The 54,501-nt window shown below is 72.0% G+C and carries 55 protein-coding genes, 1 tRNA gene, 1 pseudogene and 1 riboswitch (1 of these 58 only partly in view); of the genes and pseudogenes, 29 read left to right on the top strand and 28 right to left on the bottom strand.

The window, feature by feature from the left end; all coding sequences use genetic code 11:
* The 4 genes from FF100_RS25650 to FF100_RS25635 all read right to left on the bottom strand — a co-directional run.
* Positions 1-302 carry the beginning of a glutathione S-transferase gene (locus tag FF100_RS25650; RefSeq protein ID WP_139038607.1) on the bottom strand. The gene continues 406 nt to the left of window position 1, outside the view, so 302 of the gene's 708 nt are visible here — the first part of the coding sequence; it begins with the start codon at positions 300-302; the stop codon falls past the left edge of the window.
* A 31-nt stretch (positions 303-333) separates the two neighbouring features.
* A complete protein-coding gene (locus FF100_RS25645) occupies positions 334-1,059 on the bottom strand; it encodes a YidB family protein (protein WP_139038606.1) in 726 nt (241 codons plus the stop codon).
* 74 nt (positions 1,060-1,133) lie between these two features.
* Positions 1,134-1,433 carry a hypothetical protein gene (locus FF100_RS25640; RefSeq protein ID WP_139038605.1) on the bottom strand — a complete coding sequence of 100 codons (300 nt, stop codon included), beginning with the start codon at positions 1,431-1,433 and terminating at the stop codon, positions 1,134-1,136.
* Between the two features lie 587 nt (positions 1,434-2,020).
* Complete coding sequence (locus tag FF100_RS25635) at positions 2,021-2,302, bottom strand: hypothetical protein (RefSeq protein ID WP_139038604.1); 282 nt, start codon at positions 2,300-2,302, stop codon at positions 2,021-2,023.
* Between the two features lie 309 nt (positions 2,303-2,611).
* On the opposite strand from FF100_RS25635, the gene FF100_RS25630 reads away from it, so the two are divergent.
* The 4 genes from FF100_RS25630 (at position 2,612) to FF100_RS25615 (ending at position 5,691) form a co-directional block, all read left to right on the top strand.
* The gene (locus FF100_RS25630; RefSeq protein ID WP_139038603.1) at positions 2,612-3,007 is read left to right on the top strand and encodes a VOC family protein; all 396 of its coding nucleotides are present in this window, start codon (positions 2,612-2,614) and stop codon (positions 3,005-3,007) included.
* A 94-nt stretch (positions 3,008-3,101) separates the two neighbouring features.
* Positions 3,102-3,650, top strand: a complete 549-nt coding sequence (locus FF100_RS25625; RefSeq protein WP_139038602.1) for a twin-arginine translocation signal domain-containing protein — start codon at positions 3,102-3,104, stop codon at positions 3,648-3,650.
* A gap of 101 nt (positions 3,651-3,751) precedes the next feature.
* Positions 3,752-5,320 (top strand): GMC family oxidoreductase, encoded by a 1,569-nt coding sequence (locus tag FF100_RS25620; RefSeq protein WP_139038601.1) that lies wholly within the window; start codon positions 3,752-3,754, stop codon positions 5,318-5,320.
* On the top strand, positions 5,320-5,691 hold the full coding sequence (locus FF100_RS25615; RefSeq protein WP_139038600.1) for a hypothetical protein: 372 nt from the start codon (positions 5,320-5,322) through the stop codon (positions 5,689-5,691). Before FF100_RS25620 ends, FF100_RS25615 begins: the two co-directional genes overlap by 1 nt.
* A gap of 309 nt (positions 5,692-6,000) precedes the next feature.
* On the opposite strand, the gene FF100_RS25610 is transcribed toward FF100_RS25615, so the two are convergent.
* Both FF100_RS25610 and FF100_RS38415 read right to left on the bottom strand, forming a co-directional pair.
* Entirely contained in the window at positions 6,001-6,336 is a 336-nt protein-coding gene (locus tag FF100_RS25610; RefSeq protein WP_246102358.1) for a hypothetical protein, read from the bottom strand.
* The gene (locus FF100_RS38415) at positions 6,333-6,467 is read right to left on the bottom strand and encodes a hypothetical protein (RefSeq protein ID WP_281287321.1); all 135 of its coding nucleotides are present in this window, start codon (positions 6,465-6,467) and stop codon (positions 6,333-6,335) included. The genes FF100_RS25610 and FF100_RS38415 overlap by 4 nt, the downstream gene beginning before the upstream one ends.
* A 246-nt stretch (positions 6,468-6,713) precedes the next feature.
* Here FF100_RS38415 and FF100_RS25605 point away from each other — a divergent pair, with 246 nt between their 5' ends.
* The gene (locus tag FF100_RS25605) at positions 6,714-6,983 is read left to right on the top strand and encodes a DUF3297 family protein (protein ID WP_139038599.1); all 270 of its coding nucleotides are present in this window, start codon (positions 6,714-6,716) and stop codon (positions 6,981-6,983) included.
* Here FF100_RS25605 and FF100_RS25600 read toward each other — a convergent pair.
* Positions 6,970-7,461: a VOC family protein gene (locus FF100_RS25600; protein WP_139038598.1), complete on the bottom strand. Its 492-nt coding sequence runs from the start codon at positions 7,459-7,461 to the stop codon at positions 6,970-6,972. The two genes, FF100_RS25605 and FF100_RS25600, sit on opposite strands and share 14 nt — an antisense overlap.
* A 127-nt stretch (positions 7,462-7,588) precedes the next feature.
* Between FF100_RS25600 and FF100_RS25595 the strand changes: the two genes are divergently transcribed.
* From FF100_RS25595 to lexA, 5 genes are all read left to right on the top strand, one after another.
* Complete coding sequence (locus tag FF100_RS25595) at positions 7,589-8,557, top strand: LysR family transcriptional regulator (RefSeq protein WP_139038597.1); 969 nt, start codon at positions 7,589-7,591, stop codon at positions 8,555-8,557.
* Positions 8,554-9,606: a PAS domain-containing protein gene (locus tag FF100_RS25590; RefSeq protein ID WP_139038596.1), complete on the top strand. Its 1,053-nt coding sequence runs from the start codon at positions 8,554-8,556 to the stop codon at positions 9,604-9,606. The genes FF100_RS25595 and FF100_RS25590 overlap by 4 nt, the downstream gene beginning before the upstream one ends.
* A gap of 44 nt (positions 9,607-9,650) precedes the next feature.
* Complete coding sequence (gene uvrB, locus FF100_RS25585) at positions 9,651-12,428, top strand: excinuclease ABC subunit UvrB (RefSeq protein WP_139038595.1); 2,778 nt, start codon at positions 9,651-9,653, stop codon at positions 12,426-12,428.
* 78 nt (positions 12,429-12,506) lie between these two features.
* Positions 12,507-12,785 carry a hypothetical protein gene (locus FF100_RS25580; RefSeq protein ID WP_139038594.1) on the top strand — a complete coding sequence of 93 codons (279 nt, stop codon included), beginning with the start codon at positions 12,507-12,509 and terminating at the stop codon, positions 12,783-12,785.
* 214 nt (positions 12,786-12,999) lie between these two features.
* Positions 13,000-13,743 (top strand): transcriptional repressor LexA, encoded by a 744-nt coding sequence (lexA, locus tag FF100_RS25575; protein WP_139038593.1) that lies wholly within the window; start codon positions 13,000-13,002, stop codon positions 13,741-13,743.
* A 70-nt stretch (positions 13,744-13,813) separates the two neighbouring features.
* On the opposite strand, the gene FF100_RS25570 is transcribed toward lexA, so the two are convergent.
* Genes FF100_RS25570 through FF100_RS25560 form a run of 3 tightly spaced genes read right to left on the bottom strand, consistent with a single transcriptional unit; the run spans position 13,814 to position 18,722 of the window.
* On the bottom strand, positions 13,814-15,169 hold the full coding sequence (locus FF100_RS25570) for an NCS2 family permease (protein WP_139038592.1): 1,356 nt from the start codon (positions 15,167-15,169) through the stop codon (positions 13,814-13,816).
* On the bottom strand, positions 15,160-17,901 hold the full coding sequence (locus tag FF100_RS25565) for a molybdopterin-dependent oxidoreductase (RefSeq protein ID WP_139038591.1): 2,742 nt from the start codon (positions 17,899-17,901) through the stop codon (positions 15,160-15,162). The genes FF100_RS25570 and FF100_RS25565 overlap by 10 nt, the downstream gene beginning before the upstream one ends.
* The gene (locus FF100_RS25560; protein ID WP_139038590.1) at positions 17,898-18,722 is read right to left on the bottom strand and encodes an FAD binding domain-containing protein; all 825 of its coding nucleotides are present in this window, start codon (positions 18,720-18,722) and stop codon (positions 17,898-17,900) included. Before FF100_RS25560 ends, FF100_RS25565 begins: the two co-directional genes overlap by 4 nt.
* 419 nt (positions 18,723-19,141) lie before the next feature.
* On the opposite strand from FF100_RS25560, the gene FF100_RS25555 reads away from it, so the two are divergent.
* Both FF100_RS25555 and FF100_RS25550 read left to right on the top strand, forming a co-directional pair.
* Positions 19,142-19,900: a hypothetical protein gene (locus tag FF100_RS25555; RefSeq protein WP_139038589.1), complete on the top strand. Its 759-nt coding sequence runs from the start codon at positions 19,142-19,144 to the stop codon at positions 19,898-19,900.
* A gap of 29 nt (positions 19,901-19,929) precedes the next feature.
* Complete coding sequence (locus tag FF100_RS25550; RefSeq protein ID WP_205825010.1) at positions 19,930-20,982, top strand: DMT family transporter; 1,053 nt, start codon at positions 19,930-19,932, stop codon at positions 20,980-20,982.
* A 151-nt stretch (positions 20,983-21,133) separates the two neighbouring features.
* On the opposite strand, the gene FF100_RS25545 is transcribed toward FF100_RS25550, so the two are convergent.
* The gene (locus FF100_RS25545; protein ID WP_139038588.1) at positions 21,134-21,925 is read right to left on the bottom strand and encodes a helix-turn-helix transcriptional regulator; all 792 of its coding nucleotides are present in this window, start codon (positions 21,923-21,925) and stop codon (positions 21,134-21,136) included.
* An 89-nt stretch (positions 21,926-22,014) separates the two neighbouring features.
* On the opposite strand from FF100_RS25545, the gene FF100_RS25540 reads away from it, so the two are divergent.
* Positions 22,015-22,776, top strand: coding sequence for a class I SAM-dependent methyltransferase (locus tag FF100_RS25540; protein ID WP_139038587.1), 762 nt, complete (start codon positions 22,015-22,017; stop codon positions 22,774-22,776).
* Positions 22,777-22,946: 170 nt separating this feature from the next.
* On the opposite strand, the gene FF100_RS25535 is transcribed toward FF100_RS25540, so the two are convergent.
* The 3 genes from FF100_RS25535 to FF100_RS25525 all read right to left on the bottom strand — a co-directional run bounded on the left by FF100_RS25535 (position 22,947) and on the right by FF100_RS25525 (position 29,504).
* Positions 22,947-25,235, bottom strand: coding sequence for a putative bifunctional diguanylate cyclase/phosphodiesterase (locus tag FF100_RS25535; protein WP_139038586.1), 2,289 nt, complete (start codon positions 25,233-25,235; stop codon positions 22,947-22,949).
* Between the two features lie 661 nt (positions 25,236-25,896).
* Entirely contained in the window at positions 25,897-27,366 is a 1,470-nt protein-coding gene (locus FF100_RS25530; RefSeq protein WP_139038585.1) for a PepSY domain-containing protein, read from the bottom strand.
* On the bottom strand, positions 27,366-29,504 hold the full coding sequence (locus tag FF100_RS25525) for a TonB-dependent receptor (RefSeq protein WP_139038584.1): 2,139 nt from the start codon (positions 29,502-29,504) through the stop codon (positions 27,366-27,368). The genes FF100_RS25530 and FF100_RS25525 overlap by 1 nt, the downstream gene beginning before the upstream one ends.
* Before the next feature lie 263 nt (positions 29,505-29,767).
* A riboswitch (cobalamin riboswitch) is annotated at positions 29,768-29,962 on the bottom strand.
* A 382-nt stretch (positions 29,963-30,344) separates the two neighbouring features.
* On the opposite strand from FF100_RS25525, the gene FF100_RS25520 reads away from it, so the two are divergent.
* The 6 genes from FF100_RS25520 (at position 30,345) to FF100_RS25495 (ending at position 34,454) form a co-directional block, all read left to right on the top strand.
* Positions 30,345-31,559 (top strand): ABC transporter substrate-binding protein, encoded by a 1,215-nt coding sequence (locus FF100_RS25520; protein WP_139038583.1) that lies wholly within the window; start codon positions 30,345-30,347, stop codon positions 31,557-31,559.
* 64 nt (positions 31,560-31,623) lie between these two features.
* Positions 31,624-32,451, top strand: a complete 828-nt coding sequence (locus tag FF100_RS25515; protein WP_139038582.1) for an aldo/keto reductase — start codon at positions 31,624-31,626, stop codon at positions 32,449-32,451.
* A 70-nt stretch (positions 32,452-32,521) separates the two neighbouring features.
* A complete protein-coding gene (locus tag FF100_RS25510) occupies positions 32,522-32,959 on the top strand; it encodes an acyl-CoA thioesterase (RefSeq protein WP_139038581.1) in 438 nt (145 codons plus the stop codon).
* Positions 32,956-33,354, top strand: coding sequence for an ACT domain-containing protein (locus FF100_RS25505; RefSeq protein WP_139038580.1), 399 nt, complete (start codon positions 32,956-32,958; stop codon positions 33,352-33,354). The genes FF100_RS25510 and FF100_RS25505 overlap by 4 nt, the downstream gene beginning before the upstream one ends.
* A 115-nt stretch (positions 33,355-33,469) precedes the next feature.
* Positions 33,470-33,688: a hypothetical protein gene (locus FF100_RS25500; RefSeq protein ID WP_139038579.1), complete on the top strand. Its 219-nt coding sequence runs from the start codon at positions 33,470-33,472 to the stop codon at positions 33,686-33,688.
* Position 33,689: 1 nt separating this feature from the next.
* Positions 33,690-34,454 (top strand): sulfite exporter TauE/SafE family protein, encoded by a 765-nt coding sequence (locus tag FF100_RS25495; protein WP_425463352.1) that lies wholly within the window; start codon positions 33,690-33,692, stop codon positions 34,452-34,454.
* A 7-nt stretch (positions 34,455-34,461) separates the two neighbouring features.
* On the opposite strand, the gene FF100_RS25490 is transcribed toward FF100_RS25495, so the two are convergent.
* Positions 34,462-35,082 carry a hypothetical protein gene (locus FF100_RS25490; protein ID WP_139038578.1) on the bottom strand — a complete coding sequence of 207 codons (621 nt, stop codon included), beginning with the start codon at positions 35,080-35,082 and terminating at the stop codon, positions 34,462-34,464.
* Between the two features lie 343 nt (positions 35,083-35,425).
* On the opposite strand from FF100_RS25490, the gene FF100_RS25485 reads away from it, so the two are divergent.
* The 4 genes from FF100_RS25485 (at position 35,426) to FF100_RS25470 (ending at position 38,346) form a co-directional block, all read left to right on the top strand.
* A complete protein-coding gene (locus tag FF100_RS25485) occupies positions 35,426-35,614 on the top strand; it encodes a hypothetical protein (RefSeq protein WP_139038577.1) in 189 nt (62 codons plus the stop codon).
* Between the two features lie 214 nt (positions 35,615-35,828).
* Entirely contained in the window at positions 35,829-36,590 is a 762-nt protein-coding gene (locus FF100_RS25480; protein ID WP_139038576.1) for a 5-oxoprolinase subunit PxpA, read from the top strand.
* 5 nt (positions 36,591-36,595) lie between these two features.
* Positions 36,596-37,318, top strand: coding sequence for a 5-oxoprolinase subunit B family protein (locus FF100_RS25475; RefSeq protein WP_139038575.1), 723 nt, complete (start codon positions 36,596-36,598; stop codon positions 37,316-37,318).
* Entirely contained in the window at positions 37,315-38,346 is a 1,032-nt protein-coding gene (locus FF100_RS25470; protein ID WP_139038574.1) for a 5-oxoprolinase subunit C family protein, read from the top strand. Before FF100_RS25475 ends, FF100_RS25470 begins: the two co-directional genes overlap by 4 nt.
* 245 nt (positions 38,347-38,591) lie before the next feature.
* On the opposite strand, the gene FF100_RS25465 is transcribed toward FF100_RS25470, so the two are convergent.
* Positions 38,592-39,857: a serine hydroxymethyltransferase gene (locus FF100_RS25465; RefSeq protein ID WP_139038573.1), complete on the bottom strand. Its 1,266-nt coding sequence runs from the start codon at positions 39,855-39,857 to the stop codon at positions 38,592-38,594.
* Positions 39,858-39,993: 136 nt separating this feature from the next.
* Here FF100_RS25465 and FF100_RS25460 point away from each other — a divergent pair, with 136 nt between their 5' ends.
* Positions 39,994-40,929: a LysR substrate-binding domain-containing protein gene (locus FF100_RS25460; RefSeq protein WP_139038572.1), complete on the top strand. Its 936-nt coding sequence runs from the start codon at positions 39,994-39,996 to the stop codon at positions 40,927-40,929.
* Between the two features lie 502 nt (positions 40,930-41,431).
* On the opposite strand, the gene FF100_RS25450 is transcribed toward FF100_RS25460, so the two are convergent.
* The 9 genes from FF100_RS25450 to FF100_RS25410 form a co-directional block, all read right to left on the bottom strand.
* The gene (locus tag FF100_RS25450; RefSeq protein WP_139038571.1) at positions 41,432-42,922 is read right to left on the bottom strand and encodes a PAS domain-containing protein; all 1,491 of its coding nucleotides are present in this window, start codon (positions 42,920-42,922) and stop codon (positions 41,432-41,434) included.
* 162 nt (positions 42,923-43,084) lie between these two features.
* The gene (locus FF100_RS25445; protein WP_139038570.1) at positions 43,085-43,831 is read right to left on the bottom strand and encodes a nucleotidyltransferase domain-containing protein; all 747 of its coding nucleotides are present in this window, start codon (positions 43,829-43,831) and stop codon (positions 43,085-43,087) included.
* Between the two features lie 48 nt (positions 43,832-43,879).
* Positions 43,880-44,407 (bottom strand): 2'-5' RNA ligase family protein, encoded by a 528-nt coding sequence (locus tag FF100_RS25440; protein WP_139038569.1) that lies wholly within the window; start codon positions 44,405-44,407, stop codon positions 43,880-43,882.
* 40 nt (positions 44,408-44,447) lie between these two features.
* Positions 44,448-44,792 carry a DUF3088 domain-containing protein gene (locus tag FF100_RS25435; RefSeq protein ID WP_246102356.1) on the bottom strand — a complete coding sequence of 115 codons (345 nt, stop codon included), beginning with the start codon at positions 44,790-44,792 and terminating at the stop codon, positions 44,448-44,450.
* A gap of 144 nt (positions 44,793-44,936) precedes the next feature.
* A complete protein-coding gene (locus tag FF100_RS25430; RefSeq protein ID WP_139038567.1) occupies positions 44,937-45,515 on the bottom strand; it encodes a cytochrome b in 579 nt (192 codons plus the stop codon).
* A gap of 122 nt (positions 45,516-45,637) precedes the next feature.
* Complete coding sequence (locus FF100_RS25425) at positions 45,638-46,399, bottom strand: TetR/AcrR family transcriptional regulator (RefSeq protein ID WP_246102355.1); 762 nt, start codon at positions 46,397-46,399, stop codon at positions 45,638-45,640.
* Between the two features lie 115 nt (positions 46,400-46,514).
* Positions 46,515-47,348: a pyrroline-5-carboxylate reductase gene (proC, locus tag FF100_RS25420; protein ID WP_281287319.1), complete on the bottom strand. Its 834-nt coding sequence runs from the start codon at positions 47,346-47,348 to the stop codon at positions 46,515-46,517.
* Positions 47,345-47,848 (bottom strand): type III secretion system chaperone family protein, encoded by a 504-nt coding sequence (locus FF100_RS25415; RefSeq protein WP_139038566.1) that lies wholly within the window; start codon positions 47,846-47,848, stop codon positions 47,345-47,347. Before FF100_RS25415 ends, proC begins: the two co-directional genes overlap by 4 nt.
* 332 nt (positions 47,849-48,180) lie before the next feature.
* On the bottom strand, positions 48,181-48,480 hold the full coding sequence (locus FF100_RS25410) for an accessory factor UbiK family protein (protein ID WP_139038565.1): 300 nt from the start codon (positions 48,478-48,480) through the stop codon (positions 48,181-48,183).
* A 241-nt stretch (positions 48,481-48,721) separates the two neighbouring features.
* Here FF100_RS25410 and FF100_RS25405 point away from each other — a divergent pair, with 241 nt between their 5' ends.
* Together FF100_RS25405 and FF100_RS25400 are read left to right on the top strand one after the other, a co-directional pair.
* On the top strand, positions 48,722-49,438 hold the full coding sequence (locus FF100_RS25405) for a response regulator (RefSeq protein WP_139038564.1): 717 nt from the start codon (positions 48,722-48,724) through the stop codon (positions 49,436-49,438).
* Complete coding sequence (locus tag FF100_RS25400; protein ID WP_139038563.1) at positions 49,435-50,823, top strand: ATP-binding protein; 1,389 nt, start codon at positions 49,435-49,437, stop codon at positions 50,821-50,823. The genes FF100_RS25405 and FF100_RS25400 overlap by 4 nt, the downstream gene beginning before the upstream one ends.
* A gap of 15 nt (positions 50,824-50,838) precedes the next feature.
* Here the strand turns inward: FF100_RS25400 and ruvA are convergent, their stop codons facing one another.
* On the bottom strand, positions 50,839-51,465 hold the full coding sequence (gene ruvA, locus FF100_RS25395; protein ID WP_139038562.1) for a Holliday junction branch migration protein RuvA: 627 nt from the start codon (positions 51,463-51,465) through the stop codon (positions 50,839-50,841).
* 126 nt (positions 51,466-51,591) lie between these two features.
* The gene (locus FF100_RS25390; RefSeq protein WP_139038561.1) at positions 51,592-52,197 is read right to left on the bottom strand and encodes a PAS domain-containing protein; all 606 of its coding nucleotides are present in this window, start codon (positions 52,195-52,197) and stop codon (positions 51,592-51,594) included.
* Positions 52,198-53,050: 853 nt separating this feature from the next.
* Between FF100_RS25390 and FF100_RS25385 the strand changes: the two genes are divergently transcribed.
* From FF100_RS25385 to FF100_RS25375, 3 genes are all read left to right on the top strand, one after another.
* A complete protein-coding gene (locus FF100_RS25385; protein WP_139038560.1) occupies positions 53,051-53,332 on the top strand; it encodes a hypothetical protein in 282 nt (93 codons plus the stop codon).
* 517 nt (positions 53,333-53,849) lie between these two features.
* A tRNA-Pro gene (locus FF100_RS25380) sits at positions 53,850-53,926 on the top strand.
* 25 nt (positions 53,927-53,951) lie between these two features.
* Entirely contained in the window at positions 53,952-54,260 is a 309-nt protein-coding gene (locus tag FF100_RS25375) for an ETC complex I subunit (RefSeq protein ID WP_139038559.1), read from the top strand.
* A 33-nt stretch (positions 54,261-54,293) separates the two neighbouring features.
* On the opposite strand, the pseudogene FF100_RS25370 reads toward FF100_RS25375, so the two are convergent.
* Positions 54,294-54,501: pseudogene (locus FF100_RS25370) on the bottom strand (IS5-like element ISMpo5 family transposase); the annotation flags it as partial.

Below are 54,501 nucleotides of genomic sequence, written 5' to 3'. Positions count from 1 at the left end.
TCGGCGAGGGTGAGCTGGATCTGGTGGGTCCAGATCCGGTCGGCCTCGCTCTCGCCGACGAGGCCGAGGCGCGGCCCGAGATAGAGCAGGATCGCGGCGGTCTGGCCGATCACCAAATCGCCGTCGCGCAGATAGGGCGGGGCGAAGGGCGGACGGGGCGGCCCGTCGAGGCCGGCGAGCATCCCGTCGATGCCGTCCTCGCGGGCGACGTCGACATACGCGGCCCCGGCCTCCTCGAGGGCGAGGCGGACGAACTCGCCCCGCCCCTGGATCATCGGCCAGTAATGAAGCTCGTAGGCCATCGCCTCGCCCTCGTCCCGGTTCCCGGAGGACTCACCAGCCGCGCATCTCGTCGTGGTTCGGGCGCCGCCCCTGCGGGGTGAGCCCGTCGATCACGCCGGGCAGCACCTGGGCGAGCTGCGCCAGCAGGTCGTCGCGACCCATGCCCGTCTGGCGGCTCAGGGTGTCGATGGTGTCGGGGCCGAGGGCCTGGGCGAGCTGCTGCGGCTGGATCGACCGGTTGTGGCCCGGGCCGATCCAGGATTCGATCAGCTCGCCGAGCCCGCCCTGGCGGAAGCGGTCGATGAGGTGGTCGAGGCCGCCGCCTGCATCGTCCGGCTGCTCGCGGTCGAGGCGGGAATAGGGCCCGGCGCCCTGGTCGAACGGGTTCTGGATCCCGCCGCCGGCGGGGGAGGGGGGCATGGTGCCGCCGCCAGGGCCGTCGAGCATGCCGGCGAGGTCGGAATAGGGATTGTCGGGATCCTCGCCGCGGCGCGAGCGGGGGGCCTCGTCGCGCGGATCGGGCATGCCGTAGCCGTGCGGATCCGGCGCGTCGCCGTCATCCGGGCCGCCCTGCGGCACCGGCCGGCGGCCGCCCCCGAAGATGTCGCCGAAGCCGCCATTCATCGCCTTGGCGGCGAGCAGCATCAGCAACGCCTTGACCAGGGGCGACATCGCCCCGGAGCCGCCGTCGCGGCCTCCCTCGTATCCGCCTCCGTGCCGGCCGCCCCCGAGGACGTTGCCGAGCACGGAACCGATGACCTGATCGAGCAGACCCATGGGGGCACCTCCCGTCGCGCGTGACCCGGTGTTAACCGCGTTCGCCCGCCGCGGTTGCCTCCAGCCGGGTGCCGTCACCGACGGTCGCCGGCCCCATCGCCGCCGCCGGTGGCGCGGCGGTCCTTGGCATCGAGCTGGTCGAGGGGGTTGGTGCGCGCACGCGCATTGCCGTTCAGGCCGGTCTCGCCGGGCATCACCTTGGTCTCGGGCTTGATCGCCTGGGGCGGGGCGATGCCGGGCGTTGTCCCGCGTGCCTCGTCCGGGACGTCGGCCTGGGTCGGCTGGTCGCGGCGGTCCGAGATTGCGAGAGCGGGGGCGGCCCCGGCGGCGAGCAGGATCAGGGCGGCGGGAACGAGGCGGACGAGCGGGGCCATGGTGGTCTCCGGCGAGTGGGTCTCCGGAGCAAAGCGGCGGACGCGCCGCGGTTCCTGGCCGCCGACCGACGGGTCGCCGTCCCGCTGACGTGTCGTTCGGACGAGTCCGTCCCGAGGTCGGATCACCCACCCGGGACGGTGGAGCCGACGGCGGCGCTCGCGTGAGCGAAGCCATCGATCGGATGTCGCATGACGCGGCTTGGCATGACGCGGCTTGGCATGACGTGACAACGGCCGCCCCGGGGCGGCCCTGCACGGGATCGTCGGAAGGGGCCGGTCCGGATGGACCGACCCCTCGGGGACTTATACCCTCGTGCCTTGGCATCGACATGTCGATGCCAAGGCGTCCGGCGTAGCAGCGCCGGCGCCCGTTCGGGCTTGCCTTGCGCCGTCGAACGGATCCGTTCGACGGCGCGGCGGCGTTACATGTTCATCAGGACGTTGGCGGTGCCGACGATCGTCATCGCCAGGCCGCCGGCCAGCACGCCGATCATGCCGTAGGACACGGCGCGAAGAAGCTTCATCTCACTCATCGGTCAAATCTCTCGGGTTGCGTCGCTGTGTATCGCGAGGACGTCCGGTATTGATCAGCAGCGATAGCCGCCGGCGGTCTGGCCGTACTGCTTCACCGGGAAGTTCTGCTGCTTGGCGTTGCCCTCGGCGGCCGAACTCATCGGGCAGGCGCCGTAGAACGGCACGCTGGTGTTGGCCGAAGGGGCCCTCGACGGCGTGCCGAGCGAGCCGGTGGTCTCGACGTCCCGGCCACCGAACGGAGCGGCGGGAGAGTGCATGCTGAATGCCATGGCGGACGAGATCGGAGCGGCGCCAAGGACAATCGCGGTGACGACGGCGGCGATACGGGTCTTCATCTGGTATTCAGGCTCCTTTGCGCGGTGCGGGCCGATGTGCGGCCTGCCCTTGTTGCGACAATTGTAATATAGGGGTCTGAGAACCGCCGTGATGTGTCCCTGCGCACGCGGCGGCGCGGAACAAAGACCAGCGCGAAGCCGTGTGCCGGCCGGCGGTTTCGCTGCGTGAGGCGCGCCCGCCCGGCCCGCCGGCCGCGGGGGCGGCGTCACATCCCGCTACCACCCGGAGCGCGTGCCTGGAGCTAGTCTAAGGACCGAGGGGCGGCCGCGCGGCGCGGCGCCCGCGATGCAACGAGGTTCCCGCTGCCGATGGCCAAGCCCGTCCACTCGATGATCCGCGTCCTCGACGAGGAGCGCTCCCGCGCCTACTACGCCCGCGCCTTCGGCCTGGAACTCGCCGAGCGCATCGGCTTCGACGGTTTCGCGCTCATCTACCTGCGTCACCCCTCGTCGCCGTTCGAGCTGGAGCTGACGGTCAACTTCGACCGCACCGAGCCCTACGAACTCGGCAACGGCTACGGCCACCTCGCCGTGGTGGTGGACGACGTCGATGCCGAGCATGCCCGCTTCACGCAAGAAGGCCTGCCGGCGACCGCGGTCAAGGACTTCCAGCACGAGGGCAAGACGCTCGCCCGCTTCTTCTTCGCCACCGATCCCGACGGCTACAAGATCGAGGTGATCCAGAAGGGCGGCCGCTTCGCCTGACACCGTCACGGGCGGGCCGGGAAGCGCGCGAAGACGCGCCCCGCGCCGGCCGGCACGACCGATCCAACAAGAACGTCATCAGAGGAGACACCCGATGAGAGAAGTCGATCCGCGCACGCGGTTCAGCCGCCGCGGCTTCCTGCAGAAAGCCGCCGTCGCCGCCCCTGCCGCCGCGCTCGTCACCGGTGCCGGGCTGCAGGTCTCGGAGGCCTGGGCCGAGAACGGCGCGGCGCTCGCGCCGGCCGAACTGAAGACCCTGGTGAAGATGGCGCGGGACATCTACCCGCACGATTTCCTCGGCGACGTCTACTACATCACGGCGATCAAGCCCTGGGACGGCAAGGCCGCCGCCGATCCGGCGGTGAAGGCGCTGCTGACCTCCGGCTTGCGCCGCCTCGACGAGGATGCGCAGGCCCGCCACAAGCTCACCTATGCGCAGATCGGCTGGGAGGTCGACCGCGTCGCGGTGCTGGAAGGCATCAGCCACACCGACTTCTTCAAGAAGATCCGCTCCGACCTCGTCGTCTCGCTCTACAACCAGCCGGAGCTGTGGCCGAAATTCGGTTACGAGGGCCCGTCGGCCGACAAGGGCGGCTACATCAATCGCGGCTTCAACGACATCGACTGGCTGCCGAAGGTCTGACCGGCCGCGCAAAGCCCGTTCTACCGACTGTCGACGCAAGAACAATCAACGAACAACCGCGCCGGCCCGGCCGCGACCGGCCGCGCGGACCGGAGGAAACCATGGCCACATTCGACCTGAACGACGACGGCCTCGTCGTCATCGTCGGCTCGGGCGCCGGCGGCGGCACGCTCGGCACCGAGCTGGCCCTCAAGGGCATCCGCACCGTCATCCTCGAGGCCGGCGCCCGCCACAACATGGAGGATTTCGTCAACGACGAGTGGGCGAGCTTCGCCCAGCTCGCCTGGACCGACATGCGCACCACCTCGGGCTCGTGGCGGGTGGCGCGGGACTTCCCCAACCTGCCGGCCTGGATCGTCAAGGCGGTGGGCGGCTCGACGGTGCACTGGGCCGGCGCGTCCTTGCGCTTCGAGGAGCACGAGTTCCGCATCCGCGACCATTACGGCGCGATCCCCGGCGCCAACCTCCTCGACTGGCCGATCACCCGGGCCGAGCTCGACCCCTGGTACACGAAGGCCGAGGACCGGATGGGGGTGACCCGCACCAACGGCATCCCGGGCCTGCCGGGCAACAACAACTTCAAGGTGCTGGAGGCCGGCGCGCGCCGCGTCGGCTACAAGGAGGTCCATACCGGCCGCATGGCGATCAACAGCCAGGAGCGGCACGACCGCGGCGCCTGCCAGCAGATCGGCTTCTGCTTCCAGGGCTGCAAGTCCGGCGCGAAGTGGTCGACGCTGATCGCCGAGATTCCCCGCGGCGAGGAGACCGGCAACCTGGAGGTCCGCCCGAACTGCATGGCGCTCCGCATCGAGCACGACGCCGCGGGCAAGGTGACGGGCGTGGTCTACGCCGACGCCGACGGCAAGCTGCAGCGGCAGAAGGCCCGCATCGTCGCGGTGGCCGGCAACTCGATCGAGAGCCCGCGGCTCCTCCTCAACAGCGCCTCCAACCTGTTCCCGGACGGGCTGGCCAATTCCTCGGGGCAAGTGGGGCGCAACTACCTCCGCCACATGACCGGCAGCGTCTACGGCGTGTTCGAGAAATCGGTGCACATGTACCGCGGCACCACCATGGCCGGCATCATCCGCGACGAGGCCCACCACGACCCGCGGCGGGGCTTTGCCGGCGGCTACGAGATGGAGACGGTCTCGCTCGGCGTGCCGTTCATGGCGGCCTTCCTCAATCCCGGCGCCTGGGGCCGCTCCTTCACCAGCGCGATGGAGCAGTATCCGCGGATGGCCGGGATGTGGCTCGTCGGCGAGGATCTGCCGCAGGAGACGAACCGCATCACCCTCGATCCGGCGGTCAAGGACAAGCACGGGATGCCGGTGGCGAGCGTGCATTTCGACGACCATCCCAACGACATCGCCATGCGCAACCATGCCTACAAGCAGGGCGCGGCGGTCTACGAGGCGGTCGGCGCCACCGTCACCTATCCGGTCACGCCCTATCCGAGCACCCACAACATGGGCACCAACCGGATGAGCGCGAAGCCGCGGGACGGCGTGCTGAACAAGTTCGGCCAGACCCACGACATCAAGAACCTGTTCGTCTCCGACGGCAGCCAGTTCACCTCCGGGGCGGCGTGCAACCCGACCCTGACCATCGTGGCGCTGGCGCTCCGCCAGGCCGACCACATCGCCGGCGCGATGCAGCGGCGGGACATCTGATGCGCGTCCTCGCCCTGCCCCTGCTCGTGTCCCTCGCCGCGGGCGCCCTCATCGACGGCGCCTCCGCCCAAGGCTCGCCGACGCCGGCCGCGCCGTCGCTCCAGCCCGGCGGGGCCGCCGCCTATCCCGGCAGCCCCGGCGGCCAGCCCGCCGCCGAGCGGAACGGCCGCTCCGTCGCCACCGACCACGCCGCCTGCCCGGGCCCCGGCCCGTGCCCGGCGGCGCCCGGCCCTTCGGGCGCGGTGGATACGAGCCGCACCGCGGCGCCGAGCAGCTCGGTCGGCCAGGCCGGCCCGGTGCCGAGCACCGCCTATCCGGACGCGCCGGGCGGCATGCCGTCGAACCGGCCGGACGGTGCGGCGCCGCGGTAAGAGGCCGTCGCCGAGCCGGCGACCGGCTCGGCGACGAGAACCAAACCTCCCCCCGTCAGCCACGCCCCTGTCCCGGACGACCGAAACGGAGTGGAAGGAGATCCGGGATCCGCAGAAGCCGTGCCGCGAAGCCGCTCCGGATCGTGCAACGTCGCAAACGGGCCGACGCTTCGTGACGTGTTAGGCTGGATCCCGGATGTCGTTCCGCTGTCGCGCGAGTCGTGCGGGAAGGGGGGGAGAGGCGGCTCCCCGCCCTCGCAGCCCTGCCATCCGCCACCGCGCCATCAATGGCTCGGCCGATCGCCCCCCTCACGCCCGCCCCTGCACCGGCAGGTCGGCGAGCGCCGGCCGGTGTCGCTCGATGAGCGCCGCCGCCAGCATCGCCTCGAGCCGGATCAGGTCCTCGTCGGGCTCGGGGGTCCAGCCGCAGCCGCAGCGCGGCGACGGGCCGTGCAGGGAGGCGATCTGGCGGTAGAGCGTGCCGACCGTGCGGGCGGCGGCTTCGAGCGCCGCCATCGGCGGCAGCGGGCCACGCTCCAGGGCGTCCCAGAAGGCCAGGGTCAGGGCCTGCTCCAGGGCGGCCTGGCCGCGCGCCTCGGCTTCCGCCCGCAGGCGCTCGCGTGGGTGCAGGGATGGCGTCGTCATCGCGCGCCCTCCGCCTCGCTGAAGAGGACGACCAGCCGTTCCCAGGACAGGCCGATCGGGGGCCATCCTTCCCGGATCAGGCCGGCACAGCCGTGAATCAGGATCAGCGCTCGCGCCATCGCGGCCTCCATCTCGGATCGTGCCGGGGATCGGCCCGCCCTCCATGCCGCACGCTGCCTGCATCCGCAAGATCATCTTGAAATATTGGAGGATTTCTATTTTGGATACCCGCCGATATATTGTGTTCTGAATTATGAAAGTTCCAAACAGCGGCCGGGTCCGGGACGGTCGGGGCGAGGCGGATTGGCAGCGGCGCCGCGAGCGGCTACCTGGGGCGCCGATCAAGACCCCGATCAGTATCCTGGGAGCTTTGCCCGATGACCGACACCCCGCCCGACCGCCTCAGCACCGACCCGCGCAGCCCCTTCCACGATGCCGCCCTGCTGGAACGCGGCGTCGGCGTGCGCTTCAAGGGCGTCGAGAAGACCAATGTCGAGGAGTATTGCGTCAGCGAGGGCTGGGTGCGGCTCGCTGCCGGCAATGCCAAGGATCGGTTCGGCAACCCGATGACCGTGAAGCTGAAGGGCCCGGTCGAGCCGTATTTCCGTGCTCCGGAGACCGCGCCCGAGGCCCCTACGGCCGAGTAGCAGCCGCTCGCAGGGCCGCGAGATCGAGCCGGCGAGTCACCATCTTCAGGCCGCCGGCCTCGTCCCGCGGCCACTCGCCCTCCGGCCGGTCCCAGTACAGTTCGACGCCGTTGCGGTCCGGGTCGTCGAGGTACAAAGCCTCGCTGACGCCGTGGTCGCTCGCCCCGCTGAGCGCGATGCCGGCGCCGTCGAGGCGTGCCAGCGCATCGGCGAGCGCCGCCCGGGTCGGGTAGAGGATCGCCACGTGGTAGAGTCCGGTATGGCCGGGCGGGGGCGGGGTGCCGCCCGCGCTGTCCCAGGTGTTGAGCCCGATATGGTGGTGATAGCCGCCGGCCGACACGAACGCAGCCTGGCTGCCGTAGCGTTGCGTGAGCGCGAATCCGAGCACGCCGCAATAGAAGTTGAGCGCCCGGTCGAGGTCAGCCACCCGCAGGTGGACGTGCCCGATGCGGGTCTGCGGATCAATCGGTGTGGTCATGGTTAATGCCCTCTGAAAACGCGTCTGCGTAGTCCTACTATACCCTGCGCAGATTGCACCCTGTGGCAATTTCCGGAAATCATGCATCGAGTATTATCACTTCACACCCAGAGAGTGAGATCGAACCGTGCCCGACCGTCTGACCGGAATGCAGATCTTCGTGCGCGTCGCCTCCACCGGCAGCCTTTCGGCGGCCGCGCGGGCGCTCGGCCTGTCGCAGAGCGGCGTCACGAAGCACGTCGCCGCCCTCGAGGACCGGCTCGGGGTCCGGCTCCTGCACCGCACCACCCGCCGCCTGACCCTGACCGAGGCCGGCCGGCGCTACCACGAGGCGTGCGAGCGCATCCTCGCCGAGATCGACGAGGCCGAGGCGGCGGCCGGGGCCGAGGCGGAGGAGCCCCGCGGCACCCTGCGGCTCAACGTGCCGGTCTCGTTCGGGGTGCTGCAGGTCGCTCCGATGCTGGCGGACTTCGCCCGGGCCCATGCGACGCTCGCCGTCGAGCTCGGCCTGAACGACCGGCCGGTCGACCTGATCGAGGAGGGCTGGGACCTGGCGATCAGGATCGGCCACCTGCGGGATTCGAGCCTGGTCGCCAGGGCGCTGGCCCCGTGCCGGATGCGGGTCTGCGCCGCGCCGTCCTACCTTGCGGCGAGGGGGTGGCCGCGCCGCCCGCAGGACCTCGCCGACCATAACTGCCTCGGCTACACGCTCGCCAGCGACGACGGCTGGCGCTTCGAGGGCGGCACGGTGACGGTGGCGGGGTCGCTGCGGGCCTCGAACGGCGATGCCCTGGTGGCCGCCGCCGCCGCCGGGCTCGGGATGATCTACCAGCCGACCTTCCTGGTCGCCGACGCCCTGCGGCGGGGCAGCCTGGTGGCGCTCGATCTCGGGACGATCCCGTCGCTGCCGATCCACGCCATGATGCCGTCGCGCCGCAGCCCGCCGGCCAAGGTCCGGGCCCTGGTCGAGTTCGTGGCGGGCCGCTTCGCCGACCCGCCCTGGGACCGTGACCTGCCGCCGTCCCTCGGGCCCGACGACGCGCTGCCCGTGCCGGTGCCGGCCCATCCACGCGCGGAGTCCGGGAGGCTGTCGTGAACCGGCACACGCCCTCGTCCCCCGGGCCCGCCTTCGACGAAGCCTTCACGGACCGCGATTTCCTGCGTCTCGTCGAGGCTTACGGCCTGACCGGCAGCTGGACCTGGACCCTCGCTACCGACGAGCAGGCGTGGTCCCCGGGCCTCTACCGGCTGCTGGGCGTCGCGCCCGGCGCCGTGCGGCCGGATTACGGCCTGTTCCTGACCCTGGTCCATCCCGAGGACCGGCCGCTCATCGAGGCCAATGCCCGGGTGATGCGGGACGGGATCTTCAACGACCACACCGTCCGGGTGATCCGGCCGGACGGCTCGTTGCGGGTGCTGGCCTGCCGGGGGACGGCTTACGTCACCCCGGAGGGCCGGCCGCGGGCGGTGGCCGGGGTGGTGCTGGACGTGACCGATGCCGAGCGCCTGGCCCTCCTGCATCGGGAGGAGCAGCGGCGCCGGCGGGTTCTGTTCGAGCACGCCCAGGCCTGGACGCATGCCTCGCCCTGCGGCACGACGCTCCGCGTCGCGTCGCGCGAGCTCCTGAGCCTCACCGGCCTGTCGCAGCAGGAGTTCCACGCCGACTGGAGCCGGGTCCTGGTGCCGGAGGAGCGCGCGAGCGTCCAAGACCGGATGACGGTGCTGCTCCCTGCCGGGCAGGCCTTCGTGATCGAGCAGCACCTGACCCTCACCGGCGGCGGGAAGGGCCTGTTCCGCGGGGTGTTCGCCCCGGTGCGCGGCGCCGACGGGCGGATCGAGACCTGGGCCAGCCTGAATTCCCGCGTCGACGGGATCCGGCCGGTGGCGTCCGGATTGGCCCGGCGCGGCCTGGAGCAGGCGGTGCAGGGCGCGCATATCCGGGCCGCCCGCGGCCTGCTCGACTGGTCGATGGCCGAGCTCGCCGCCGCCAGCGGCCTCTCCCTCTCGACCATCCGGCGCCTGGAGGAGGGGGGCGAGGGGCAATCGGTCCGCTCACGCCACGCCGCGATCGCCGCGCTGCAGCAGGCCGGCATCGCCTTCGCCTTCGTCCACGGCAGCACCCTCGCGGTCGCCAGGGTGCGCTGACGAGGGCCCTTTCCGGCCTCGTCACGGCTTGCCATATCTGGGCCATGCCAGCCCCGAAGAAGCCCCGCCTGTCGACCGGCAAGGCCTCGAAGCCCGAGCTGAAGCCGCTCGACCCGTTCCTCGCCGAGCTGCTGAACCCGGCGCTGAACCGCGACCGCCTGCCCGTCGTCGCGCCGCCGCCCCCGCCGCCCGAGCCGCCGAAGCGCGGTCGCCCGCGCAAGGAGGCGGCGAAGGACGCGGCCGAGGCCGGGCCCGTCGGCGCACCCGTCCGCAAGACCCGGCGCGCCCCGGCCGCCGCTCCGGACGGCTTCGGCGAGGCGCCGCAGGCCACCTTCGCGCACGGCACCGCTGCCGATGTCGACCCGGCGCTCGCCCGGGACTTAGGCCTGCGCGAGCCGGACGGCGAGATGGTGGAGGAGCGCGGCTCCCTGGCGAGCGAGGGCGTCTCGGCCACGGTCGACGCGCTGACGAAGCTCCTCACCGAGGGCAACCCGCTGTTCAAGAACGGCGAGCTGTGGCGCCCGCACCGCCCCGAGCGGCCGCAGAAATCGGAGGGCGGCGTCCCGTTCCGGCTGAATTCGGAGTTCACCCCGGCCGGCGACCAGCCGCGCGCGATCGCCGAGCTGGTCGCCGGCGTGCAGGGCCAGGAGCGCGACCAGGTGCTTCTCGGGGTGACGGGCTCCGGCAAGACCTTCACGATGGCCAAGGTCATCGAGGAGACCCAGCGTCCGGCCCTGATCCTCGCCCCCAACAAGACCCTGGCGGCGCAGCTCTACGGCGAGTTCAAGAGCTTCTTCCCTGACAACGCGGTGGAATATTTCGTCTCGTACTACGATTATTATCAGCCCGAGGCCTACGTCGCCCGGTCCGACACCTTCATCGAGAAGGAGTCGTCGATCAACGAGCAGATCGACCGGATGCGCCACTCCGCCACGCGGGCCTTGCTGGAGCGCGACGACGTCATCATCGTCGCCTCGGTGTCGTGCATCTACGGCATCGGCTCGGTCGAGACCTACACGGCGATGTCGTTCACCGTCAGCCTCGGCGAGAAGATCGAGCAGCGCCAGCTCGTCGCGGATCTCGTGGCGCTGCAATACAAGCGCATCCAGTCCGATTTCGCCCGCGGCACCTTCCGGGTCCGCGGCGACGTGATCGAGCTGTGGCCGGCCCACTTGGAGGATCGCGGCTGGCGCATCGGCCTGTTCGGCGACGAGATCGAGTCGATCTCGGAGTTCGATCCGCTCACCGGCAAGACCCTCAACACGCTCAAGTTCGTCAAGGTCTACGCCAACAGCCACTACGTGACGCCGCGCCCGACCCTCCAGCAGGCGGTCAAGGGCATCAAGGACGAGCTGAAGTGGCGGGTCGACGAGCTGACCCGGATGGGCCGGCTGATCGAGGCCCAGCGCCTGGAGCAGCGCTGCACCTTCGACCTCGAGATGATCGAGGCGACGGGGGCCTGCAACGGCATCGAGAACTATTCGCGCTACCTCACCGGCCGCAAGCCCGGCGAGCCGCCGCCGACCCTGTTCGAGTACCTGCCCGACAACGCCCTGGTCTTCACCGACGAGAGCCACGTCACGGTCTCGCAGATCGGCGGCATGTACCGGGGCGACTTCCGCCGCAAGGCGACGCTCGCCGAGTACGGCTTCCGGCTGCCCTCCTGCCTCGACAACCGCCCGCTGCGGTTCGAGGAATGGGACGCGATGCGCCCGCAATCGATCCACGTCTCGGCGACGCCGGCGAAGTGGGAGCTGGAGCAGACCGGCGGCGTCTTCGCCGAGCAGGTCATCCGCCCGACCGGCCTCGTCGATCCCGTCATCGAGGTGCGCCCGGCCCGCGCCCAGGTCGACGACCTGCTCGGCGAGGTCAAGGAGGTGGCGGCCGCCGGCTACCGCACGCTGGTGACCACCCTCACCAAGCGCATGGCCGAGGACCTGACCGAGTACCTGCACGAGAACGGCGTGCGGGTGCGCTACATGCATTCCGACATCGACACGCTGGAGCGCATCGAGATCATCCGCGATCTGCGGCTCGGCGCCTTCGACGTCCTGATCGGCATCAACCTCCTGCGCGAGGGCCTCGACATCCCGGAATGCGCCCTGGTCGGCATCCTCGACGCCGACAAGGAAGGGTTCCTGCGCTCCGAGACCTCGCTGATCCAGACCATCGGCCGCGCCGCCCGCAACGCCGAGGCGCGCTGCATCCTCTACGCCGACCAGATCACCGGCTCGATGGAGCGGGCGATGGCGGAGACCGAGCGCCGGCGCAAGAAGCAGCTCGCCTACAACGAGGAGCACGGCATCACGCCCCAGAGCGTGAAGCGCAACATCTCCGACATCCTGGAGAGCGTCTACGAGCGCGACCACGTCCAGGTCGATACCGGGCTCGCCAAGTCCGCCGTCACGGTCGGCCACAACCTCAAGGCGGTGATGGCCGATCTCGAGAAGCGGATGCGGGCAGCCGCCGCCGATCTCGACTTCGAGGAGGCGGCACGCCTGCGCGACGAGCTCAAGCGGCTGCAAGCCACCGAGCTCGCCATCGCCGACGACCCGATGGCCGAGCAGGCCGAGGTCGAGCGCGAGGCCGGCCGCTTCGGCGCCAAGCGCAAGCGCCGCGGACCCGAGCCCTTGGGTTACGGGCCGGGCGGCAAGGGCGTCTCGGACGAGGGCACCCGCATCCGCGAGCCCGACCTCGACGACATGGGCCCTGGCACGGACCGCGAGGTGCCGTTCTCCTACGCCGAGCGCCCGACCGGCCGCTCGACGCAAGGGTTCCCGGGCCAGCGGCCGAAATACAAGGGCCGCAAGGGGCGGGGGTGAGCGCCGGCCCGGCCCGGCTTCGGCGGAGCCGTTGCCGCCGCCCGCGCGGACGGCCCGGCAGCGAGAGGAGAGCGTCGGATGAGGGCGATCCTGGCGGCCGGCATCGTGGTGGCGTTCCTGCTGCCCGCACAGGCTTCGGCGCAGGCGGCGCAGACGACCGTCGGCCCCGGCGGCCTGCGGCTGCCGAAGGTCATCGCCGGCCAGCCCCCGGTGCCGCCCGCCGGCAGCGACGGCGCGGTCGCGGCCCCGGTCGAGATCGAGTCCCTGGCGGATTCCTTCGACCGTCCGCCCTCCGCCGCCGCGGAACCGCCGCCGAACCCGCTCTTCACCGACCGGCCCGCACCGGCCCGCCGGTAGCGGCCCGGCACCCGGGCGATCGTAGTGTGCCGGACATGACCGGCCAGTCTGCCCCGTCGATCCGGCCCGAATCGGCCGCGATCTCTCGCTCTCGCGCCGGTTCTGCTGCGTTCCCGCGCCGCACTTCCATACCCGCTTGCGGAACACTTGCGGAACGCTTACCATGTTCGCGATTTGTTTCCGGAGCGCGGCAGCGCGGGGATGAGAGTGTCACATGCTCACGCGTAAGCAGTTGGACCTGCTCCGCTTCATTCAGCAGAGAATGCGCGAGACGGGCGTGCCCCCGTCCTTCGACGAGATGAAGGACGCCCTCGATCTCAAATCGAAATCGGGCATCCACCGCCTGATCACGGCGCTCGAGGAGCGTGGCTTCCTGCGCCGCCTGCCGAACCGGGCCCGGGCGATCGAGGTGATCCGCCTGCCCGACGCGGTGACCGGGCCGGCGGCGGCACCGGCCGCGACCGGCGCCGAGGTGGTGCGGTTCAACCCCAGCGTGGTCGAGGGCGGGCGCGCCCACGAGCCGAAGCGGCCCGCCGGCATCCCGGCCATGGCCACGGCACCGGACGAGAACGGCCAGTCGATCAGCATTCCGGTGATGGGCCGGATCGCCGCCGGTACGCCGATCTCGGCGATCCAGAGCCAGAGCCGCTCGGTGGCGATGTCGCCGGACTTCCTCGCCAGCGGCGAGCATTACGCCCTGGAGGTGCGCGGCGACTCGATGATCGAGGCCGGCATCCTCGACGGCGACCTCGTGGTGATCCGCCGCCAGGAGACCGCCAATACCGGCGACATCATCGTGGCGCTGATCGACGACGAGGAGGCCACCCTGAAGCGCCTGCGCCGCCGCGGCTCGTCGATCGCGCTCGAGGCCGCCAACCCGGCCTACGAGACCCGGGTGCTCGGGCCGGACCGGGTGCGGATCCAGGGCCGGCTGGTGAGCCTGGTCCGGAAGTACTGAGCTGGATTTCAGCAAAGCGCTGGAACCCTCCCCCCCGCTGCGGGGGGGGAGGGTTCGGGTGTTGCGCCCGTCAATGCGCGCTGCCCGTCGCCACGAACTTGAACAGGAACACCGCCGCGATCACCCACACCACCGGCTTGACCTCCTGGAACCGCCCGGTGAGCAGCTTGATCACCGCGTAGGTGATGAAGCCGAAGGCGACGCCGTTGGCGATCGAGTAGGTGAAGGGCATCAGCAGCGCCGTCACGCAAGCCGGCAGCACCTCGGTCAGGTCGTCCCAATCGAGATCGACCAGCTCGTGCAGCATCAGGCAGGCGACGTAGAACAGCGCCGGCGCCGTCGCATAGGCCGGGACCGAGCCGGCGAGCGGCGCGAAGAACAGGCAGGCCAGGAACAAGACCGCCACCGTCGCGGCGGTGAGCCCGGTGCGGCCTCCCTCCTCGACGCCGGACGCGCTCTCGAGATAGGCCGTGGTGCTCGAGGTGCCGAGCAGCGAGCCGACGAAGATCGACGAGGAATCCGCCATCAGCGCCTTGTCGAGCCGCTCCATCTTGCCCTCGGTCAGCAGCCCCGCCCGGTTGGCGACGCCCATCAGCGTGCCGGTGGCGTCGAACAATTCGACCAGGAAGAACACCAGGATCACGTTGAGCAGGCCGCCCGCCAGCGCGCCCTTGATGTCGAGGGCGAACAGCGTCGGGGCGATCGAGGGCGGCAGCGAGGCGACACCCTGGAAGGTGTTGTCGGCGACGATGAAGCTGAGGGCCGTGACGGTCAGGATGCCGGCGAGCAGCGCGCCCCGGACCTTGCGCACCGAGAGCACCGCGACGATCAGGAAGCCCAGCGCCGCCAGCACCGTGCTCGGCTTGTGCAGGTCGCCGAGCGTCACGAAGGTCGCCGGGCTCGCCGCCACCACGCCGGCGCTCTTCAACGCGATGATCGCCAGGAACAGCCCGATGCCGACCGTGATGGCGATGCGCATCGATCGCGGGATGCCGTCGACGATGATCCGGCGTAAGCCCGTCAGCGTCACCACCATGAAGCACAGGCCGGAGATGAACACCGCGCCGAGCGCCGCCTGCCAGGTGTAGCCCATCTGGAGCACCACCACGTAGGCGAAGTAGGCGTTGAGCCCCATGCCCGGCGCGAGGGCGATCGGGTAGTTGGCGTAGAACGCCATCACCAGCGAGCCGATCGCCGCGACGAGGCAGGTCGCGACGAACACCGCCCCCTTCGGCATCCCGGCATCGCCCAGGATGTTGGGATTGACGAAGACGATGTAGGCCATCGTCAGGAAGGTGGTCAGCCCAGCGAGCAGCTCCGTCCGCACGGTGGTGCCGTGGGCCGAGAGCGCGAAGGTGCGCTCCAGGAAACCGCCTTTCGACGGAGCATCTTGCCGGGTCAGGCCGTCGTCGCGCTTCAGGTCCATCGCTCCTCCTCGCCGCTGCTGATGGCGTCTCTGGTCTGCCGGTAGATCCGGTCGGGCGAAAACGGCGTCGCGGTCAGCCGCGCGCCGGTCGCGTCCCGGATGGCATTGCCCAGGGCCGGCGCCACTGGGTTGAACGGGCTCTCGCTCATCGACTTGGCGCCGAGCGGCCCGACGGCGTCCCGGGTGTCGGCGAAGATCACCTCGGTGCGGGGCACGTCGGCGATGGCCGGGATGTGGTAGGTGCGGAAGGACGGGGTCACGACCCGACCCTCGCCGTCGATCCGAAGATCCTCGTAGAGCGCGGCGCCGAGCGCCTGGGCGACGCCGCCCTCGATCTGGCCGCGGCACTGGACCGGGTTCATCACCCGCCCGGCATCGGCGGCGTGGACGCTGCGCAGGATCCGGACCTCGCCGGTCTCCGGCCGCACCGCGACCTGGAAGCCCTGGACGTTGAACGCCACCGAGCGCGGGCTGCCGTCGGCGCGGCCGGTCGCCTCGATCGGGGCGAGATTGGCAAGCGGCACCCGGCGGTCGCCCGCCGTCACCGCCTCGCCGTCGAGCCGGCAGGCCTGCGGCGCGACGCCGAGGCGGGCGGCGGCGCGCTCCTTCAGCATCGTCGCCAGGGCGTCCGCGGCCCGCAGGGTCGCCTGGCCTGCCACCACGATGCCGGTGCTGCCATAGGCGCCGGTATCGTGCGGCACCGCATCGGTGTCGCCCTGGCGCAGGGCGATCCGGTCCGGGCTTGTGCCCAGGATCTCCGCGGCGATCTGGCGGTGCACGGTCGAGGTGCCGTTGCCGAACTCGACCGTGCCGACGCGCAAGCCGTAGCGGCCATCCGGCGTGAGCGCGATCCGGGCCTCGGCGAAATGGCCGCGGGGCGGGATGGTGTCGATCATCGACAGAGCCATGCCGGATCCCGTGCGCCAGCCCGGCAGGGCCGGGGGAGGGGGCACGGACAGCGCGGCCGCGACCGCGTCGAGGCACTGGTCGAGGCCGTAGCTGCCGTACTGGACGTCGTGCGGTTCCAGGCTCGTCGACACCATCGGGTCGCCGGGGCGTACGACGTTGCGCCGCCGCAGCTCGAACGGATCGAGGTCGAGGGCGCGGGCGAGGTCGTCCATGGCGGATTCGACCGCGAAGATGGTCTGGCTCAACCCGTAGCCGCGGAAGGCGCCGGCCGGCAGGGTGTGGGTATGGACGGCGTAGCCGTCGACCCGCTTGGCGGGGCAGCGATAGACCGCGATCACCTCGTTGCAGCCGTGATGCAGCACGCCGCCGGCATGGTTGCCGTAGGCGCCGGTATTCGACAGCACGTCGAGGGCGATCGCCGTCAGGGTGCCGTCGGCCCGGGCTCCCAGCCGCACCCGCACCCGCATCGGGTGGCGGGTGGTGGTGGCGGTGAACTGCTCGGTGCGGGTCAGCTCCCAGCGCACCGGCCGGCCGGTGGCCAGCACCGCGAGCGCCACCAGATCCTCGGTCAGCATCTCCTGCTTGCCGCCGAAGCCGCCGCCGACCCGGCCGCACTCCACCCGCACCTGCTCGCGCGGGAGGTCGAACAGGGTGCAGAGGGCGTCGCGGGTCAGGAACGGCACCTGGGTGCTGGAGCGGATGACGAGCCGCCCGTCCGGATCGCGCCAGCCCACGGCCGCGTGGGTCTCGAGATGCGCGTGCTGGATCCGCTGCGAGCGGTAGGTGCCCTCGACCACGACGTCGGCGGCGGCGAGGCCCGCCGCCACGTCGCCGATCGCCCCATGCGCCTCGGCGGCGAGGTTGGGGTGGGGGTGCAGCGGCGGTGCGTCCTCGCCGGTCGGCCGCGCGCCGTGGACGAGCGGGGCGTCCGGGTCGAGGGCAAGCTCGGGATCGAGGCAGGCCGGCCGCACCTCGTACTCCACGACGAGCGCCCGGCAGCCGGCCTCCGCCGCCGCCTCGCTCTCGGCGACCACCGCGGCGACGCGCTGGCCGACGAAGCGCAGGACCGGATCGAGCACCCGCGTGTCGGCGGCGTCGTCGGCCGGGTTCTCGTGCCGGCCGGTGGAGAACAGCCGGTCGGGCGCGTCCGCAGGGGTCAGCACCCGCACCACGCCCGGCACCGCGAGGGCGGCCGCGGCATCGATGGACCGCACGACGGCGTGGGCGTGGGGCGAGCGCAGCACCTTCAGGTGCAGGGCGCCGGCCACCGCGAGGTCGAGGGTGTAGCGCGCCCGGCCGCTGACGATCGCGGCGCTGGCCGGGGCCGGCGGGCTGTGGGTGCAGGACGGACCGGGATCCCCCGCGATCGCGTCGGCGATGCCCGCGATCGCGTCGGCGATCGCCCGGTAGCCGGTGCAGCGGCAGAGGTTGCCCTTGAGCGAGGCCGGCAGGTCGCGGGCCTGGCCCTGGTCGAGGGCGGCGGCCGTCATCGCCATGCCGGGGGTGCAGAAGCCGCACTGGAAGCCCTGCGCCGCCACGAAGGCCGCCTGAACCGGGTGCAGCCGCTCCGGCACGCCGTCCCCCGGCGCGCAGGGGCCGGCCAGGCCCTCGACGGTGGTGACGCTCCGCCCCGCCGCCCGGAAGGCCGGCACCAGGCAGGAATGCAGCGGCTCGCCGTCGAGATGGACCGTGCAGGCGCCGCAATCGCCGGCGTCGCAGCCCTTCTTGACCCCGAACCAGCCGAGCTCGCGCAGGAGCGTGCGCAGGCACTGGCCCGGGCGGGGCGCGGCCTCGTGCGCGTGGCCGTTGACGGTGAGCTTCATGCGCCGCCTCCCGCGATCTCGGCCCGGGCCTCCTCGGCCAGCAGCCCGGTGACGTGGCGGCGCCAGTCCGGCGCGCCGTGGATGTCGTCGTACCAGAGCCCGTCCGGGATCGCGGCGGCGAGCGCCGCCGCCAGCGCCCCGGCCTCCGGCACGCCCGCGAGGTCGATCCGCACCGGGCGGCGGGTCGCGGCGGTCACCGTGACGGCGAAGGCGCCCGAGGGATCGAGCGTCGCGATCACCAGGGCGCCGGAGCGGCCGTTGGGGCTCAAGGAGAGGCGCCGGAACGCGGTGCGCCGCCGCAGAGCCGCCGCCGGCAGGTCGATCCGGCGCAGGATCTCGCCGGGCGCGAGCGCCGTCTCCTGCGGCCCCCGAACCAGGTCGCGGACGGGGAGGGAGCGCTCGCCGCCGTCGGGCGTCCAGATCAGGCCGGTCCCGTCGAGGGCGACCGCGAGGGCGGTCATCGGCCCGGCCGGCAGCGCCAGGCATACATTGCCGCCGACCGTCGCGGCGTTCCACACCTTGAACGAGCCGAGCAGCGCCCGGCAGCATTGCCCGACCAGCGGCGAGGCCGCGAAGGCCGCCGACAGGTCGAGCCGGTCGAGGGCCGCGATGGTGCAGGTCGCGGCGATCCGCAGGCCCTCCGTCGTCACCGCGAGCGGCTCCCAGCCGAGGGAGGGCAGGTCGATCAGCCGGCCGATCCCCGCCTGCGGCTCGGAGAACAGCCACGTCCCGCCGGCGAGCCAGGCGTCGCCCGGGCGCCAGGCCGGCAGGGCGGCCCTGGAGCAGGGCGTCGCCACCTCGGTGATGCTGCTGAGATCCATGAGCCTCCCTGCGACCCGCCTGCGCCCCCGGATGGAGCCAGGTTACGCCAAGGCAAGATCGCGTCCAACGCGGCCGCGGAGCGGGACCCCACCGCGACGCTGCAAGGCGGTCGGCAATGATGCGCCGGCGAAGCGCTTTCCTGCGATCCCGTTAACTATTTATTCGCAATTTGATTGACTTTAGCCAGTTGTTAACCCACTTATCGCGCATTCCGGACGATGAACAGGTCGCCGTCATGCCTACTCTAGAAAAGTCTACTATCGGATATACAATCGCGATCGAGACAGGGACGGAAGACATGCAGGTGGCCTCTCCCAGCGGAACCGACCTTCCCGCAACCGGAAAGCGAGAGATCAACTTGCAGTCGACTCGGAAAAAAGTCCTTAAGGGAAAGCCGGCCGCGAAGATCAACTCTGAGTTGATAATCAAGTCTTTTAATACCTGGGCGTTCAAGCGCGAGCAGCCTGGCAACGCCGAGCGGCTGGTGCCGATGGTCGAGGCGGCTTTGCAGGACGGGCGGCCGCTCGAATTCGTGCTCTACTGGGGCAAGGGCCCGCGCTCCGGGATCGCTGCGCCCGACCTCGCCTGCCTCGATTATCTCGGCCAGCTCGCCGAGCGGGTGCGCCAGGCCTACGCGCCGGGGGCGCTGATCCGGCTGATCTGCACCGACACCCACGCGTCGCTGAACGGGCATCCGGCCGAGGCAGTGAATGCCTATTTCGGCGCCATCGACGCCGCGGCCCAGGCCCGCGGCTTCACCACCACCCGGCTCAGCGACGTCGTCGCCTTCGGCCGCGAGGTGGGCGCCGACACGGCCGAGGAGGAGCCCTCGGGGGAGATCCTGGCCAGCCTGGTCGCCTGCGCGGCCAAGTGGTACCGCGGCGAGGGCTCCACCGAGCAGGGCGCCCTCGACTATCACCGCATGAACATGATCGAGAAGCGCGCCGTGGCGGCGGCCTTCCCGGGCGCGGTGTTCGTCACCTTCAACGGCAGCGAGTTCCGCGACCTGTTCCCGGCCACCATGCCGATCTTCTACATGTATTCCCTGCGCCGCGGCGTCGGGGTGAAGCCCTGGTTCATGGATGCCGACTTCGCGAGCGCCCGGCTCGAGGAGGCGGCCGGCGACGAGGCCGGGCGCGAGGGCGTCACGGCGGTCGACGCCCTGCCGGTCGCCTGACCGCGACGCCCCGCCGGAGACCGCCCCCGATGACGAGCACCGCTCGCCCGCTTGATGCCGGCCGGCCGCCGGCGGAGGCCGCCCGCCCCGCCGACAACATTCCCCGCGGCATCGCGCTGATGATCGGCGCGACCGTGCTGCTGACGCTGTCGAACGCGTTCTCAAAGCACCTCGTCGCGCATTACCCGGTCGGCGAGGTGATGTTCCTGCGCTCGTCGATCGCCTTCGGGCTGGTCTGCGCGTTCATGCTGCCGGCCACCGGCCTGTCGGTGTTCCGCACCAGGAAGCCGGGGGCCCACGTCGCCCGCGGCCTGTCGCAGGCGATCTCGCAGACATTGACGGTGCTGGCGCTCGGGCTGATGCCGCTCGCCGGGGTCACGGCGATCGGCTTCTCGGCGCCGCTCTTCGCCGCCGTGGTGGCGATCCTCTGGCACAAGGAGGCGTCGGACCCGGTGCGCTGGGGCGTATTGGTGGTGGGCTTCCTCGGCGTGCTCGTCGTCACCAATCCGGGGGCCGATTCGCTGCAGGTCGGGGCCCTGTTCGCCCTCGGCAACGCCGTGATGTACGGCACCGTCACGGTGGCGGTGCGGGGCATGGCCAAGACCGAGAAGGCCGGCACCCTGCTGATCTGGCAGATGGCCGTGATGGCGGCCGCGCATTCCCTGCTGCTGGTCTTCGGCTTCCGCTGGCCGAGCGGCACCGACGCCGCCCTGTTCGGGCTGCTCGGCGCCTCGAATGTCGGCGCGCAATATCTCTGGACCCGGGCGCTCGCCTCGGCCCCGGCCACCGCGGTGTCGCCGTTCTACTACCTGATGCTGGTCTGGGGCATGGCCCTCGGCTACCTCGCCTTCGGCGAGGTCCCCAACCTCCACCTCGTCGTCGGCGGCGTCATCGTGGTCGCGGCGGGCGCCCTGCTGCTCTGGCACGAGACCTGGACGCGCCGGGCCGGGGCAGGCCGGACCGCGGCACCCCGGATCCGGGCGCGCCGGCCCGAGGCCGGGCCCCCGCGACTGGCCCGCCCGGCCGCCATGCGCCTGCACCGGCCCGAGGCCCTCATCCTGTCCAGGGATTACGCGGCCTGATCGTCCCCGACGGGGCACGACCCCGTCCGGATCATGCCGGGGCCGCGACAGCGGAGCCCGAAACGATCCGGCGGATGGGGATCCGGCCGTTCGACCCGGCCCGAGCGCCACCGCCATCGCGATGGCATTCCGACGGCGGGCGATCGACGGGCTACCGCGGCAGCAGGACGACGAGCTTGTGGTCCGGCTGGGTCGCGGGGACGAAGGTGACCTGCTCGTAGCGCAGCCGGCCGTCCTCCGGGTGATCGAAGCTGCGCAGGCCGCCCTCCCGGGCCAGCACGGCGTGGTCGTTCCAGAACATCGCGAAGTCGGGACTGGATCGGCGCAGCTCGCGGACCAGATCGACCATCGCCGGATCGTCCGGATTGTGCCCGGTATCGGCCCGGAACTCGGCCAGCAGGCGACGGGCGCGCTCCTCCCAGTCCACGATGAAGCGGCGTGCCGCCGCGTGCAGGAACACGAACCGCAGCAGGCACGGCTCGCCGCCATCGAACCAGGGGGCGAAGAGGCGCCCTGCGGCGTCGTTCCAGCCGCGCGCCCGCCAGAGCCGGTCGAGCAGGTAGGCCGGAACCGACAGGGCGCCGAGCGTGTCGAGCAGGTCAGGGGGAGCGGCGGCCGAGTCCGGCACCGCGGCGGGTGCGGACGGGTCGCGCCGGCGGGTCAGCTCGAACAGGTAGGCGCGCTCCGCCGGGTTCAGGCGCAGGCCGTCCGCGAGACGGGCCAGGGCCGCCGCCGACAGGGCGATGTCCCGTCCCTGCTCGACCCAGGTGTACCAGGTCGTGCTGAGGCCACTGAGCTGCGCCACCTCCTCCCGCCGCAGGCCGGGCGTACGCCGCCGACCTTGCGCGCCGGGCGGCTGCCCGATCGCGGCGGGCGCCAGCGCCTCCCGGCGGGCACGGAGAAAGGCGCCGAGGAGGCGCCGCTGGTCGACGGGCAGGGACATGCGGGTGCTGGATATACCAGCATATCCTGCCAACTTGTACCAGCATGGGGGCGGCCTCACGGTGGCGGTGCCACTGGAGAGACCCCTCGATGACAACCCAGCACGCCTTCGTCGCCCAGGAATATGGCGCTCGGGCCCCGGACTACGTCACCAGCACGGTTCACAGCGCCGGCGGCGACCTCGATCAGGTGGAGGCGATCGTGCGCGGCCTCTCCGCCGCACGGGTGCTCGACCTCGGGTGCGGCGGCGGTCACGTCAGCTACCGTGCAGCGCCATACGTCGCCGAGGTCGTCGCCTGCGACATCACCCCGGCCATGCTGGAGGCCGTCGCTGCGGCGGCGGCCGAGCGCGGCCTGTCCAACATCACCGTCCGGCAGGCGGCTGCGGAAGCGTTGCCCTTCCCGCCGGCGTCCTTCGACGCCGTGCTGTGCCGCTTCTCCGCGCATCACTGGCAGGATCTGGAGGCCGGGCTGCGCGAGGCGCGCCGCGTCCTGAAGCCCGGGGGACGGGGCGTGCTCATCGACACGGTCGCGCCGGCCGACCGCGTCCTCGACAGCCACCTGCAGGCGATCGAGCTGCTGCGGGACGCCTCGCATGTCCGCAACTACAGCACGGCCGAGCTGGTCTCCGCCCTGTCGCGGGCGGGTTTCGCCGTCGAGAGCCTCACGATGCGGCGGCTGCGGATGGAATTTCCCGTCTGGACCGCACGCACGCGGACGCCCGCGCCTCACGCCGAGGCCATCCGCTCGCTGCAGGACCGGGCCCCCGCCGTGGTCCGGGAGTATTTCGCGGTCGGCCCGGACGGGAGCTTCGACCTCGACTCGGCGGCCCTCGTCGCGGTCGCGGGCTAGGCCCGGGTCGACCCGCGGCCGACGCCGCCGGATGGGTCCGGGTCTCCGATCCGGCCGCACGCTCTGCGGCGCAACGGCGTCCGCGTCGTCGGACGATGCGCCGGCGCCCGGATGCGGCGGACGCCGCCGCGGCCTGTCACGCCGCCAGGGTCCTCACGCCGCCAGGGTCCTCACGCCGCCAGGGTCTTGGCCAGCCGGTCCTCCGCCCGCCAGCGGTCGATCAAGGCCCGGGCCTCGTCGGCCGGGACCGGGCGGCTGAAGAGGTAGCCCTGGACCTCGTCGCAGCCGAGCAGCGCCAGGACGTGGTGCTGGTCGGCGGTCTCGATCCCCTCGGCGGTGGTGCGCATGCCGAGCACCCGGGCGATGTCGATGACGGCGCGGACGATCGCGGCGTTCTGCGCCCCCGCGCCGAGCCCGGTGACGAAGCTGCGGTCGACCTTGATGCGGTCGAACGGGAAGCTCCGCAGGTAGTTGAGCGACGAGTAGCCGGTGCCGAAATCGTCCATCGCGACGTGGAGGCCGAGCGCCTTGAGGTCGCGCAGGATCGCGAGCGTCGCCTCGCCGCTGTCGAGCAGCATCTGCTCGGTGATCTCGAGCTCGAGGCGGTGGGCCGGCAGGCCGGTGCGGGCCAGCACGCCGCGCACCATCCCGACGAGGTCGGGGCCGGAGAACTGCACCGGCGACAGGTTGACGGCGATCTTCAGCCGGTCGGGCCAGGTCGCGGCCTGGCGGCAGGCCTCGGTCAGCGACCACTCGCCGATGGCGTGGATCAGGCCGCATTCCTCGGCGATCGAGATGAACAGCGAGGGCGGCACGTTGCCCCGCGCCGGGTGGCGCCAGCGCGCCAGCGCCTCGAACCCGGCGATCTCGCCGGTCTTGAGCACGACCGAGGGCTGGTAGTGCAGTTCCAGCTCGCCGCGCTCGATCGCCCGGCGCAGGTCGGCCTCGAGCTGGCGCCGCTCGTCCAGACCTTCGCTCATCTGCCGGTCGTAGAACCGGAAGGTGCCGCGCTTGCTCGCCTTCACGGCGTAGAGCGCGAGGTCGGCGGCGATCAGGATGTCGTCGGCGGTGCCCCCGTCGGCCGGCCCGACCGCGATGCCGATGCTGACGCTGGAGCGGATCTGGTGGCTGCCGATCTCGAAGGGCGGCAGCACCGTCTCGGCGATACGGTGGGCGAGCGCCTCCAGGCGGGCCCGGTCGCCGGCCCGCGGGACCATCAGGGCGAACTCGTCGCCGCCGAGGCGCGCCAGCACCTCGCCGGGCTCCAGCACCGCGGTGAGCCGGTCGGCCACCGCCTGGAGCAGGTGATCGCCGACCTTGTGGCCGAGGGTGTCGTTGACGAGCTTGAACCGGTCGAGGTCGAGGAACATCACCGCGTAGGACGCGTCCGGCGCGGTCCGGGCGGCCTCCGCCCGCCCCTCAAGGGAGGCGCGGAACACCCGGCGGTTCGGCAGGTCGGTCAGGGGGTCGAGGGAGGCGAGCCGCACTACCCGGGCCTCGGCCTCGGAGCGCTTGGCCTCGATGCGCAGGAGCTTCTCGACCGCGATCCCGACCAGCAGCGTCAGCAGGGCCGCCACCACGGCGTCGATCCGCAGGGTGGCGCGGGAATCCTTGTAGATCTCGGATTCCGGCACGCTGACGCTCACCCACAGGGGATGCTCGCGCACCTTGCGGATCGTCACCAGCCGGGTCTCGCTGCCGTCGGGCATCTCGAGGGTGAAGGTGCCGGAGCGGCCGGTGCGGATCTTCGCGTAGGTCTCGGTGCGGCTGAGATCGGCGCCGACCCCGAACCCGCCCCCGGCCCCGCCGCTCGAGCGCACCACCCCGTCGCTGCCGATGAGCGAGATCGCCGCCGGGGTGCCGAGGTCGATCTTGTCGTAGAACTGGGTCAGGTGGCTCGGGTTGAGCGAGGCCACCACCACGCCGCCGAAGCCGCCATCCGCACCGCGGAACCGGCGGCTGAACTGCACCGAGACCCGGCCGCTCGCCCGCCCGATCACCGGACGGCTGATATAGAGGATGTCGTCGGGGCTCTCGACATGGACGCGGAAATGGTCGCGGTCGCTGAGGTCGGTCGCCGGCGGCGGCTGCGGCCCGGCATTGGTCGCCCGCATCACTCCGTCCGGCCCGATGATCGCCACCTGCACGATGATCTCGCTCAGGAGATCGGTCGTGTTCGCGATCGTGGCGTAGTCCTCCCGGCCGGAGCGGTTCTCGATGCTGCGCCGCATGTACAGCAGCGATTTGTCGATCTCGCCGATCGAGCGCAGGACGTTCTCCTCGAACACCATCGCGAAATTGTGCGTGGTGCGCTCGGAATCCTGGAGGGCGTTGCGCACGTCGTTCTCGTGCTTGACCGCGACGCCGCCCCACAGGAGCGCCACCACGATCAGGCCCAGGATCACCGGCCCACGGCGCTGCGCCAGGAACCTCGGAAATTGCTTGAGGTACAGGGCCATCCCGGCTCGTCCGACAGCTTCGATCACTAGAGTATGCAGGAGGAAAGTTATCGGTATCTGAATGCCGCTAGCCCATTCCGACGTTTTCGCATGCCGTCACAGTGGCATAGCTTTTCAGAACGGGCTCTCGACTGGCGTGTTGCTTCGTCGATCGGGTTGTTTTTGGGTTGTATAGCCTGGTCAAGCAACTGATCTGTGGGGGCGATGACGTCCCTCCCGCCGTCGATCTGTCGAGCGGCGGAAGCCGACGAAAGTCGATGTCGCGAAACACAACCAATGGTGGTGGTGATTGCAGTGCCGTGATCGACGCCGCAGGTCGATCCGGCGGCGCAGCGGGGGCGCCACGTCTGTGATTCGTCGCGCCGGTGTAGTCGATTGTGCTCGATTCCGTCCCCGGACCGGCGACCGGCGCGCGCCGTTCTGCAACCTGCCCGGCGCACATCCTGCCGCCGACTTCGCCTGCGCGATCGCGAGAAGACTCAGCGTATTCGATGAACTGGGCGTCGTTCGTGCAAGGAAGCTCGGCGCCCGGCAGCGTATCCGGATGATGCGGCCTGTGCGGCAGGCGCCCGCATCGCCAGGATTCCGGTCCATGACATCGGCCGACCGGGGCCGGGACCGGTGCCGGCGGGACGCGGATAGTCGGGGGGACCGGTCGCCGTCACGCGCGTCCCGGCCGTCGACCGCGCCGCCGCAGCCGGCGCCAGCCGAGGACGACGCCGCTGCCCGCGACCGACAGGCCGAGGGCGCTCAGCGCGATGATCAGCCCGATGCGCCAGCCCGGATGCCGCGCCAGCGGGCCGGCATCGAGGGTGTGGAGGGCGTCGAACAGCCAGCGATTGGCCCGCCCGCTGCGGTCGGTCCGGCTAAGGATCGCCCCGGTGGCCGGATCGAGGTGGAACCACGTCCCTGCCGGATCGTCGAAGGCGAGGCGCAGCACCGGCAGAGGCAGGGCGCCGTGGCGGTCGTACCAGTAGTCATCCGGCGCGGCGATCCGCGTCACGGCGCGCAGCGGGGTCTCGGGCAGCAGCCGGCGTCCAGCCGCGACGACAGCCTCGGGCGTGAGCGCCGTGCCGCAGCACGGGGCGGTCCCGCCCGGTCCGGCCGCGGTGACGAGGGGCCGGCCGCCGATCCAGGCGAAGTCGAGCGCCACGCTCCCCGCGGGCGCCCGCGCGACCGCGTCGAGACCGAGAGGGAAGACCGGCGCCGTCTGCCCGGCATAGGAGTCCCGCATGGCGGCATCGGGCGCGCGGGGGCCGAACCAGCCGCGCGGGTTCATCGACAGCCAGCCGCTGAGCAGGAAGGTGACGATCGCGAGACCGCCGGCGACGCCCGCGAGATGGTGCCAGGCGGTCCAGCCGCGATACGGCGTGAGCCGGTCGCGCATCAGCCTGACGAAGCCGAGGGCGTAGCCGCTGACCGCTCCCGCGAGCGCGATGCCGGAGAGCCACAGGACCACGTCCTGCCACAAGCCCGCCCGCGCCCGCAGCGGCGTGAGGTAGATCCAGTGGGTCACCGCGCCGACCCAGTTCCACACCCGCTCGGTCCGCGTGGTGTCGAGGACGAGCTCCCCCGTGGCGACCGAGAGGGTGAGCTCGGTCCCGGCGGCATCGCCGAGGGCGACGCGCCGGAACGGCCTTGCCGCATCGAAGCGGGCCGTCACCGTCCACTGGTCGCGGGTCACCGGCCCGAGATCGGTGACCGACCGCGCCGCCGGGTGGGTCGCGGCGAGCGCCGCCGCGCTCGCGGCGTCGAGCGGCGGGACGGGCAGGCCGGTCGCCGCCGACACGGCCCGGCGCACCCCGTCGGCGCCGGTGATCCAGTAGGCGGGTTCGCCGCCCCGCATCGCCAGGGTGAGGCGGGCGGGGAATCGGGCGAGGCCCGCCCGCGCCATCGCCTCCTGCGGCGTCAGCCGCACCGCCGCCCGGTCGAGCGGCGGCAGGGCGGCGAGCCGCTCGGCCTCGGTGAGAGCGGGGAAGCCGACGGCCAGCATCACCAGCCCGGAGGCGAACCAGGCGACGACGAAGACGCCGGTGACGATGCCGAGCCAGCGATGGCCGAGATGCAGCCACCGTTTCAGCCGCTTGACCAGGGCCTTCGACGCCGAGCCCGTCAGCCTTGGGGCCCGCATCAGAACGTGACGTGGTAGGCGAGCTCGACCGAGCGCGGGCGGCCGAGCAGCCAGGAATTGGTGTTGCCCGAGACCGCGTAGAGCTGGTCGGTGAGGTTGTAGCCGCGCAGGGACAGGCGCGAGGTCGGGGTCACCTGCCAGTCCAGGGTGGCGTTCACCAGCGTGTAGGCCGGGCGCCGGACCGTGTTGGCGAAGTCGCTGAAGACCGGCCCGACATCGTTGACGCCGAGCCGCGCCACCCAGCCCGGGGCGAAGGCGTAGCTGAGCCAGACATTGGTGACGCGCTGCGGCACCTCGGTCGGGACCTTGCCGGAAAACGACACCAGGCCCGCATCGGTGACTTGCGAGAAATTGTCGTAGCGGGCCCGCAGCAGGGCGGTGTTGGCCTCGATGCGCCAGGCCTCCGACAGCTGGTAGGCGACGGCGACCTCGATGCCCCGCGACGACTGGCTGCCGACCGCCGCGACCTCGGTCGGCCGGTCGGGGATCGGGGTCAGCAGGTTGTCCTTGCGGATGTGGTAGGCCGCGAAGGTCCACTCGCCGCGACCGTTGTCGAACAGGCCCTTGGCGCCGGCCTCGACCTGCTCGCCGGTGGCGAGCTGGAACTGCGCCTGCGACACGCTGGTGGTGATCAGGCTGCCGAGGGGATCGGCCGCGGTGGCGTACTGGGCATACAGGGCAAGGTCGGGCGTCGGGGTGTAGACCGCGGCGATGCGGGTGCTGACCGAATCGAAGGTCTTCTCGAACGCCGTCCCGGCGAGGGGCCGGCTCACCGCGACCGTCGGCGCGTCGTAGCGGATGCCGGTGACGAGGGCGAGCTGGGGCGACAGCTCCAGCCGGTCCTCGGCGAAGACCGAGGCCTGGCGGGTGCGCGAGACGATGTCGGTGCGGGTGCCCGCGAGGTTGATGAAGCCGCCTTGGGCGAACGTGTACGGATCGACGAAGCTCGCGCCGCCGAACGGGGAATTGCTGTCGCGCCGGAAATCGATGTGGTTGACGTCGAAGCCGGCCACCACGGAATTCTTGAAGCCGAACAGGCTGCCGCGGAAGGTGGCGTCGAAGCGGTTGCCGATCTGCTCCTCGTGATGGAAGATCTCGATGTAGTCGTCGCGCCGGATCAGCCCGTTCGCCGGCTGGTAGGTGTATTGCTCGACGTCGCGCCAGTGCCGCTCGGTCGAGAGACGGTAGGCGGTGTTGCGGATCGTGATGTCGGCCGTGGGGGTCCACTCGGTGCGCAGCTGGGTCCAGTTGTCGAACCAGGCGATCTGCGAATCCCGGATGTTGTAGTTGGTGAAGCGCAGGCGGTCGGGCACCCGGTCGCCGACCAGCGGCGAGCCCCAGTAGCGCGCCGGCTCGTTATAGCCGAGATCGTGCGAGAGGGTGACGCTCAGGTCGGGCGCCGCCCGCCACGTCACCGCGGCCGAGAGGGCGATGTTGCGAAAATCGCCGTCGGGCTTCACCCAGCCGTCGGCCCGGTTGCCGCTCAGGTTGATCCGGTAGGCCAGGTCCTCGCCGACCGGCCCGCCGGTATCGAGGGCGAGCCGCGCCACGCCGTCCGAGCCGATCGCCGCCCGGGCCTCGCCGATGGGGGTGAAGACCGGCTTCTTCGGCACCACGTTGATGATGCCGCCGATCGCGCCCTCGCCGTAGAGCACCGAGGCCGGGCCGCGCAGGACCTCGATCCGCTCCGCCGACCAGGTGTCGAACGGGAACGTCACCGTGCCGGCTCCGACATAGAGCCGGGTGCCGTCATAGAGCTGCTGCACCGAGCCGGCGCCGGCAAAGCCCCGCGCCGTGAAGGCGAGGTTGCCGTTGCCCGGCGCCGCGATGCTGGTGATGCCGACGGCGTTCTGGGTCACCGCCTCCTCGACGGTGTTCTGGCCGCGGGCCCGGATGGTCTCGCCGCTGATGATGTCGAGGCTCGCCGGGGTCTCGAGCGGGGTGAGGCCGAGGCGGGAGCCTGAGCGCGACGGCGTCGCGAGGTTGAGGCCGGGGGCGGCGGCGTCGCGGCCGCGCATGCCCGCGACGTCGATGGTGTCGAGGGTCAGGTCTTCCGCGGCGCCGGGCTGGGCGGCGAGGAGCGGAGCGGCGAGGGCGGTGGCGAAGGTGGTGAAACGCGAGGCGCGGAGCGCGGGCATGATGGGGTCCGGGGCAGGCTGACGCCCGTCCGTAGCGGGTCACGCCGCAAATGTAACGTTATAAAGTTACATATCTGGCCTCCGGCTCGGCGCGCGTGTTGATGCCGACGCGCGGGGCGCGCCGGATCTGCGGGTCGGCGGGGGAGGGCGGGAGACACGGTGGGACGGCACGCGGCTGTGGCACGTCACCGCGAACGACAGCGGGGCGACGGCCTGGGCCGACGCCTCGACACCCATCAGGACACCCCGCCCGACGTGCTCGCGTGTGACCACGGCTGACGGCAGGTCTCCTGGCTCACGGGTCCGCGCCTGCCATCGTCTTCCCAGGGTCGAGGCCCCAGTGACGTGAGTGATGGAAGGCTCGCCGCTTACAGTTGCGGGGGCAGCCGCGGCATCGGGCAAGCCCTCACCGCGTTCCCTTTTGATCCCCGAGGGGAACCGTCGATCGGAAGCTTAGCCGTTCAGTGACGAAGGAGCAATGGCAGGGAGAAGGAGTTCCCATTCGCAGCCCCGTCAAAAACCCTCCCCCTTTGCAGGGGAGGGCGCCCTGGGGAGCCGGGCGGGACGGGGGCGCCGTTCCCGGAAACGGCGCGCGCGTCATGAAGGGCGCCACCACGATCAACGCCGTGCCGACCCTCTCCCGACCCGTCCGATGCAGGGGCCACCCTCCCCCGCAGAGGGGGGGTTGGGTTCACGGGCTACACCCGACGCGTCACATCCCAGCTTTCTCAACCACGCCGAGCGATCCGCATCGACGCCGCCGCGCACCCCTGACATACAGGGCCCGAACCGGCCTTGCCGGGAACAAGATCTGACAAAAACTCTCTGGGAGGTCCCCCGATGTCGTTTCGCTCTCGGGTTGCCGGCGCCGCCGGCCTCGCTTTGTCGCTGGCCCTCACCACCTCCGCCCTCGCGCAGGATTCCAAGGCTCCGATCAAGATCGGCGTGCTCAGCGACATGAGCGGGCCCTTCGCCGACCAAGCCGGCACCGGCTCGGTGACGGCGGCGCAGCTCGCTGTCGAGGACTTCGCCAAGGAGGCCGGCGAGCTCAAGGTCGAGGTCGTGTCGGCCGACCACCAGAACAAGCCCGATATCGGGCTCGCCACCGCCCGCCGCTGGCTCGACCAGGAAGGCGTCTCGACCATCGTCGATCTGCCGAATTCCGCTGTGGCGCTGGCGGTGTCGAACCTGATGCGCGAGCGCCACCGGGTGGCTTTGGCCTCGAGCGCGCTCACCTCCGACCTCACCGGCAAGGCCTGCGCGCCGACCACCGTGCAGTGGGTGTCGGATACCTGGGCGCAAGGGTCGGCCACCGCGCGGGCCATCGCCGGGCGCGGCCTCAAGTCGTGGTACTTCGTCACCGTCGATTACGCGCTGGGCCACGCGCTGGAGCGCGACGCCACCGTGGCGCTCAAGGCCGCCGGCGGCAGCGTGAAGGGATCGAGCAAGCACCCGCTCAATGCCGGCGACTTCGCCTCGCCGCTGCTCTCGGCGCAAGGCTCGGGCGCCCAGGTGCTGGCGCTCGCCGATACCGGCGCCGACATGATCAACGCCGTCAAGCAGGCGGCGGAGTTCGGAGTGATGCCCGAGATGCGGCTCGCCGCCCTGTTCGTGCAGCTCTCGGACGTCCACGCGCTCGGCCTCAAGGCGGCGCAGGGGATGCAGCTCGCCAGCGCCTTCTACTGGGACCGCACCGACGGCACCCGCGCCTTCGCCAAGCGCTTCGGCGAGCGGATGAACGGCCGGATGCCGACCGAGAACCATGCCGGCGTCTATTCCTCGACCCTTGCCTACCTGCGGGCGGTGCGCGACACCGGCACGATCGAGGGCGAGAAGGTGGTCGCGGCGATGCGCGAGAAGCCGATCAACGATCCGCTCTTCGGCACCGTCACGGTGCGCCAGGACGGCCGGGCGGTGCACGACCTGTTCCTGTTCGAGGTGAAGGCCCCGGCCGACAGCAAGGCGGCTTACGATTACTACAAGCTCCTCGCCACCGTGCCGGGCGACCAGGCCTTCCGGCCGATGGCCGACGGGGGCTGCCCGCTGGTGAAGTAAAGCGGCGGCTCGACATCGCCGGGGCCTGCCCCAGATCGGTCTCGTCACCTGTGAGGCCCCGACCATGTCCGACGCGTTCCTGACCCTCAACGACGGGAAGCGTATCCCGCAGCTCGGTTTCGGGGTGTGGCGGCTCGAGAACGACGAGGCCCCGGCGGTGGTCGGGGCCGCCTTCGAGGCCGGCTACCGCCTGATCGACACCGCGGCGATGTACGGCAACGAGGCCGGGATCGGCCGCGCCATCGCCGCCTCGGGGCTGCCCCGCGAGGAGATCGTCGTCACCACCAAGGTCTGGAACGACCGCCACGGCTACGACGAGACCCTGCGGGCCTGCGAGGAGTCGCTGTCGCGCCTCGGCCTCGACCATGTCGACCTCTACCTCGTCCACTGGCCGGTGCCGCAGCGCGGCGCCTATGTCGACACCTGGCGCGCCCTGATGCGCCTGCGCGAGGATGGCCGCGCCCGCTCGATCGGCGTCTGCAACTTCACGGTCGAGCACCTGAAGCGCGTCATCGACGCCACCGGCTCGACGCCCTCGGTCAACCAGGTCGAGCTGCATCCGCGCTTCCAGCAGAATGCCCTGCGCGCCTTCCACGACGAGGCCGGCATCGTCACCGAGGCCTGGGCTCCGCTCGGCCGCGGCGGCGTGCTCGACAATCCCGCCATCGTGGCCATCGCCGGGAAGCACGGCCGCACCCCGGCCCAGGTCGTCCTGCGCTGGCACCTCGACCGCGGCACCGTCGCGATCCCGAAATCGGCCAATCCGGCCCGCATCCGCGAGAACCGCGAGGTCTCCGGCTTCGCCCTCGACGCCGAGGATCGCGCCCGCCTCGACGCCCTCGACGATCCGGCGGGGCGGATGGGGCCGGACCCGGAGACCTTTGGCGCCTGAGCGCGGCTTGATCGGCGGGGCCGGCGCAGCTTACGGTTCCGGCCCCGCCGACCTTTTCGAGAGGCAGACCGTGAGCGGCCGCACGCCCCCCGAGACCCGCGCCGCCTACCGGCGCTTCGTGCCGATCACCACCCGCTGGGCCGACAACGACGTCTACGGCCACGTCAACAACGTGGTCTATTACGCCTTCTTCGACACCGCGGTGAACAGCGTGCTGATCGCGGACGGAGCCCTCGAGATTTCGAAGAGCCCGGTGATCGGCCTCGTGGTCGAGACCGGCTGCCGCTACTTCCGCTCGATGGCGTTTCCCGACCGGGTCACCGCCGGGATCCGGGTCGCGCATCGCGGCACGTCGAGCGTGCGCTACGAGGTCGGGCTGTTCCGCAACGACGAGGACGAGGCGGCGGCGCAGGGCCACTTCGTCCACGTCTATGTCGACCGGGCGACCCAGCGCCCGGTGCCGCTGCCGGACGCCCTGCGGCGGGTGCTGGAGCCGCTGGCTGGATGAGCGGCGAGGCCGACCGGGACAAGCTCCTCGCCGGGATGCGGCCGGAGTTGCGGCCCGGGACCTTCGTCTTCGCGACGGTGGCGGAGGGGGCGATGCCGGCGGATCTCGTCCCCGTCATGAGCTTTCGCGAGGCGGAAGGGACGACCCTGATCCTGTCCGAGGCGGAGGCCGCGCGGGCCGGCCTGCCGGCCGCCTTCCCGTGCCGCTGGATCACGCTCGCGGTGCAGTCCGCGCTCGATGCCGTCGGCTTCCTCGCCGCCGTGACGGCCCGCCTCGCGGAACGCGGCATCGCCGTCAATGCCGTCTCGGCCTTCCACCACGACCACCTCTTCGTCCCGCTCGCGCGGGCGGAGGAGACGATGGAGGTGCTGCAGGATCTCGCCGGCGGCGCGTGAGACCCTGGCCGCACCGGCCTGTGCCTCCCACGAAGGCACCATTCGCCCCTTACGGCTTGTTGCGCCCCCCTTCCGCCGCCCAAGCTCCGGGCATCCCAACCGGAGGACCCCGCCCATGCCGCCGCGCATCGCGCACAATGCCGGAGATCCGCCCGGGGGGGCGGGCCCGCTCGGGCTGATCGCCCTCGCCCTGGCGATCCTGGCCGCCGGCCTTCTCCTCGAAGGGCATCCGGTCGATGCCTCGGTCTCGCCGCAGCTCGCAGCGTCCGAGGCGCCCGCCCGCCCGCTGCCGAGCCCGGAGACGATGCTCCGCGACATGATCGGCCGCGACTGAGGTGACCGACATCCTGTCCGGCACCGCCGGCCCGCTCGGCTGGGCGGTGATCCTCGCCACCTTCCTGCTCGCCGGCTTCGTCAAGGGCGTGATCGGCCTCGGCCTGCCGACGGTGGCGGTCGGGCTCCTCGCCACCGTGATGCCCCCCGCCCAAGCCGTGGCCCTGCTGATCGTGCCCTCCTTCGTCACCAACATCTGGCAGCTGCTCGCCGGCCCCCGCGTCGGCGCCCTGCTGCGGCGGCTGGGGCCGATGATGGCGGCGGTCGCCGTCGGCACCGTGGCGAGCGCCGGGCTGATCGCCGGCGCGCAGGGGCCGGGGCCGGCGAGCGCGCTGGGTCTCGCCCTGGTAGTCTATGCGGTCACCGGGCTCGCCGGCCTGACCCTGCGGGTGCCGGCCCGGGCCGAGCCCTGGCTGTCGCCCCTCGTCGGCCTCGCCACCGGGCTCGTCACCGGGGCGACCGGGGTCTTCGTCATCCCGGCGGTGCCCTACCTCCAGGCGCTGAATCTCGGCCGGGACGACCTGATCCAGGCCCTCGGCCTGTCCTTCACGGTCTCGACCGTCGCGCTCGCCGCCGGGCTCGCCCGGGAGGGCGCGCTGCCGCTCGCCGCCGGGGCCGCCTCGCTCGCCACCCTGGCGCCGGCGCTCCTCGGCATGGCCGCCGGGCAATGGCTGCGCGGCCGGGTCTCCGCCCCGACCTTCCGGCGCGCCTTCCTCATCGGCCTGCTGCTGCTCGGCACCCACCTCGCCCTGCGGCCGTGGCTGTGACCTGCGCCTACTCGTCGTCGTCGTCGAGGGGCCGCAGGATCTGCATCCGCCGGCCCATCGGATCCTCGACGGTGGAGCGGCGCATCACCAGGAAGCCGCCGTCCCGGGCCCGGCGGATCCGGTCGGCGCGGGCATCGACCCAAAGGTCGACGTCGCTGCCCCGCATCTCCGGCGGCAGGGGGCGGGCGACCCGCGCCGGCGGCGCCCGAAGGACCGACCGGGCGGGCGGCGGCGCGACCACGCTGCCCCGGCCCGGCCGCGCGGCGAGCCGCGTCTCGGCCGCGCGGCGGGCGGGGATCCGGCGCTCGGCGTTGCGCGCCGTCGGGGCCGCCCGGGCCGGCCTCGCGACGGTCCGGGTGGTCGGAAGCGTGGAACGGGCGGCCGCGGCGGCCGGGCGGCTCGTCCGGGCCGGCGCGGGTTTGGCCGCGGACTGGGTGGGCGCGGGCTCGGCCGGCCCTTGCGGCTCCGCCGGTTTCGTCGGCGGATCGCTCCAGGCGCGCGCGGCCGGGTTGGATCGGTCCGGGGCGGATTGGGTCTGGGCCGGCTGGTCTTGAGACCGCACCGGCGGCGCCCAGAGGATCCCGAGCAGAAGAGCGAGGCCGGCCGAGCGCCGCATCCCGTCACGCATGATCGCACCTCCGGATCGGCAGGGGACCTGCCAGGCTCCTCGGTTCCGCAGCGGGAGCGGACCGCGCGGGCGGTGGCGCGCGGTCGTCGCAACCCCACCGTGTTGCCGAAGGTAGCGGCGCGCGGTGATGGCGTCCACGCACGGAGGTGAAGAATCCACCGCGCGGGTCAGCGGGGCGTCGTCCCGCTCCGGCCCGACCCGCGTCATCGGGTCCCGCCGCCGTCGGGGAACCCGGCCCGCCCATCGTCGTTCCCGCGCCGGTAGGCCGGTCCCGATCCGTCATCCTCGCGCCGGGTCCGCCGCTTGCCACTGGGGCGCCAAGACTTCGCGGGGATCGGCAGCGATGATTCATTTCGACACGAAGGGGGCCACGGCGGGACAGATCGCCGGGACTGCCGCGGCCTACGAGGCCCGGCTGCGCCAGGCCGCGATGGTGCTCGCCCTGGCGGTCGGCGTCCCGCTGGTCCTGGCCTGGTTCGGCCTGCTCGGCTGGGGCGTGCTCTGGCTCGCCCGAAGCGCGCTCGCGCTCTGACGGCCTGCGCGACCGGGGTGTCCCGGGTTCCGCTGCCGCGGCCCCGGGACGACGCGGGCGCGTTCCGGAGCAGGGTGTCCACCCGGGCAGGCGCGGCACCGGATCGGCGCGAACCGCCTGGGGAGCAACCCGGGCCGGCGCGGCCCGCGGGTTGCAGGGGCGCGGGAGCGGTGCCACGACTCAAGGCTCGCCGATCCCGTCCGGAGTGCCCGCCATGCCGTCCATCGATCTCAATTCGGACCTCGGCGAGGGCTTCGGCGATTACCGGTGCGGCGACGACGCGGCGATGCTGGAGGTGGTGACCTCGGCCAACGTCGCCTGCGGCCTGCATGCGGGCGATCCCGAGATCATGGCCCGCGCCTTCGCCATCGCCCGCGAGCGCGGCGTCGCGGTCGGCGCCCATCCGGGCTACCCGGACCTGTGGGGCTTCGGCCGCCGGGTGCTGCCCTTCACCCCCGGCGAGGTCGAGCGCCTGGTCGCCTACCAGGTCGGCGCTGCGGCGGGGCTCGCGGCCTATGCCGGCCACCGCCTCACCTACGTCAAGGCGCATGGGGCGCTCGCCAACCTGGCGGCGGTCGAGCGGGAGGTGGCGGACGCCATCGCCAAGGCGGTCAAGGCCGTCGACCCGTCGCTCGCGCTGCTCGCCATCGCGCTCACCGCGCAGGTGGCGGCCGGCGAGGCGCAGGGGCTCGAGGTGCACCAGGAGATCTTCGCCGATCGCGGCTACACCGAGGCCGGGTTCCTGATCCCCCGCGGCCAGCCCGGCGCGATGATCACCGACGAGGCGGAGGCTGCCGACAGGGTGCTCGCCATGGTGCAGGAGGGGGCGATCATCGCGGCGAGCGGCCGGCGCCTGCCGACGCCGATCCGCTCGGTCTGCGTCCACGGCGATTCCGCCCACGCCGTCGCCACCGCCCGCGCGGTCCGCGCCCGGCTTGAGGGCGCCGGCGTGCGCCTCGCCCCGTTCCGGGCGTGACCGCGATGGAGAGCCCCCGCCTCCTCGATGCCGGCGAGGCCGCCCTGGTGACGGAGTTCGGCACCACCGTCGATCCGGCGATCCACGACCGGGTGCTCGCCCTCGACGACGCGCTCCGCGCCGCGCCGCCGGAGGGCCTGCGCGAGACGGTGCCGACCTACCGCTCGCTGATGATCCACTACGATCCCCTGGTGCTCGACCGCGACGACCTCGCCGCGCAGGTGCTGGCGCTGGCCGCCCGGCCCGGCGCGGCCCGGGCCGGCGCGGCGATCTGGACGCTGCCCTGCTGCTACGACCCCGCCTTCGCCGAGGATATCGGCGCGGTCGCGCAGGCGACGGGCTTGAGCGTCGAGCGCGTCGCCGCGCTCCATGCGGGGGCCGAGTACCGGGTCTACATGTACGGCTTTGCTCCCGGTTTCGCCTATCTCGGCGGCTTGCCCCCGGACCTCGCGGTGTCCCGCCGCGCCACGCCGCGCCCGCCCCACCCGGCCAACGCGCTGATGATCGGCGGCGGTCTCGCGGCGGTCGGCACCTTCCCGATGCCGACCGGCTGGTACGTCGTCGGCCGCACCCCGGAGCGGCTCTACGCGCCGCACCGGCCCGATCCCTTCCCGGTCGCCGTCGGCGATACCCTGCGCTTCGAGGCGATCGACGCCGCCACCTTCGCGGCCCTCGAGGACCGCGCCGCCACCGGCGAGCTCGTCGCCCAGCGCCGCGAGGCCGCATGACCGCGACGCTCGGCATCCTCTCCGCCGGCCCCGGCGTCACGCTGCAGGATGGCGGCCGCCACGGCTACCTGCGCTACGGCATCACCGCCGCCGGGCCGATGGACCCGCTCGCCCACGCCACCGCCAACCGGGCGCTCGGCAACCCGCAAGGCGCCACGGCGCTCGAAGTGTCGCTCGGCGGCGTCGAGGTGACGGCCGAGGGGGGACCGCTCGGGATCGCGCTCGCCGGCGGCGAGTTCCGGATCAGCCTCGACGGCACCCCGATGCCGCCGGCCTGCGCGCTGACGCTCCAGCCCGGCAGCCGCCTCGTCGTGCGGGCGGGCCGCGCCGGCGCCTGGACCTATCTCGCCGTGGCGGGCCGCTTCGACCTCCCCCCCACCCTCGGCTCGACCGCGACCCACACCCGCTCCGGCTTCGGCGGCCTCGACGGGCGGGCGTTGCGGGCCGGCGACCGGCTGGGCGTGGGCGACGCCCGCCCCGGCCCGGCCGATCCGCACGCCCTGGTGGCGCCCTGGCTCGTCCGCCCACCGGAGGAGATCAGGGTGGTGCTCGGCCCGCAGGACGACTTCTTCGCCCAGGACCAGATCGCCGCCTTCCTCGCCGGGCCCTGGACGGTCACCACCAAGGGCGACCGGATGGCCTGCTTCCTCGACGGGACGCCGCTCACCCACGCCAAGGGCTACAACATCGTCTCGGACGGCATCGCCATGGGGGCGATCCAGGTGCCGGGCGAGGGCTGGCCGATCATCCTGATGGCCGACCGGCAATCCACCGGCGGCTACCCGAAGATCGCCACGGTGATCGGCCCGGATCTCGGGCGGCTCGCCCAGGCGCAGGGCGGCACGCGGATCCGCTTCCGGGCGGTCGACCGCGCCGAGGCGGTGGCGGCGCGGCGCGCCGAGGCCGCGGCGCTCGCCGGCCCGGTGGCGATGGAGCCGCTGATCCGCACCGATTTCAGCGCCGAGTTCCTGCTCGGGCGCAACCTGATCGGCGGGGTGGTGGACGGGGCGGGGATGCACGCGCCGTAGGGGCGCCGGCGGAACAGGACGTCGTGGGAATGACGGCCACCGACGCAAGAACCCTCCCCCCTCTGCGGGGGGAGGGTGCCCCGCGGCGGGTGCGAAAGCACTCGTGCGCGGGGCGGGAGAGGGGACGCCGCTTCCGGAGAAGTCGCGCGCGTCATGACAGGCGCCATCTGGATCAGCGTGGCGCTGCCCCTCTCCCGCCCCGCGCAGAGGGGGGAGGGGGAAACCCAAGCCCCACGCTCCACGCCTCACCCGCCATAGATCGGGAACCGCCGGCACAGCGCCAGCACCTCCTCGCGCACCCCCGCCAGCCCGGCCTGATCGTGCGGCGCCGCGACCACCCGGCCGATCCAGTGACCGATCTGCCGAAACTCCTCGACCCCGAAGCCCCGGGCCGTGCCGGCATTCGAGGACAGGCGCAGGCCCGAGGGCGCCTCGGGCGGGCGGGCGTCGAAGGGGATCTGGTTCTTGTTGACCGCGAGCCCCGCCGCCTCCAGGGCCTTGGCCGCCACGTCTCCCGTGACGCCCTGTGGCGAGAGATCGACCAGCATCAGCCCGCAATCGGTGCCGCCGGCGACGAGGCGCATCCCGGCCTCGGCGACGCTCCCGGCGAGCGCCCGGGCATTGTCGAGCACCGCCCGGTTGTAGGCCGCGAATTCCGGCCGCAGCGCCTCGCCGAAGCAGGCGGCCTTGGCGGCGACCGCGTGCATCATCACCGAGCCCTGCACGCCCGGGAAGATGCCGTACTGGATCCGGTCCGACAGAGCGGGGTCGTTCCACAAAACCAGCCCGCCGCGGGCGCCGCGCAGGGACTTGTAGGTGGTCGTGGTGACCACGTGGGCATGCGGGAACGGGTGCGGGTAGAGCCCGGTGGCGACGAGGCCGGCGACATGCGCCATGTCGACCATCAGCAGCGCCCCGACCTCGTCGGCGATGGCCCGCAGCCCTGCGAAATCGAGGGCGCGGGCATAGGCCGAGCCGCCGGCGACGATCATCCGGGGGCGGTGCTCGCGGGCTGCCTGCGCGACCGCGTCGAGCTCGACCCGCTCGCTGTCCCGCGCGACGCCGTAACGGACGATCCGGTAGTCGCGCCCGGTCAGGGTCGCCGGATGGCCGTGGCTGATATGGCCGCCGGCCTCGACGCCCATCGACAGGATCGTGTCGCCGAGCTTCAGGAGCCCGAGGAACACGCCCGCATTGGCGTTCGAGCCCGAATGCGGCTGCACGTTGGCGAAGCGGCAGCCGAACAGCCGCGTCGCCCGGGTCACCGCCAGCGCCTCGATGGCGTCGGCATGCTCGGCGCCGCCGTAATAGCGGGCGTAAGGCAGCCCCTCGACGGTCTTGTTGGTGAGGACCGAGCCCTGCGCCTCCAGCACCAGCCGCGAGACGATGTTCTCCGAGGCGATCAGCTCGATCCCGTCCTGCTGGCGGGCGAGTTCGCCGCGGATCGAGGCGGCGAGCTCGGGATCGGCGTCGAGGCCCTGGTCGAAGTAACCGTCGTGGAGGAGGCGCATCTCAAAGGCCCGTCGCGTCTGGCAGGAGGGGGTCTGGCACGGCCGGAATTCTCAGGCTTGCCCCAGCGGTCCGCAAACGGGATAACCTGGGGGTCAGGCTAAGATTTTCTTGGCCTTCGTCACGCGAGGTCTCGCGATGGAACCGGCCGGCCGGCCCTCGCCTCCCTCCCTCACGGCTCTCCGCGCGTTCGAGGCGGCGGCGCGCCATGGCGGCTACGTCGCGGCGGCGCGGGAGCTGAACGTCACCCCGGCGGCGATCGGGACCCAGGTGAAGGGGTTGGAGGCTTGGCTCGGCCGGCCGCTCTTCCACCGCCTGCCGAATGGCCTCGTGCTGACCCCGGAGGGGAGGGCGGTCCTGCCCGCCCTCAGCGCGGCCTTCGATGCGCTCAACGGGGCGGTGCGGACGATGCGCGCGGTCGGCCGGCCGCGGGAGCTGACGCTGGCAGCCCTGCCCTGCATCGCCCAGCTCTGGCTCGCGCCCCGGCTTCCCGGGCTCCAGGCCGCCTTCGATCTCGATCTGGCGATCCTCACCCGCGACGAGCAGCCGGACTATGCCCGCGAGCTCGTCGATCTCGGGCTGTATTTCGGCGCGGCGGCGCCCGCCGGCTGCACCGCCGTGGTGCTCGCCCGGGACGATCTGTTTCCGGTCTGCGCGCCCGTCCTGGCGGCACGGCTGCGCCGGCCGGCTGACCTGGGCGGGGCGACGCTGCTGCACGATTCGGTCTGGCGCGAGGACTGGCCGCGCTGGCTTCACGCCCACGGCCCCGGGGCTCTGCGCCCGGCCCGGGAGGCGACGTTCTCGCTCTACGGCATCGCCCTCGACGCCGCGATCGCCGGCAGCGGGGTCCTGATCGGCCACAGCGCCCTGGTGGGAAAGCTCCTCGCCGAGGGACGCCTCGTCGCGCCGTTCGGCGAGAGGGTGGTGACGGGGCCGCCGCTGCGGCTGATCGTGCCGGAGGGCGGGGACGGGCGGCTGGCGCCGGTGGTGCGGTGGTTGAAGGGGGAAGGGGGCCCGAATTCCGCCGTCCCGCATGATTCTCTCGAACCGGAACCCGTCGCCGCCACCGGGTAGACCGTCCGGGCCGGGCCCGTGCGGGTCCGGATGCCGCGCGCCGAGAAACGCGACGATCCTGGGGCCGCTCTTGTCGACGGGGACATGGATGTTGCGCGTCTCGGAATACGGCGGGTGCGTCCTCCCGTCGAGCGTCTCCGGGTCCATCCGCCCGACCGCGAGCCACGCTGCGTGTCCCGGTCCGCGACCGTGCTCCCCGGGCGAGACGGAGAACAGGCCGAGCCGGTGGCGACGGGTGTCCGGATCGATCGTTACGACGGCGCCGCCGATCTGTCGTCCGCGGCGGACGATGCGCAGCGTCACGGCACCCCGTGCGGCGATCGCGGCGTCGAGACCGTCGTCCGAGGAAGCGGGCCGTTCGGCAGCGATCCGGACGCCGCGATGACGGTCTCCCCGAAAGCGTCCTGCAACTCTTGCTCTTCAACGCCGCGAGATCGCCGGCATGAGCCGGCGCCGCCAGGGCGCGCGCTCCAAGACCGGGAGCGGGGGGCGTGGGCGCGGCTCACGCCATCGGGGAGGAGCTCTGGCTTCCCGCCACCTCCGGCAGCGGTGCCTCCACCGTCGCCACCACGCCGCGCGTCCGGTACTCGATCTCCGCGGCGCCGCCGAGCTCGGCAGCGAGCACCCGCTCGATCATCCGCGAGCCGAAGCCGCGGCGGTCCGGCGCCACGACCGGCGGACCGCCGATCTCCTCCCAGCGCAGCCACAGGCGGCCCGGGCTCGACCCGTCGACGATGTCCCAGTTGAGGATCACCCGGCCCTGCGCGTTCGAGAGCGCCCCGTACTTGACCGCGTTCGTCGCCAGCTCGTGCAAGGCCATCACGAAGGCGAGCGCCAGCCGCGGCGGAAGGCGGACCGGCGGTCCCCCGGTCTTGAACCGCAGGCCGGTGCCGGTGCGGAACGGGCGCAGGGCCTCCTCGACGATCTCCGCCAGGGTCGCACCCTCCCAGCTCTCGCGGGTGAGCACGTCGTGGGCGGCCGACAAGGATTGCAGGCGCGCATTGAAGGCCTTCTGCGCCTCGGGCAGCGAGGTCGCGTGGGCCAGCGTCTGGTTGGCGATCGACTGGACGGTCGCCAGGGAGTTCTTCACCCGGTGGTTCAGCTCCTCGGCGAGCAGCATCCGGTGCTCCTCGCCGCGCTTGCGCTCGGTGACGTCGAGGGTGACGCCGGCCATGCTCAGGGGCGCGCCGTCGGCGTCGTAGAACGGCTGGCCGCGGATCTGCAGCCAGCGCACCTCGCCCGTGGGGGTGCGGATGCGGTACTCGATGTCGTAGTCGCTCCTGTCCTCGATCGAGGCGCGGATCGCCGCCTGCATCCGGTCGCGGTCCTCCGGCAGGACGGCGGCGACGAGATCGTCGAAGGAGAACGGGTCGCCCGGCTCGCGGCCGAGCGTGCGCTTGCAGCTGTCGGAGGCGACCAGCCGCATGCCGTCGAGGTCGAGGGTCCAGGAGCCGAGGCGGGCGGCCTTCAGGATGAAATGCAGGCGCTCCTCGCTGCGGCGCAGGGCGGCGGAGCGCCGCTCGATCTCGCGCTCGAGGGCGTCGCGGTCGCGCTGCAGGCGCACCAGCCGGTCGCGTTCGAGGGTGACGTCGAACTGCGAGGCGAAGAAATAGCTGAGCTGCCCCTCGCCATCGAAGACTGGCGAGACGAGCAGGCGGTTCCAGAACACCTCGCCGTTCTTCTTGTGGTTCAGGAGATCGATCTCGATCGAGACCCGGCGCTCGATCGCGTCGCGGATCTTGGCGACGTCGGCCTGGTCCGTCTCGGGCCCTTGCAGGAAGCGGCAATTATGGCCGAGGATCTCGTTGCGGGCGTAGCCGGTGAGCTTCGAGAAGGCGTCGTTGACGAAGACGATCGGGTTGTCGGCCTGGTGCGGATCGGTGATCAGCATCGGCATCCGCGTCGCCCGCACGGCCGAGGCGAACGGGTCCGGGCTGGCATTGGTCTGGGCCAGCTCGGCGAGGATGCGGCTGTCTTGACGACGATCGGTCACGCGTCCGGTTCCCCTGCGCCAGATCGAGGAATATCAGTCAGGTGAGTAACCGTTACATGCCGGCTTTACGGGCCGCGTCAACGGCCCGGGTTCGCCTGGAACTCCCGGTGGCGGGAGAAGCGACGATTGGGCGCGATCGTTCCAATGGCGCGTGATAAGATTTCACGGCAGGCGCCACGTCGCGGGCGCCGTACGACGGAACCCGTCACGCAGCGGGCCGCCATGCGGCGCCAGCACGGCGTGGACCAGCGCCCGCACGGCCTCCGTCTCGCCGGTCGAGAAGAAGTGGCCGAACGCGGTCTCGAACCGCCGCGCGAGAGCTGGGTCCAGCGCCGCCAGCGCCCGCGGCACCGCCTTGCCCGATGCGCTCCAATGCCCGGCCGCCCGTAGCGCAAAATCCGCCAGGGCGATGTAGAGCGTAGCCCCGACCGCGAGGCGGACGCCTCCGCCGCGGCGATCCGGCAGGGCCGCCGCTAGATCGGTGAGCGTGTAGCGCGCGAGGCGCAAAGCCTCGGCATCGAGCGGGGTCGGCCCGAGCCGCAGGGTCTCGCCGGCGATCCGGCGCGCCGCGTCGAGCAGGGCGGAGGGGTCGGAGGAGATGGGTACGCCCTCGGCGACCAGGTTGGGCAGGACCGGCTTGCCGGAGGGACGATCCACCTCGCGACAGAAATAGGCCAGGGTCGCCAGGTCGTGCGAGAAGACCTCGATGATGCCGCCCTCGAAACGCACCGTCTCCCGCCACGCCCCGTCCGGCAGGGCGCGATACAGGAGGACGATGTCGTAGTCGGAATGGGCGACACCTTCGCCGCGGGCACGGGAGCCGGCGAGCAAGGCCGTATCGGCCGCTGGATGGTACGTCGCGACGAAGCGCCTGATGACGGCGAGGGAGCGTTCGAGATCGTCGGCCATCGGTCGCGATTCTCCCGACTGGCTACAGCGACGATCCGCCCGGGACGCTCACGGCAGCCTGCGCAGGGCGAGCGGCATCAGGGACGGGAAGGCGATGCAGTCCAGCGCATCGAAGATCACCTCGAACGCCGCCCGGGGCGCGTGAGCGAAAGCCAGGGCGTCGTCGCGGCACTCATGCCGCACCTGCGTGGCGAGGGAGCAATGGGGTATCCAGGCTCCTGGCCGGTAATGCGGCCGGCAGCCAGCGGGGTCGATGACGGCATGGATCGCCGCGTGGGCGGCGTAGAGCATCGGATCCGGTCGCGGCGCTGCCCAGAGCACGAGCGGAGGCCCCTCGAACGTGCGGATGGCGTCGAAGGTCAGCCGCAACGCGGGCAAGTCCCGGCAGGCGTGGTCGAGTGCGTCCCGCGCTTCGTCCTCCCGCACCCCGTCGTCGTAGATCGCCAGGGTGATGTGGGGCGGGTAGCCGAGGCGGGCCATCGAGGGCCGCTCCTCGAACGGCGCGGCGTCGCGCCAGAGGGCCCGCACGGTCCCGGCGCTCGGATGGTCGCTCCGGAGGGAAATGGCGAATCCCACGCGTCCGATTCCCCGCCTGTCGTCCCACCCCGCTGCGGCTTCAGGGATGCGCCTCGGGAAACCCGTGGCGCCGGTGCAGGGCCCGCAGGATCGCGTCCTTGTCGTCGATGAAGCGCACCTCGCCGTGGCGGCCGGTGGCGAGGTCGTCCGGCGCGTCGGGGGCCAGCACCAGGAGCGGCAGCGACTGGTTCGCTGCGCCGACGCGCGCGACCAGCGCCTGCCGCGGGCGCGGCCACGGCAGGCGGCTCACGTCGAGCCGCGCGGCCAGGGCGGGAAAACCCGCGAGCACCCCTTCCATCAGGGCGCAGTGCCAGCAGTAGAAGCGCCGGTCCGGATAGGCCGGATCGGTGAAATCCGGCGCCAGCAGGTAGAGATGGTCGCGCACGGCCTCGCCCTCACAGATCCGCGTCTCATACCCTCGCGCCTTGGCATCGGCACGGCGATGCCGAGGCGTCCGGCGCATCAACGCCGGCGCCCGTCCGGGCTTAGCCAGCGCCGTCGAACGGATCCGTTCGACGGCGCGGCGGCATCAGACATCCTGGCGCGGCAGCATCCGGTCGAGGACGGCGTCGCGGCGCGCGATCAGGTGCCAGGCGGTGGCGAGCACGTGCAGCGCCACCAGGGCGTAGACCGCGTACTGGCCGGCGAGGTGGATCTGGTCGGCGAGATCCTGAACCGCCTTGTTCTTCTCCATGAAGGGCGGGATCGGGAACAGGAAGAAGTATTGCGTGGTGTTGCCGGCGGCGGCCGACATCACGAAGCCGCTGACCGGCATCAGCAGGAAGACCAGGTAGAGCAGCCAGTGGTTGATGCGGCCGAGCAGGGCGAGACCCCGCGGCACGTAGACCTCGGGCGGGGCCGGATGCCAGGCCCGCCACAGGATGCGCAGGGCGACGATGGCGAAGATCGTGATGCCGACCGACTTGTGCAGCTGGAAATAGAAGCCCTTGGCTGGGCTCGCCGGCAGGCTGACCGCGACCCAGGCGAGCGGCAGCACTGCCAGCACGAAGACGGCGGTGATCCAGTGCAGTGCCTGCGCGACGGCATTGTAGCGCGGCTGCTCGACGCGGGCGATCGTCGCCGGGGCGCGGGTGGACAGGTCGAGCATCCGGGATCGTCCTCAAGCGGGGGCGCCGTCACGGTGCGTGCGGCGATTTCCCGCGCAGGCTAGACCGCGCGCGACGCACGGTCACCCTGGAATCGCTCGAAACCCGGGGACGAGACGCGGCGTCAGATCGCCGCCGCCGGGTCGCCCCCAAGAGGATTGCCGTCATCCTCGTTGCGCGTGTCGTCGCGCCGGCGCCGGCGCCGGCCGCGCTCGGTCAGCGACTGGGCCAGCGCCCGGAACGGCGCGGTCAGCCGGCGCACGTCGTCGGCCCGCTCCATGAAGCGCTCGCCGTTGCGGATCTCGCGGTCGAGGGCCGCCATGGTGCGGGCGAGCGACGGGTCGTCGTCGTCCAGCCACACCTCCATGGTGCGGGCGAAGGCGATGACCACGCCCTGGAGCTTGACCCGGCCGAGCGGCCCCTCGGTGCTGATGCCGGCCGAGGCCAGCATGAAGCGCTGCGAGTTGAGCGCCACCTGATTGAGGGCGGCGAGCGACAGCGGATCGCCGCGCAGCGCGACGGCGATGCGGCGCAGGGCCGGCTTGTAGGGGTCCATCGCGTCGAGGCGGCGCATCAGCACGTCGAACAGCCGCTCGCGGGTCGGCTCGTCGTCGAGGTCGTCGCTGGCGCCGTCCAGGACCTGCTTGTCGATCATGCGGGCGAAGCCGCCGAGCACCGCGCCCTTCGACGGGTAGGAATCGCGGAACTCGGCCAGGCTCACCCCGGCCTCGCGGGCGATGTCGCCGATCTCGATGTCGTTCCAGGGCTGCTCGGCAGCGAGCCGCATCAGCGCCTCGACGATCGCCTCCCGCGGCGGCAGGCGGGTGGCACCCGGCGGATCGCCGGCGCCATCGTGCTCGCCGGTCGTCTTGGGATTGCGGGCCATGAGGGCACTCCGATAGGGGCATCGGCGAGCGGGTGGGCCCGCCGCCTTCATCCCCTATCTAGGTCGCGCGCGATCCGCCGGGCAGGGGCCCGCGGCGACGCGCCCGGCCGGCCGATCAGCCCGCCAGTTCCCCGGCCCGGCGCTTCGCGGCCGCGACCGCGTCCCGCATCAGCGGCGCGAGGCCGTCCTCGGCCATCAGCACCCCGAGCGCCGCCGCGGTCGTGCCGCCCGGCGAGGTCACGTTCTGGCGCAGGGTGCCGGCCTCCGCGGGGCTCTGCCCGAGGAGTTCGCCGGCTCCGGCCACGGTCTGGCGTGCGAGGCGCGCCGCCACCTCGGGGGGGAGCCCGGCGGCGATGCCCGCCGCCGCCAGGGTCTCGGCGAGCAGGAAGACGTAGGCCGGTCCCGAGCCCGACACCGCCGTCACGGCGTCGATCAGGTCCTCGCTCTCCAGCCACTCGACGAGGCCGTTGCTGGAGAGCAGCGCGTGCGCCGTGCGGCGCTGATCCTCTCTCGTCTCCGGCGAGGCGGCGGCCCCGGTGGCGCCGCGGCGGATGCTCGCCGGCAGGTTCGGCATCGCCCGCACCACGGCGCGGGCCCGGGGCAGGCGGTCCTTCAGGTTCGCGATGGTCTTGCCGGCGAGCACCGAGACCACGACGGTGTCGGGCCCGACGATCGGCGCGAGGCCCGCGGCGGCCGCCTCCAGCCCTTGCGGCTTGATCGCCAGCACCAGGGCCTCGGGCTCGGCCGGGTCGGCCGGGTTGAGGCGGATGCCGTGGGCGGCGCACAGCTCGACCATGGCCGGCGCGGGGTTGGGGTCGATCACGGTGACGCGCGCGCCCGGCAGCCCGTCGGCGAGCCAGCCCTCGAGCATCGCCCCGCCCATCTTGCCGGCGCCGACCAGGACCAGCGAGGCCGGCAAGGAGGCCGAGAGCGGCGTCCGGTCGCTCACGCCTCGCCCTCGGTCTCGAACAGCACGGCGTCGAGGGCCTCGCGGGCCGACTTGCCGGCCCAGATCACGAACTGGAACGCCTGGAAGTAGCGCTCGCAGGCCTCGACCGCGGTCTTCAGCATGGTCTCGCACTGGCCGTGGGTCGGCTCGGCGCCGCCGGTGAGCAGCAGCGCGTGGCGGAACATCACCACGTGCTCGCTGTTCCAGAGGTCGAAATGGCCGACCCAGAGCTGCTCGTTGACGAGCGAGACGAGCCGCAGCACCTCGTTGCGGCGGCGCTCCGGCACCTTCAGGTCGAAGGCGGAGGCGACGTGCAGGGCCTCCACGTCCTCGATCCACGTGAAGGCGACGTGATATTCGGCCCAGCGGCCGGCCACCGCGACCGACATCTCGTCGGTCTCGGCGCGATCGAAGATCCAGTCCCGGAGGGAGGCGAGGCGCTCGACGACATCGAGCGGGTGCTCGGCGCGGGTCAGGTCGTCGATGTTGAGCTGGGTCATGGCGATCCAAGTTTGGCTCGTCCGAGCGGGAAACTGCTGCGTCAGCGGACGCGGCGGCGTGTCGTCTTCAAGGCAGATCGCGACCCGAGCACGGTGAGGGCGTGCAGGCGATAAGCTAAAGCGTCGACTTGTTGTCCCCCTGAGCGGCGGCGAATCAGTGCGTGACCCACTATAGCCCGGGCGAGTCCAGGGACTCAAAGCGGAAAGCCGCGGGGCCGGCGGCGTGCCGCCGGCTATCCACCGAAGCTTGCTGTGCACGGGCGCGGCTATCCACAGGCGCCGCGATCGACGGACGCGCGGGGTCCGTCGACCCGTCCGCGCCGTGCGGGGCGTCAGGCGGTCGCGGTGCCGCCGGGGAGCGGTCCCTTGGCCTTGGCGGCGGGCTCGGCCGCCGCCGGCTTGGCTTCGAGCGCGGCGATGCGGGCCGTCAGGGCGTCGTTCTGGGCGCGCAGGGACGCGACGAGATCGCGCAGCACCTCGACCTCCTCGCGGGTGGCGACGTCCATGTCGCGCAGCATGCGCTCGATCTGCGCCTTGACCATGGTCTCGGCCTCGCGGCGCACGCCCTGGGCCGCGCCGGCGGCGTCGGTCATCAGGCGGGCGAAGTCGTCGAACAAGCGGTTCTGCTGCATGGGAAGATCCTTCGGGGCTGATGTCCTGGCGCCGGTCCTAGTGCATTTCCCAGGCGAATGGGCCCCATCGCGGCTTCGCATCGCCGGAAAATGCGGCACCATCGTGAGGATGCACCACGGGTGGCACGCCCCCGCCGCATCTCGGCAGAGTTGCGCGACCGTGTCGCGGAGCGCGCCAGCAACACACGGATGCACTTTGATGGCTTCAAGCAAAACCCGGTCTGCGGCATAAGGCGAACCCGTGAGCACGACACCGCACATCCTGATCGTCGAGGACGATCGCGAGATCAGCACGCTGGTCGCCCGCTATCTCCGTGGCAACGATTGCCGGGTCTCGATCGCCGGCGACGGCCGCGAGATGGACCGGATCCTGGCCGATTCCCGGGTCGACCTGCTGGTGCTCGACCTGATGCTTCCGGGCGAGGACGGGCTGTCGATCTGCCGGCGCCTGCGCGCCGCCTCCGGCATGCCGATCCTGATGCTGACCGCGAAGAGCGAGGAGATCGACCGGATCGTCGGGCTCGAGATCGGGGCCGACGACTATCTCGCCAAGCCCTTCAACCCACGCGAGCTGCTCGCCCGCATCCGGGCGATCCTGCGGCGCGGCGCGGCCGCGCAGGGGCGCGACGACGAGGGCGTGCGCCGCCACGCCTTCGCGGGCTTCGTCCTCGATGCGGGCTTGCGCCAGCTCCTCAACCCGGAGGGCGCCCAGGTGGCGCTCACCGGCGCCGAGTTCGACCTCCTGCACGCGATGTGCCTCCGGCCGGGCCGGGTGCTCTCCCGCGACCAGCTCCTCGACCTGACGCAGGGCCGCGCCCCCGGGCCGTTCGAGCGCAGCATCGACGTGCTGGTGAGCCGCATCCGCCAGAAGATCGAGCGCGACCCGCGCAACCCCGAGATGATCAAGACCATCCGCTCCGGCGGCTACCTGTTCACCCCGGAGGTGGTCTCGACATGACCGGCAAGGGGCCTCTGCCGGGACGCATCGCCGGGCAGCTCGCCCTCCTGGTGGTCGCCGCCATCGTGGTCACCCACGTGGTCGTGACCGTGGCCTTCCTGCTGCTGCGCCCGGAGCTGCGCCGCTCCGACGAGCGCCCGAGCGCGCTCGCCAACCGTCTCGTCACCGTCGTCCACATGGTGGCGGCAGCCCCGGCGGAGGACCGGGCCGACGTGGTGGCGGCGGCGCGCCACAGCGCCTCGGCCCTCCACCTGACCCTGCTGCCCGCCAACGAGCCGAACGCCCCCGCCCCGTCGAGCGCCGACGTGCCGGAGATCACCGGCCTGCGGGCGGCCCTCGGGCCCGGCTACGGCGTCTCGGCGGAGCACCAGCCCGGCGACGCGCTGCACCTGCGCATCGCCGGCCCGGCCGGCCTGCAGCTCGCCGCCGACCTGCCGCCCCTGCCGCTGCCCCACCCGCCGCTCACCTCCGCGGTGCTGATCACCCTGGTCTTCCTCGCGCTCTCGCTGACGCTCCTGTCGATCTGGGCGACGCGGGCGCTCACCGCGCCGCTGGCGCGGCTCGCCGAGGCGGCCGAGGCCTTCGGCACCGCCACCGAGGCGCGGCCGCTGCCGGAGCGCGGCCCCGAGGAGGTGCTGGCGGTGTCCCGCGCGCTCGGCCGGATGCGCGACCGGGTGCTGCGCCTCCTCGACGACCGCACCCACATGCTGGCGGCGATCAGCCACGACCTGCGCACGCCGATCACCCGCCTGCGCCTGCGGGCGGAGTTCCTGGAGGACGAGGTGTTGCGCCGGCAGTTCCTGCGCGATCTCGACCAGATGAACGCCCTCGTCGAGGCGGCCCTGTCCTTCGTGCGCGACGGCCAGTCCCGCGACGGCCAGTCCCGCACGGGCGCGAGCCTGATCGGCCTCGCCTCGGTGGTGCAGACGGTCTGCGACGGCTTCGCCGATATCGGCGAGGCGGTGCGGGCCGAGGAAGTGCGGGACGACGATCTGCGGACGGCCCTGGTGCGCGGCTCGTCGGGCGAGTTGCAGCGGGCGCTCACCAACCTGATCGACAACGCGGTGAAATATGCCGGCGGCGCCACCGTGCGCCTGGTCGAGGCGGGGCCCGGCCGCGTCGCGGTCGAGATCCTGGACGAGGGGCCGGGCATCCCCGAGGCGGAGCGCGCCCGGATGCTCCAGCCCTTCGTGCGCGGCGACAGCGCCCGCACCCTCAACGAGGCCGGCGGCTTCGGCCTCGGCCTGTCGATCGCGAGCGCGATCGCCCAGTCGCATGGCGGCGTGTTCAGCCTGGAGAACCGGGAGCCGCAGGGCTTGCGCGTGCGCCTCGAGCTGCCGCGCGCCGCCGGCGCGGTGCCGCGCCCGGCGGCGCAGGCGGCGTAGAGAGGCGGCGCGCCCTCACCGCGCCAGTTCGCGCAGCCCCAGGCGGATCAGGGTCTTGGCCTCCATCGCGGCCGCGCCCTCGCCGGCGCCCTTGAGCGCCGCGGCCACCGCCGCCGAGGCCTGGACCTGCGGGTAGCCGAGATTGACCAGGGCCGAGATCGCGTCGGCCACCGGCTGGGGCGCGGTGTTGGCCTTGACCGCGCCGGTGAGCTGGATCAGCGCCGGGTCGACCGGCGCGAAGGCCGGGGCCTTGTCCTTCAGCTCGGCCACCAGCCGGGCGGCGAGGCGCGGGCCGACCCCGGGGGCGCGGGCGACCGCGCCCTTGTCGCCGGTGGCGATGGCGGTGGCGAGGTCGCCCGGTTCCATCACCGAGAGCACCCCGAGGGCGACCCGGGTGCCGACGCCCTGCACGGTCTGGAGCAGGCGGAACCACTCGCGCTCCGCATCGGCCCGGAAGCCGTAGAGGCGGATCATGTCCTCGCGCACATGGGTCTCGATCGCCAGCTCCGCCGCCTCGCCGGTGGGGGGAAGGCGCTGCAGCGTGCGGGCCGAGCAATGCACCACGTAGCCGACGCCGTGCACGTCGAGGATCACGAAATCCTCGCCGTAGGAATCCACCACGCCCTTCAGCTTGCCGATCATGCCGTCTTCATCTCTGGCGGACCGCCCGGGCGGACCACCCGGGACCTGCCCTGGTCCCGGCCCTTACCCAGCCCGGCCGCGGCCCACAAGGCGGGCCGATGCGGCGCGTCGCCCCGCCGGCGGCGATCAGCTGAGCCGGCGCAGATAGGCCCGGCGCACGCCCTGGGCGATCTCGCGGCCGATCTCCAGGAGCAGCATGTCGAGGATCCGTATGAGGAACGGCCGGTCCGCCGCCGCGAGGGCCTCGCGGGCGCTGATGCAGGCCTCCGCGGCCTGTTCCAGGGGCGAGTCCGTCCGTGCGTCGACGCAGTGCCCGAAGGCGGTCTCGCTGAGGGCGCTGCCGGTCATGTCGACCAGGATGCCGTGCGCCCCGGTCGGGCGGCCGTCGGCACCGGGCTCGTAGCGGGCGCGCGAGAGCACCCACAGGGTCCGGCCCGCGGCGTCCCGCACCCGGAACTCGGCCACGAACGACCCGCCCAGGGTCGCGCCCTCGAGCATCCGGGCGATCACGGCGTCGCGGTCGTCGGGATGGATGCAGGCCGTGAAGACGCGCAGCGGCGCGCCCTTCGCCAGGCGGTCGAGATCGGCGCCGAACAGGCTGCCGGCGACGTCGTCGGCATACACCCGGTCGTTGGGGATGTCCCAGGACCACGTGCCGACCATGTCGGCCATCGCCGGCAGCGCCGACCGCGCCGCGCCGGCCGCGCGCCTCTCATCGGCGTTCCCGATCATCGCACTCCCCGGCCCCGTCCGCCTCGTCGCGGGGCCTCCGATGGGCGGTCCCCGTCCGGACCTTGTGCGCTGCGCCGGTGCGCCCGGTCAATGCAGTGTTGACGCGGTGGTCGCACCGGCTGCCTTGCGATGAGCCGAAGGTTCGGCGGCCCGCACGGCGTCGACCGATGGTGGTCGGGGACGATTGATCTCCACGGGCAGACCGCTTTCATCGCCACCTTCACCACCACGATCGTTTCGCCGTCGAGGAGAGAACTCCCAAGTATCTGCTGTCGACGTCTGACGCCCGCTCGGATGTCGATAATGGTGAAAAATGAGTGATTCATCTTGTGCGTAATACATTTTGCGTCAATTTTATCGGCAGCCCTGCTGATGAATGAAAGCTTTTTGCTGCCGCTGGGGAGGGCCGGGCCGGTCGAGCGAAAAGTCGCCGCGGCGCAGGTGCGACGTCGCGGCCCCGGCCCCGCGCCCTCGCCTGGTCCGACTGCCGGTATCCCCCAGGCCCGGCTGCCATGGCCTTCGTCATCAACCGGGACGGCCAGCCAATGGCCGCTCCGGGTTCTGTCCCTGTCGGTGCGGCGCTCGGGCGGGGACGGATGGGACGATCGCAACCCGCGACTCATCCGAGCCGGACAGACGCCTGGTGTTGATCGGGATGAGGACGCCGCCGGCGAGACAGTCGAGGCGGCCGGTATCACGAGTGAAAAGTATCATGATGTGGTGCTATCCTCACTTGTGAGGATGGATTTGTAGTGAAATCGCAGCAAAGTTTCACGGCGAGGTGCTGGCATGGGCAATCCTTGGTCGGGCCGGCACGATGTTTTCTGCAATCAGACACGGAAGGCCGTCGGTCATGATCAAGCCGCTTCTCATTGCCGGGCTTGCCGGTGCCGCGATGCTCATGTCGCTCGCTGCGCAGGCGCAGACGCGCGTCGTCCCGCCCAAGACGAATTTGCCGAGTACCGGCAGCGCCTTCGCCATCAAGAACGGCGGCGCCTTCGCCAACCAGGGCGGCATCGCAACGCATGCCGGGCGTCCCGGGGCGAACTTGATCGGGAACGACGGGGGAAGCCTCATGGGCAGGTCAGGCGGTGGGATCCTCTCCCACAACGGAGGTCTCATCAAGCCGCGCTAGGCTCGCGTCCGACGACGTGGGAGCCGGTTCTCGCCGAGACTGCGTCACGATCAAACATTTGGAACCTCGCCCGATCGCATTGCACTCGGGCGCTGCTCCTCATCTTTGGCTTGGCCGCATTGTCTGCGATGATCCGGTCTCGACGTCGTCTCCCCACGTCGTCGGGCAATGCTCTGGAGCCGCGTCCGGCCATGCCGTGACCATGAGGGTCATCCAGAGCGGGGAGCCGCCCAGCCCGGATGCGTCATTCGCGCGAGATCCGGGCCTCTCATGCTGCTTCATGACCTTGTCGGTGCCGACCGTCCCGCGTTCTGCCGCAGGGACAGCCGGTGGACGCGGACAAGGCCGACCAGCCCCGGCACGCACGAACGAAGCATAAACATTCATCGGTGACCATGTCCGGGATCGGTCTCCCGGCACGGGCCCGACGGACACCGTCGGTTCGCGGTCCGCCGGCCGTGGCGTCTTGCGCAAGACCTTGCAAATCGCTAGAGAACCAACGGCCTAGAGCCTGTGTCGGGGCGTAGCGCAGTCTGGTAGCGCATCTGGTTTGGGACCAGAGGGTCGCTGGTTCGAATCCGGCCGCCCCGACCATCCACCCCACGGATCAGAGCCCGCGATGTCGACCGCCCGCATCTTCCGCCCTGCCAAGGACCCGACCCAGTCCGGCCTCGCCCGGACCAAGCAGTGGACGCTGGAGTTCGAGCAGACGAGCCCGCGGGAGACCGAGCCGCTGATGGGCTGGACCTCGTCCTCCGACATGCTGCAGCAGGTGCGGCTCGAATTCGACACCAAGGACGAGGCGATCGCCTACGCGACCCGCGAGGGGATCGCCTACCGGGTCGAGGAGCCGCAGGAGCCCCTGCGCCGCGGCCTCTCCTACTCGGACAACTTCAAGTACAACCGCACCGCACCCTGGACGCATTGATCCGGGCGCGTCCGCGTCTCAGAGCCTGTTTGACTATGAAGAGCTGTATTGGTGCCGCTCATAGGCCTGCATGAGCCTATGGCAATTGGCGATACTGATGCTGTCCTCGGCCGCCGCTGGGCTGTGCTCCCAGTGGCGGGTCAGGCGGCGGTAGCGCGTCGAGAGCGTGCCGAACGTCGCCTCGATCCGCCAGCGCAGCGGCAGCGGCTGGAAGCCCGTGGCCTGCGCCTCACGGGTGGAG

Origin of the sequence: Methylobacterium terricola (genome assembly GCF_006151805.1) — a bacterium.
Classification (GTDB): Bacteria; Pseudomonadota; Alphaproteobacteria; order Rhizobiales; family Beijerinckiaceae; genus Methylobacterium; species Methylobacterium terricola.
This window is presented reverse-complemented; position numbering and strand designations above follow the sequence as displayed.

Excerpts from the sequence above, each read along its gene's own strand:
- FF100_RS25645 (WP_139038606.1), bottom strand. The coding sequence starts at position 1,059 with ATGGGTCTGCTCGATCAGGTCATCGGTTCCGTGCTCGGCAACGTCCTC.
- FF100_RS25640 (WP_139038605.1), bottom strand. The coding sequence starts at position 1,433 with ATGGCCCCGCTCGTCCGCCTCGTTCCCGCCGCCCTGATCCTGCTCGCC.
- FF100_RS25635 (WP_139038604.1), bottom strand. The coding sequence starts at position 2,302 with ATGAAGACCCGTATCGCCGCCGTCGTCACCGCGATTGTCCTTGGCGCC.
- FF100_RS25630 (WP_139038603.1), top strand. The coding sequence starts at position 2,612 with ATGGCCAAGCCCGTCCACTCGATGATCCGCGTCCTCGACGAGGAGCGC.
- FF100_RS25625 (WP_139038602.1), top strand. The coding sequence starts at position 3,102 with ATGAGAGAAGTCGATCCGCGCACGCGGTTCAGCCGCCGCGGCTTCCTG.
- FF100_RS25620 (WP_139038601.1), top strand. The coding sequence starts at position 3,752 with ATGGCCACATTCGACCTGAACGACGACGGCCTCGTCGTCATCGTCGGC.
- FF100_RS25615 (WP_139038600.1), top strand. The coding sequence starts at position 5,320 with ATGCGCGTCCTCGCCCTGCCCCTGCTCGTGTCCCTCGCCGCGGGCGCC.
- FF100_RS25610 (WP_246102358.1), bottom strand. The coding sequence starts at position 6,336 with ATGACGACGCCATCCCTGCACCCACGCGAGCGCCTGCGGGCGGAAGCC.
- FF100_RS38415 (WP_281287321.1), bottom strand. The coding sequence starts at position 6,467 with ATGGAGGCCGCGATGGCGCGAGCGCTGATCCTGATTCACGGCTGTGCC.
- FF100_RS25605 (WP_139038599.1), top strand. The coding sequence starts at position 6,714 with ATGACCGACACCCCGCCCGACCGCCTCAGCACCGACCCGCGCAGCCCC.
- FF100_RS25600 (WP_139038598.1), bottom strand. The coding sequence starts at position 7,461 with ATGACCACACCGATTGATCCGCAGACCCGCATCGGGCACGTCCACCTG.
- uvrB (WP_139038595.1), top strand. The coding sequence starts at position 9,651 with ATGCCAGCCCCGAAGAAGCCCCGCCTGTCGACCGGCAAGGCCTCGAAG.
- FF100_RS25580 (WP_139038594.1), top strand. The coding sequence starts at position 12,507 with ATGAGGGCGATCCTGGCGGCCGGCATCGTGGTGGCGTTCCTGCTGCCC.
- lexA (WP_139038593.1), top strand. The coding sequence starts at position 13,000 with ATGCTCACGCGTAAGCAGTTGGACCTGCTCCGCTTCATTCAGCAGAGA.
- FF100_RS25570 (WP_139038592.1), bottom strand. The coding sequence starts at position 15,169 with ATGGACCTGAAGCGCGACGACGGCCTGACCCGGCAAGATGCTCCGTCG.
- FF100_RS25565 (WP_139038591.1), bottom strand. The coding sequence starts at position 17,901 with ATGAAGCTCACCGTCAACGGCCACGCGCACGAGGCCGCGCCCCGCCCG.
- FF100_RS25560 (WP_139038590.1), bottom strand. The coding sequence starts at position 18,722 with ATGGATCTCAGCAGCATCACCGAGGTGGCGACGCCCTGCTCCAGGGCC.
- FF100_RS25550 (WP_205825010.1), top strand. The coding sequence starts at position 19,930 with ATGACGAGCACCGCTCGCCCGCTTGATGCCGGCCGGCCGCCGGCGGAG.
- FF100_RS25545 (WP_139038588.1), bottom strand. The coding sequence starts at position 21,925 with ATGTCCCTGCCCGTCGACCAGCGGCGCCTCCTCGGCGCCTTTCTCCGT.
- FF100_RS25540 (WP_139038587.1), top strand. The coding sequence starts at position 22,015 with ATGACAACCCAGCACGCCTTCGTCGCCCAGGAATATGGCGCTCGGGCC.
- FF100_RS25535 (WP_139038586.1), bottom strand. The coding sequence starts at position 25,235 with ATGGCCCTGTACCTCAAGCAATTTCCGAGGTTCCTGGCGCAGCGCCGT.
- FF100_RS25530 (WP_139038585.1), bottom strand. The coding sequence starts at position 27,366 with ATGCGGGCCCCAAGGCTGACGGGCTCGGCGTCGAAGGCCCTGGTCAAG.
- FF100_RS25525 (WP_139038584.1), bottom strand. The coding sequence starts at position 29,504 with ATGCCCGCGCTCCGCGCCTCGCGTTTCACCACCTTCGCCACCGCCCTC.
- FF100_RS25520 (WP_139038583.1), top strand. The coding sequence starts at position 30,345 with ATGTCGTTTCGCTCTCGGGTTGCCGGCGCCGCCGGCCTCGCTTTGTCG.
- FF100_RS25515 (WP_139038582.1), top strand. The coding sequence starts at position 31,624 with ATGTCCGACGCGTTCCTGACCCTCAACGACGGGAAGCGTATCCCGCAG.
- FF100_RS25505 (WP_139038580.1), top strand. The coding sequence starts at position 32,956 with ATGAGCGGCGAGGCCGACCGGGACAAGCTCCTCGCCGGGATGCGGCCG.
- FF100_RS25500 (WP_139038579.1), top strand. The coding sequence starts at position 33,470 with ATGCCGCCGCGCATCGCGCACAATGCCGGAGATCCGCCCGGGGGGGCG.
- FF100_RS25490 (WP_139038578.1), bottom strand. The coding sequence starts at position 35,082 with ATGCGTGACGGGATGCGGCGCTCGGCCGGCCTCGCTCTTCTGCTCGGG.
- FF100_RS25485 (WP_139038577.1), top strand. The coding sequence starts at position 35,426 with ATGATTCATTTCGACACGAAGGGGGCCACGGCGGGACAGATCGCCGGG.
- FF100_RS25480 (WP_139038576.1), top strand. The coding sequence starts at position 35,829 with ATGCCGTCCATCGATCTCAATTCGGACCTCGGCGAGGGCTTCGGCGAT.
- FF100_RS25475 (WP_139038575.1), top strand. The coding sequence starts at position 36,596 with ATGGAGAGCCCCCGCCTCCTCGATGCCGGCGAGGCCGCCCTGGTGACG.
- FF100_RS25470 (WP_139038574.1), top strand. The coding sequence starts at position 37,315 with ATGACCGCGACGCTCGGCATCCTCTCCGCCGGCCCCGGCGTCACGCTG.
- FF100_RS25465 (WP_139038573.1), bottom strand. The coding sequence starts at position 39,857 with ATGCGCCTCCTCCACGACGGTTACTTCGACCAGGGCCTCGACGCCGAT.
- FF100_RS25460 (WP_139038572.1), top strand. The coding sequence starts at position 39,994 with ATGGAACCGGCCGGCCGGCCCTCGCCTCCCTCCCTCACGGCTCTCCGC.
- FF100_RS25445 (WP_139038570.1), bottom strand. The coding sequence starts at position 43,831 with ATGGCCGACGATCTCGAACGCTCCCTCGCCGTCATCAGGCGCTTCGTC.
- FF100_RS25430 (WP_139038567.1), bottom strand. The coding sequence starts at position 45,515 with ATGCTCGACCTGTCCACCCGCGCCCCGGCGACGATCGCCCGCGTCGAG.
- FF100_RS25425 (WP_246102355.1), bottom strand. The coding sequence starts at position 46,399 with ATGGCCCGCAATCCCAAGACGACCGGCGAGCACGATGGCGCCGGCGAT.
- FF100_RS25415 (WP_139038566.1), bottom strand. The coding sequence starts at position 47,848 with ATGACCCAGCTCAACATCGACGACCTGACCCGCGCCGAGCACCCGCTC.
- FF100_RS25410 (WP_139038565.1), bottom strand. The coding sequence starts at position 48,480 with ATGCAGCAGAACCGCTTGTTCGACGACTTCGCCCGCCTGATGACCGAC.
- FF100_RS25400 (WP_139038563.1), top strand. The coding sequence starts at position 49,435 with ATGACCGGCAAGGGGCCTCTGCCGGGACGCATCGCCGGGCAGCTCGCC.
- ruvA (WP_139038562.1), bottom strand. The coding sequence starts at position 51,465 with ATGATCGGCAAGCTGAAGGGCGTGGTGGATTCCTACGGCGAGGATTTC.
- FF100_RS25390 (WP_139038561.1), bottom strand. The coding sequence starts at position 52,197 with ATGATCGGGAACGCCGATGAGAGGCGCGCGGCCGGCGCGGCGCGGTCG.
- FF100_RS25385 (WP_139038560.1), top strand. The coding sequence starts at position 53,051 with ATGATCAAGCCGCTTCTCATTGCCGGGCTTGCCGGTGCCGCGATGCTC.
- FF100_RS25375 (WP_139038559.1), top strand. The coding sequence starts at position 53,952 with ATGTCGACCGCCCGCATCTTCCGCCCTGCCAAGGACCCGACCCAGTCC.